The 55,892-nt window shown below is 61.1% G+C and carries 54 protein-coding genes, 5 tRNA genes and 1 other RNA gene (2 of these 60 running past the window's edge); 38 read left to right on the top strand and 22 right to left on the bottom strand.

Annotated features, from left to right (window positions below; genetic code table 11):
* Together wzt and wzm are read right to left on the bottom strand one after the other, a co-directional pair.
* Positions 1-766: the 5' portion of a galactan export ABC transporter ATP-binding subunit Wzt/RfbE gene (gene wzt / locus ABRP86_RS01435; protein WP_023024897.1), read on the bottom strand. It extends 35 nt beyond the left edge of the window; the window shows 766 of its 801 coding nt (coding positions 1-766); it begins with the start codon at positions 764-766; the stop codon falls past the left edge of the window.
* Positions 767-821: 55 nt separating this feature from the next.
* The gene (gene wzm, locus ABRP86_RS01430) at positions 822-1,673 is read right to left on the bottom strand and encodes a galactan export ABC transporter permease subunit Wzm/RfbD (RefSeq protein WP_051138399.1); all 852 of its coding nucleotides are present in this window, start codon (positions 1,671-1,673) and stop codon (positions 822-824) included.
* A 213-nt stretch (positions 1,674-1,886) separates the two neighbouring features.
* Between wzm and ABRP86_RS01425 the strand changes: the two genes are divergently transcribed.
* Positions 1,887-3,140 carry an aminotransferase class V-fold PLP-dependent enzyme gene (locus tag ABRP86_RS01425; protein ID WP_349862165.1) on the top strand — a complete coding sequence of 418 codons (1,254 nt, stop codon included), beginning with the start codon at positions 1,887-1,889 and terminating at the stop codon, positions 3,138-3,140.
* A gap of 18 nt (positions 3,141-3,158) precedes the next feature.
* On the opposite strand, the gene ABRP86_RS01420 is transcribed toward ABRP86_RS01425, so the two are convergent.
* The gene (locus ABRP86_RS01420; RefSeq protein WP_239269707.1) at positions 3,159-4,115 is read right to left on the bottom strand and encodes an NAD(P)H-quinone oxidoreductase; all 957 of its coding nucleotides are present in this window, start codon (positions 4,113-4,115) and stop codon (positions 3,159-3,161) included.
* A gap of 128 nt (positions 4,116-4,243) precedes the next feature.
* Here ABRP86_RS01420 and ABRP86_RS01415 point away from each other — a divergent pair.
* The 4 genes from ABRP86_RS01415 (at position 4,244) to ABRP86_RS01400 (ending at position 6,235) form a co-directional block, all read left to right on the top strand.
* Positions 4,244-4,328, top strand: a tRNA-Ser gene (locus ABRP86_RS01415).
* Between the two features lie 315 nt (positions 4,329-4,643).
* Positions 4,644-4,802, top strand: coding sequence for a hypothetical protein (locus ABRP86_RS01410; RefSeq protein WP_023024906.1), 159 nt, complete (start codon positions 4,644-4,646; stop codon positions 4,800-4,802).
* A 270-nt stretch (positions 4,803-5,072) separates the two neighbouring features.
* Positions 5,073-5,831 carry a hypothetical protein gene (locus ABRP86_RS01405; protein WP_349862164.1) on the top strand — a complete coding sequence of 253 codons (759 nt, stop codon included), beginning with the start codon at positions 5,073-5,075 and terminating at the stop codon, positions 5,829-5,831.
* A gap of 149 nt (positions 5,832-5,980) precedes the next feature.
* A complete protein-coding gene (locus tag ABRP86_RS01400; protein ID WP_349862163.1) occupies positions 5,981-6,235 on the top strand; it encodes a hypothetical protein in 255 nt (84 codons plus the stop codon).
* 23 nt (positions 6,236-6,258) lie between these two features.
* On the opposite strand, the gene ABRP86_RS01395 is transcribed toward ABRP86_RS01400, so the two are convergent.
* The 4 genes from ABRP86_RS01395 to ABRP86_RS01380 are packed head-to-tail and all read right to left on the bottom strand — an operon-like array spanning position 6,259 to position 9,326.
* On the bottom strand, positions 6,259-7,266 hold the full coding sequence (locus ABRP86_RS01395; RefSeq protein WP_349862162.1) for a ThiF family adenylyltransferase: 1,008 nt from the start codon (positions 7,264-7,266) through the stop codon (positions 6,259-6,261).
* On the bottom strand, positions 7,263-7,724 hold the full coding sequence (locus ABRP86_RS01390) for a molybdenum cofactor biosynthesis protein MoaE (protein WP_023024915.1): 462 nt from the start codon (positions 7,722-7,724) through the stop codon (positions 7,263-7,265). The genes ABRP86_RS01395 and ABRP86_RS01390 overlap by 4 nt, the downstream gene beginning before the upstream one ends.
* Positions 7,714-8,193: a MogA/MoaB family molybdenum cofactor biosynthesis protein gene (locus ABRP86_RS01385; RefSeq protein ID WP_349862161.1), complete on the bottom strand. Its 480-nt coding sequence runs from the start codon at positions 8,191-8,193 to the stop codon at positions 7,714-7,716. The genes ABRP86_RS01390 and ABRP86_RS01385 overlap by 11 nt, the downstream gene beginning before the upstream one ends.
* Positions 8,190-9,326: a molybdopterin molybdotransferase MoeA gene (locus ABRP86_RS01380; RefSeq protein WP_349862160.1), complete on the bottom strand. Its 1,137-nt coding sequence runs from the start codon at positions 9,324-9,326 to the stop codon at positions 8,190-8,192. The genes ABRP86_RS01385 and ABRP86_RS01380 overlap by 4 nt, the downstream gene beginning before the upstream one ends.
* Before the next feature lie 58 nt (positions 9,327-9,384).
* On the opposite strand from ABRP86_RS01380, the gene ABRP86_RS01375 reads away from it, so the two are divergent.
* Positions 9,385-9,645, top strand: a complete 261-nt coding sequence (locus ABRP86_RS01375) for a MoaD/ThiS family protein (RefSeq protein ID WP_023016533.1) — start codon at positions 9,385-9,387, stop codon at positions 9,643-9,645.
* A 9-nt stretch (positions 9,646-9,654) separates the two neighbouring features.
* Here ABRP86_RS01375 and ABRP86_RS01370 read toward each other — a convergent pair whose 3' ends face one another.
* Both ABRP86_RS01370 and hisC read right to left on the bottom strand, forming a co-directional pair.
* Entirely contained in the window at positions 9,655-10,047 is a 393-nt protein-coding gene (locus tag ABRP86_RS01370; RefSeq protein ID WP_349862159.1) for a phage holin family protein, read from the bottom strand.
* On the bottom strand, positions 10,048-11,100 hold the full coding sequence (gene hisC / locus ABRP86_RS01365; RefSeq protein WP_349862158.1) for a histidinol-phosphate transaminase: 1,053 nt from the start codon (positions 11,098-11,100) through the stop codon (positions 10,048-10,050).
* Between the two features lie 119 nt (positions 11,101-11,219).
* Here hisC and ABRP86_RS01360 point away from each other — a divergent pair.
* Positions 11,220-11,308: transfer RNA gene (locus tag ABRP86_RS01360), tRNA-Ser, on the top strand.
* A gap of 545 nt (positions 11,309-11,853) precedes the next feature.
* Here ABRP86_RS01360 and ABRP86_RS01355 read toward each other — a convergent pair.
* A complete protein-coding gene (locus tag ABRP86_RS01355) occupies positions 11,854-12,231 on the bottom strand; it encodes an NUDIX hydrolase (protein WP_349862157.1) in 378 nt (125 codons plus the stop codon).
* An 85-nt stretch (positions 12,232-12,316) separates the two neighbouring features.
* Here ABRP86_RS01355 and ABRP86_RS01350 point away from each other — a divergent pair, with 85 nt between their 5' ends.
* From ABRP86_RS01350 to ABRP86_RS01315, 8 genes are all read left to right on the top strand, one after another.
* Positions 12,317-12,679 (top strand): YidH family protein, encoded by a 363-nt coding sequence (locus ABRP86_RS01350; protein WP_349862156.1) that lies wholly within the window; start codon positions 12,317-12,319, stop codon positions 12,677-12,679.
* Positions 12,672-12,995 carry a DUF202 domain-containing protein gene (locus ABRP86_RS01345; protein ID WP_349862155.1) on the top strand — a complete coding sequence of 108 codons (324 nt, stop codon included), beginning with the start codon at positions 12,672-12,674 and terminating at the stop codon, positions 12,993-12,995. Before ABRP86_RS01350 ends, ABRP86_RS01345 begins: the two co-directional genes overlap by 8 nt.
* A gap of 95 nt (positions 12,996-13,090) precedes the next feature.
* Positions 13,091-14,485: a magnesium transporter gene (gene mgtE / locus ABRP86_RS01340; RefSeq protein ID WP_349862154.1), complete on the top strand. Its 1,395-nt coding sequence runs from the start codon at positions 13,091-13,093 to the stop codon at positions 14,483-14,485.
* Between the two features lie 283 nt (positions 14,486-14,768).
* Positions 14,769-16,343: an SLC13 family permease gene (locus ABRP86_RS01335; RefSeq protein ID WP_349862153.1), complete on the top strand. Its 1,575-nt coding sequence runs from the start codon at positions 14,769-14,771 to the stop codon at positions 16,341-16,343.
* Between the two features lie 51 nt (positions 16,344-16,394).
* On the top strand, positions 16,395-17,462 hold the full coding sequence (locus ABRP86_RS01330) for a GTP-binding protein (protein WP_349862152.1): 1,068 nt from the start codon (positions 16,395-16,397) through the stop codon (positions 17,460-17,462).
* 167 nt (positions 17,463-17,629) lie between these two features.
* Positions 17,630-17,702: transfer RNA gene (locus ABRP86_RS01325), tRNA-Arg, on the top strand.
* A gap of 1,449 nt (positions 17,703-19,151) precedes the next feature.
* On the top strand, positions 19,152-20,081 hold the full coding sequence (locus ABRP86_RS01320) for a DUF418 domain-containing protein (protein ID WP_349853492.1): 930 nt from the start codon (positions 19,152-19,154) through the stop codon (positions 20,079-20,081).
* Between the two features lies 1 nt (position 20,082).
* Positions 20,083-21,288, top strand: a complete 1,206-nt coding sequence (locus ABRP86_RS01315; RefSeq protein WP_349853491.1) for a trypsin-like serine protease — start codon at positions 20,083-20,085, stop codon at positions 21,286-21,288.
* Here the strand turns inward: ABRP86_RS01315 and ABRP86_RS01310 are convergent.
* Positions 21,285-22,313: a prephenate dehydrogenase gene (locus ABRP86_RS01310; RefSeq protein ID WP_349862151.1), complete on the bottom strand. Its 1,029-nt coding sequence runs from the start codon at positions 22,311-22,313 to the stop codon at positions 21,285-21,287. The two genes, ABRP86_RS01315 and ABRP86_RS01310, sit on opposite strands and share 4 nt — an antisense overlap.
* A 39-nt stretch (positions 22,314-22,352) precedes the next feature.
* Between ABRP86_RS01310 and ABRP86_RS01305 the strand changes: the two genes are divergently transcribed.
* The 4 genes from ABRP86_RS01305 to ABRP86_RS01290 all read left to right on the top strand — a co-directional run bounded on the left by ABRP86_RS01305 (position 22,353) and on the right by ABRP86_RS01290 (position 23,725).
* Positions 22,353-22,832: a tRNA adenosine deaminase-associated protein gene (locus ABRP86_RS01305; protein ID WP_023024959.1), complete on the top strand. Its 480-nt coding sequence runs from the start codon at positions 22,353-22,355 to the stop codon at positions 22,830-22,832.
* The gene (locus ABRP86_RS01300; protein WP_349862150.1) at positions 22,819-23,295 is read left to right on the top strand and encodes a nucleoside deaminase; all 477 of its coding nucleotides are present in this window, start codon (positions 22,819-22,821) and stop codon (positions 23,293-23,295) included. The genes ABRP86_RS01305 and ABRP86_RS01300 overlap by 14 nt, the downstream gene beginning before the upstream one ends.
* A gap of 47 nt (positions 23,296-23,342) precedes the next feature.
* Positions 23,343-23,543: a CsbD family protein gene (locus ABRP86_RS01295; protein WP_349853486.1), complete on the top strand. Its 201-nt coding sequence runs from the start codon at positions 23,343-23,345 to the stop codon at positions 23,541-23,543.
* A gap of 94 nt (positions 23,544-23,637) precedes the next feature.
* A tRNA-Ser gene (locus ABRP86_RS01290) sits at positions 23,638-23,725 on the top strand.
* A 39-nt stretch (positions 23,726-23,764) separates the two neighbouring features.
* Here ABRP86_RS01290 and ABRP86_RS01285 read toward each other — a convergent pair.
* Entirely contained in the window at positions 23,765-24,268 is a 504-nt protein-coding gene (locus ABRP86_RS01285; RefSeq protein WP_023024965.1) for a hypothetical protein, read from the bottom strand.
* A 120-nt stretch (positions 24,269-24,388) separates the two neighbouring features.
* Here ABRP86_RS01285 and ABRP86_RS01280 point away from each other — a divergent pair, with 120 nt between their 5' ends.
* The 9 genes from ABRP86_RS01280 to tgt all read left to right on the top strand — a co-directional run bounded on the left by ABRP86_RS01280 (position 24,389) and on the right by tgt (position 36,088).
* Positions 24,389-26,284 (top strand): HtaA domain-containing protein, encoded by a 1,896-nt coding sequence (locus ABRP86_RS01280; RefSeq protein WP_349862149.1) that lies wholly within the window; start codon positions 24,389-24,391, stop codon positions 26,282-26,284.
* A gap of 10 nt (positions 26,285-26,294) precedes the next feature.
* Positions 26,295-27,341 carry a heme/hemin ABC transporter substrate-binding protein gene (locus ABRP86_RS01275; protein ID WP_349862148.1) on the top strand — a complete coding sequence of 349 codons (1,047 nt, stop codon included), beginning with the start codon at positions 26,295-26,297 and terminating at the stop codon, positions 27,339-27,341.
* Positions 27,322-28,371: a FecCD family ABC transporter permease gene (locus ABRP86_RS01270; RefSeq protein WP_349853482.1), complete on the top strand. Its 1,050-nt coding sequence runs from the start codon at positions 27,322-27,324 to the stop codon at positions 28,369-28,371. Before ABRP86_RS01275 ends, ABRP86_RS01270 begins: the two co-directional genes overlap by 20 nt.
* On the top strand, positions 28,371-29,165 hold the full coding sequence (locus ABRP86_RS01265) for a heme ABC transporter ATP-binding protein (protein ID WP_349862147.1): 795 nt from the start codon (positions 28,371-28,373) through the stop codon (positions 29,163-29,165). The genes ABRP86_RS01270 and ABRP86_RS01265 overlap by 1 nt, the downstream gene beginning before the upstream one ends.
* Positions 29,158-30,207, top strand: coding sequence for an HtaA domain-containing protein (locus ABRP86_RS01260; protein WP_349862146.1), 1,050 nt, complete (start codon positions 29,158-29,160; stop codon positions 30,205-30,207). The genes ABRP86_RS01265 and ABRP86_RS01260 overlap by 8 nt, the downstream gene beginning before the upstream one ends.
* Before the next feature lie 180 nt (positions 30,208-30,387).
* Positions 30,388-31,029 (top strand): biliverdin-producing heme oxygenase, encoded by a 642-nt coding sequence (locus ABRP86_RS01255; protein WP_349862145.1) that lies wholly within the window; start codon positions 30,388-30,390, stop codon positions 31,027-31,029.
* Between the two features lie 86 nt (positions 31,030-31,115).
* The gene (locus ABRP86_RS01250) at positions 31,116-31,976 is read left to right on the top strand and encodes an HtaA domain-containing protein (protein ID WP_349853474.1); all 861 of its coding nucleotides are present in this window, start codon (positions 31,116-31,118) and stop codon (positions 31,974-31,976) included.
* A 228-nt stretch (positions 31,977-32,204) separates the two neighbouring features.
* Positions 32,205-34,835 (top strand): MMPL family transporter, encoded by a 2,631-nt coding sequence (locus ABRP86_RS01245; protein ID WP_349862144.1) that lies wholly within the window; start codon positions 32,205-32,207, stop codon positions 34,833-34,835.
* Complete coding sequence (tgt, locus tag ABRP86_RS01240; RefSeq protein ID WP_349862143.1) at positions 34,832-36,088, top strand: tRNA guanosine(34) transglycosylase Tgt; 1,257 nt, start codon at positions 34,832-34,834, stop codon at positions 36,086-36,088. Before ABRP86_RS01245 ends, tgt begins: the two co-directional genes overlap by 4 nt.
* Here tgt and ABRP86_RS01235 read toward each other — a convergent pair.
* Positions 36,064-36,747 carry a queuosine precursor transporter gene (locus ABRP86_RS01235; RefSeq protein ID WP_349862142.1) on the bottom strand — a complete coding sequence of 228 codons (684 nt, stop codon included), beginning with the start codon at positions 36,745-36,747 and terminating at the stop codon, positions 36,064-36,066. The genes tgt and ABRP86_RS01235 overlap by 25 nt on opposite strands.
* A 33-nt stretch (positions 36,748-36,780) precedes the next feature.
* On the opposite strand from ABRP86_RS01235, the gene gluQRS reads away from it, so the two are divergent.
* The 3 genes from gluQRS to ABRP86_RS01220 are packed head-to-tail and all read left to right on the top strand — an operon-like array spanning position 36,781 to position 39,619.
* Entirely contained in the window at positions 36,781-37,674 is an 894-nt protein-coding gene (gluQRS, locus tag ABRP86_RS01230) for a tRNA glutamyl-Q(34) synthetase GluQRS (RefSeq protein ID WP_349862141.1), read from the top strand.
* 13 nt (positions 37,675-37,687) lie between these two features.
* On the top strand, positions 37,688-39,280 hold the full coding sequence (locus tag ABRP86_RS01225) for a cation:proton antiporter (RefSeq protein WP_023024989.1): 1,593 nt from the start codon (positions 37,688-37,690) through the stop codon (positions 39,278-39,280).
* A 3-nt stretch (positions 39,281-39,283) separates the two neighbouring features.
* Positions 39,284-39,619, top strand: coding sequence for a hypothetical protein (locus tag ABRP86_RS01220; RefSeq protein ID WP_005276440.1), 336 nt, complete (start codon positions 39,284-39,286; stop codon positions 39,617-39,619).
* Here the strand turns inward: ABRP86_RS01220 and ABRP86_RS01215 are convergent.
* The 3 genes from ABRP86_RS01215 to ABRP86_RS01205 form a co-directional block, all read right to left on the bottom strand.
* Positions 39,616-39,864 (bottom strand): hypothetical protein, encoded by a 249-nt coding sequence (locus ABRP86_RS01215; RefSeq protein ID WP_005276443.1) that lies wholly within the window; start codon positions 39,862-39,864, stop codon positions 39,616-39,618. The two genes, ABRP86_RS01220 and ABRP86_RS01215, sit on opposite strands and share 4 nt — an antisense overlap.
* 25 nt (positions 39,865-39,889) lie before the next feature.
* Complete coding sequence (locus ABRP86_RS01210) at positions 39,890-41,431, bottom strand: molybdopterin-dependent oxidoreductase (RefSeq protein WP_349862140.1); 1,542 nt, start codon at positions 41,429-41,431, stop codon at positions 39,890-39,892.
* 129 nt (positions 41,432-41,560) lie between these two features.
* Positions 41,561-41,649 (bottom strand) — tRNA-Ser (locus ABRP86_RS01205).
* Positions 41,650-41,858: 209 nt separating this feature from the next.
* Here ABRP86_RS01205 and ffs point away from each other — a divergent pair.
* From ffs to ABRP86_RS01175, 6 genes are all read left to right on the top strand, one after another.
* An RNA gene (ffs, locus tag ABRP86_RS01200) (signal recognition particle sRNA small type) lies at positions 41,859-41,955 on the top strand.
* A 64-nt stretch (positions 41,956-42,019) separates the two neighbouring features.
* Positions 42,020-43,291 (top strand): aspartate aminotransferase type Ic, encoded by a 1,272-nt coding sequence (locus ABRP86_RS01195; protein ID WP_349862139.1) that lies wholly within the window; start codon positions 42,020-42,022, stop codon positions 43,289-43,291.
* On the top strand, positions 43,245-43,838 hold the full coding sequence (locus ABRP86_RS01190) for a hypothetical protein (RefSeq protein WP_349862138.1): 594 nt from the start codon (positions 43,245-43,247) through the stop codon (positions 43,836-43,838). Before ABRP86_RS01195 ends, ABRP86_RS01190 begins: the two co-directional genes overlap by 47 nt.
* 18 nt (positions 43,839-43,856) lie before the next feature.
* On the top strand, positions 43,857-46,355 hold the full coding sequence (locus ABRP86_RS01185; RefSeq protein ID WP_349862137.1) for a DNA polymerase III subunit gamma and tau: 2,499 nt from the start codon (positions 43,857-43,859) through the stop codon (positions 46,353-46,355).
* Positions 46,356-46,422: 67 nt separating this feature from the next.
* Entirely contained in the window at positions 46,423-46,788 is a 366-nt protein-coding gene (locus ABRP86_RS01180; RefSeq protein ID WP_023024999.1) for a YbaB/EbfC family nucleoid-associated protein, read from the top strand.
* A gap of 72 nt (positions 46,789-46,860) precedes the next feature.
* Positions 46,861-47,517 (top strand): recombination mediator RecR, encoded by a 657-nt coding sequence (locus tag ABRP86_RS01175; RefSeq protein WP_023029977.1) that lies wholly within the window; start codon positions 46,861-46,863, stop codon positions 47,515-47,517.
* 43 nt (positions 47,518-47,560) lie between these two features.
* Here the strand turns inward: ABRP86_RS01175 and ABRP86_RS01170 are convergent, their stop codons facing one another.
* The 6 genes from ABRP86_RS01170 to leuA all read right to left on the bottom strand — a co-directional run bounded on the left by ABRP86_RS01170 (position 47,561) and on the right by leuA (position 55,024).
* Complete coding sequence (locus ABRP86_RS01170; protein ID WP_349862136.1) at positions 47,561-48,658, bottom strand: HNH endonuclease signature motif containing protein; 1,098 nt, start codon at positions 48,656-48,658, stop codon at positions 47,561-47,563.
* A gap of 124 nt (positions 48,659-48,782) precedes the next feature.
* On the bottom strand, positions 48,783-49,556 hold the full coding sequence (locus tag ABRP86_RS01165; protein WP_349862135.1) for a type 1 glutamine amidotransferase: 774 nt from the start codon (positions 49,554-49,556) through the stop codon (positions 48,783-48,785).
* Positions 49,549-50,826 carry a Mur ligase family protein gene (locus tag ABRP86_RS01160; protein ID WP_278724187.1) on the bottom strand — a complete coding sequence of 426 codons (1,278 nt, stop codon included), beginning with the start codon at positions 50,824-50,826 and terminating at the stop codon, positions 49,549-49,551. Before ABRP86_RS01160 ends, ABRP86_RS01165 begins: the two co-directional genes overlap by 8 nt.
* A gap of 27 nt (positions 50,827-50,853) precedes the next feature.
* Entirely contained in the window at positions 50,854-51,966 is a 1,113-nt protein-coding gene (locus ABRP86_RS01155; RefSeq protein WP_502880293.1) for an exonuclease domain-containing protein, read from the bottom strand.
* A gap of 423 nt (positions 51,967-52,389) precedes the next feature.
* Positions 52,390-53,172 (bottom strand): hypothetical protein, encoded by a 783-nt coding sequence (locus ABRP86_RS01150; RefSeq protein ID WP_023025012.1) that lies wholly within the window; start codon positions 53,170-53,172, stop codon positions 52,390-52,392.
* A 34-nt stretch (positions 53,173-53,206) separates the two neighbouring features.
* Positions 53,207-55,024: a 2-isopropylmalate synthase gene (leuA, locus tag ABRP86_RS01145; protein WP_349862133.1), complete on the bottom strand. Its 1,818-nt coding sequence runs from the start codon at positions 55,022-55,024 to the stop codon at positions 53,207-53,209.
* Positions 55,025-55,258: 234 nt separating this feature from the next.
* Between leuA and ABRP86_RS01140 the strand changes: the two genes are divergently transcribed.
* Positions 55,259-55,892, top strand: the 5' portion of a protein-coding gene (locus ABRP86_RS01140; protein WP_349862132.1) for a mannosyltransferase family protein. The gene runs 452 nt beyond the window's last position; 634 of the gene's 1,086 nt are visible here — the first part of the coding sequence; the start codon lies at positions 55,259-55,261; the stop codon falls past the right edge of the window.

Below are 55,892 nucleotides of genomic sequence, written 5' to 3'. Positions count from 1 at the left end.
GCAGATCGCGCACGTATTCGCCTACTTCTGGGCCCTCGTACTGGCCCACGACGTCCGATACCTCGCCCACTGAGCGGATTTCGCCGTGATCGATCCACAGCGCGGTATTGCACAGCTGCGCCAAAAAGTCATTGGAGTGGGAGGCAAAGACCAAGATGCCGGAGCGCTTGACCAGCTCTTGCAGGCGCACGCGGGCCTTGGCCATAAAGGCTGCGTCGACGGCGCCGATGCCCTCATCCAGCAGCAGGATTTCCGGCTCAATGGAGGTCACCACGCCAAGTGCTAGGCGCACGCGCATACCGGTGGAGTAGGTGCGCAGGGGCATGGACAAGTAATCGCCCAGCTCGGAGAACTCCGCGATTTCATCCATCTTTTTCTTCATCTGCTTGATGGACTGGCCCAAAAACAGCCCGCGGATGATGATGTTGTCGTAGCCGGATACCTCCGGGTCCATGCCCACGCCCAAGTCAAAGACGGGGGCGACGCGCCCGCGGACATCGGCGGTACCGCGCGTGGGCTCGTAGATACCGGAGAGCAGGCGCAACAGCGTGGACTTGCCGGCGCCATTGTGGCCAACGAGCCCGACGCGATCGCCTTCCCGCAGGTGCAGGTTAATATCCCGCAGCGCCTCAACCACCACGGTGTTGTGGTCATTTTTCCCAATGGCACCACCCGCGGTAGAAAGCATGGCCTTTTTTAGTGAGCGGGATTTGGCATCAAAGATGGGAAAGTCCACGCACGCGTTATACGTATCAATTGAGACCATCAGTTTTTATCCTTTCAACGAGCCTCATGGTGGGGTGGGAGTAAAGGAAGGGAGTCTATACCCAGTAGCTCACGCGGAAGCGCCACTTGCGCATGACGAGCCCGGCGATGAACAAGCCGATTGCGGTGCAGCCGATGACGATCCACCAGTGGTAGGCGGCAACGGGTTCACCAATCATTGGGGCGCGCACGATTTCCAGATAGTGATACAGCGGGTTGATTTCCGCGATGCGGGCGCGGTCCGCCACCGCACCGCCTTGGTCCTTGAGGGTATTGGTCATCCACACAATCGGGGTGACGTAGAACAATAGCTGCGTCAAGGCATCGAGCAGTGGGGCGACATCGCGAAAGCGCGTGGCGATGATGCCAAAGAACATGGTGACCCACACGCCGTTAATGAGCAGGAGCAGTAGCCCGGGGATAAAGAGGAAGAATTCCCAGCCCAAGTTGCGCGGGAAGATCATGATTAGCAAGAGCCAGATGATGAGGTTATGGCCCAAAAACAGGGTTTGGCGCCACACCAGCCGGTACACGTGCACCGAAAGCGGGGCGGGAAGCTGCTTAATCAGTCCCTCATTATCAATAAAGACCGTGGACCCTTCCTTAATGCAGCCCGAAATAAAGGTCCACATAATAAGGCCCACGGTGACGTGGGGAAGGAATTCCGCGACGGGAATCTGAAAAAGCATGGAATACAAGAGGCCCAAGGCAAGCGCCATCACACCGGTGGCGATGGTGATCCAGAATGGGCCGAGGACGGAGCGGCGGTAGCGCTGCTTGATATCTTGCAGGCCCAGCTTGAACCACAGCTCACGCTGCTGTGCACCCCGCATAAGGTCTGCGAAAGCAGCTTTGAGGGTCATGGACTGGGACGCTGGGATAGCCTCGCCTTCTGGCTGGGAGGTCATGCGGGCGATATCAGCGCGCAGTTGATTGTTATCTTGCACGCCCAACACCCTAGCGCGCGTGCTGGGCAAACGGGAACTACACGCCGCTAGCCTGGGAAAACAGTGATGCCCAGGGAAAATTCAGATTTGGGAAACTGAGAGCAAACGCGTATACAGTAGGGAATCGACCGCCACGTGGTGGCAGTTGTTCAGTGCGATGAAGAAGGGGACCTAATGCCAGCAGCTTCGGCACACTATGACGTCTTTAGTGCGCGAGGTTTGTACACCGGACTATCTGATGGCTGGACATACCTCAATGCGCACGCGGTGCCCCAAATTTCGGAGCGCGTGACCTCCGGCGTTGCCCGGTCTTTCCGGATGGCGACGGCGGTAGCGACGCAAGAGGGACCAGGCGGCGCCCACTCGGCCGCGCCCGAGCCGGGCCGGTTGGCAGGCGATGGCAACTATGCAGCAGCGCGCATGGCCATTGCGGATCTCACCGCTTCCAAGGCAGACCGTGTGGTCCTTGGCCCATCCCTGCCCGTGCTGTACCAATCCCTGTCGCGTGCGGCACGCCCACTATTGGGCAGCAATTCCTCGGTGGTGCTGTCCAAGCTGGATCCTCCCACGCTGTATTCCGCTTTTTCTGACGTGCGCGCCGATATCCGCTGGGCGCAGCCGGACCTTGGCACCGGCGAATTGCCGGGATTCCAGTTCGCAGAGCTTGTCGATGGCTCTACAAGGCTCGTTTCCTTTTCCGCCGCGCATGAGCTTTTGGGCACGGTATCCCCAGCTGAGGAGATCATTGACACGGTGCGGGGGCGTTCACGCGCCTGGACGCTTCTCGATGTCTCCGCTATCGCCCCCTACCGCCCCATCCGCTTCGATGAGCTTGGCACGGATATTATCGGCATCGATATCGGGCTGCTTGGCGGGCCGCAGATGGCTGCCTTGGTCTTTCGCGATACGCGCATGCTTCGCCGCCTGGATGCCCTCAACCCCGTCTATTCCAAGGAAGACGGACGCAAGCTAGAGACCCCCGTGTCCTCTGGTTTGGCCGGCGGCGTGGGGCCGCTGGTGGATCACCTAGCGGCCCTAGCCGGTGGGGATAAGGGATCGCGCCGGGTGCGGTTGCATAAGTCCATGACCGCCTTGAGTGCTTACCTCGAGGACTTGCGCGCGGATCTTTATGCTTTCTTAAGCACCCTGCCTGCCGTACATATTTTGGGCGTGACCGGGGAAGCCGCCGCCGGAGCCTCCGATGATCGCTTGCCCCGCTTGACCTTTGCGGTCCAGGGCGTGCCCGCGGAGACGGTGTACAAGCGCCTCTTTGATAATGGGCTTGTCACCACGTTGGCCCCGCAAACACCGCTGCTGACGGAAATGGGCGTGGAAGAGATCGGTGGTGCCGTCACCGTGGCACTGGGGCCGTTTAATACGTACCACGATATCGAGCACCTCGTTCGCGTCGTTGCCTCGCTCGCCTAAATAGGGTGCGCTGGGAAACTACACCGTGAGAACCAGCGTGCCCGTGACCTCGCCGCTGTCGAGGGCTTCGTGGGCTTGGGCGGCATCGGCAAGCGGGTACGTGCCATGCAGCGCGTGCTTCACGCGGCCATCTTCCAGCATGGGCCACACATTTTTGATGGTGCCGGCGACGATCTCCGCCTTATCGTCCAAGTCACGCGCGCGCAGCGTCGTGCCCTGAATGGTCAGGCGCTTCGGCAGCATGGGGGCCAAATTGATATCCGCCTTGGTGCCGCCCTGCATGCCGATGATGATGAGCTTGCCGTCCTTGGCCAGGCACTTCATGTTCTTTTCCAGGTACTTTGCGCCGATGATATCCAGGATGACATCGCAGCTGCCCTTGAGCTTATCGACGAAGTCCTGCTCCTTGTAGTTGATGAGAATATCCGCGCCAAGCTCGCGGCAGCGCTCTAGCTTTTCCTGCGATCCGGCGGTAACAGCCACCTCAGCGCCCAGCGCCTTTGCTACCTGGATGGCAAAGGTGCCGATGCCGCCGCCACCGCCGTGGATGAGCAGGCGCTGGCCCTCGTGCAGGCCCGCCTCGATGCCCAGGTTGGACCACACGGTGCAGCCGACCTCAACCACGGCCGCGGTTTCTTCCAGGCTAAATCCCTTGGGCAGCGGAAGCAGCTGACCCTGCGGGACCGCGACATATTCCGCATAGCCGCCGCCTGCAAGCAAACAGCCGACCTCGGTGCCGGCTTCCCAATCCGTATCGCCGGCATCCTCAATCACGCCGGCGGCCTCCAGCCCAATTATTTCCGATGCCCCTGGTGGCGGCGGGTACGCGCCCATCGTCTGCAGAATATCGCCGCGGTTGACGCCCGCCGCCTTTACCTTCACCAAGACCTCCCCGGATCGCAGCTCAGGAACGTCTACGTCCTGCAGCTCTAGCGACCGTGGGGTATCAGGATCGGTCTGGACGATTGCCTTCATCTGTGTAGCACTCATACCGCCAATCTAATGGAGGAGGTGTGGTGTGCGCCACGTCCATTTTCTCGTGGGGCAATGTGATTCGCGCGGGACCGTTTAGTAAGCTAACCAAGTTGCCTCTTCGGCACGATGGAGACGTGGCAGAGCGGCCGAATGCACCGGTCTTGAAAACCGGCGAGGTTTATTCCTCCGCGGGTTCAAATCCCGCCGTCTCCGCAGAGAGCATTTCCCCTAGTCCCAGCTGACTAGGGGTTTTGTCTTGTCTGTACGGCTCATCCTTTCCTCGGACGGGAAAACGTGGAACCTTTCCCTACTTCCCTTGATCATCTTTGAAACTAAAATTTATTGCGCGAAAGTTTTAGATAGAAAGAAAATGTAATGCAGATCGTTTAAACCCCAGGACGATTGTTTTCTAACAAATCTATAAACTGCCTACTCGAAAGTTGCACATCACCGCACCTAACCACATACAATGATCAGTGCGCGCGGAAACGCGTATAAGAATTTTCCAACCTCGAAAGGAATTCTGAAATGATTCTTGATCTTGTATCCAACGTACAGGAAGCAGCACACTCCGCAGTCTCCACCGGCTGGGACGCTCTTGAGCAGGCAAGCCTGTTCTTCCGTCAGGTGCCTTACCTGGTTCCGGACGCTGTTAACGAGTTTAACCGCTCCATCCTCGGCTTCTAAGATTTAAGAAGCGAGAAAATAAATCCCCGAGGCCATTTGGTCTCGGGGTTTATTCATGCGCTGACCCATCCTGATTTCTAGCGATGATGGTAAACCTGATATGCATTAGAAATTTGTCTGGAATCAGAACGGAGCCCCCTACTTCCTTTCCAAAAGTGACCCACAACAAGATGATAGTTGGCTAGCTTCTGGTTCCCGCCAGGTTGCCGAATTCTCATTTTTACCTCCATTGGCGCGAATCCAGCCGCCCTAGCACTGTATGCTGCGCTTATGCCTAATTCTCTCACCTCTCCTTGCGCGATCCTGGCCGTGACTGCTGTCGCTTTTGTTTCCGGTTGCTCTAATTCCGATGAACCTAATAAGGCCGATAGCGAGCCGAATTTCACCGGATCTAGCGCGACCTCCGAGGTCAGCGAAGAATCCTCCAGTTCAAACACGGATGATGAAGGTGCTGGAGCCTCAGATTCCGCGAAGGAGCCGAGCACTGCGACAGTGACGGAAAAGGCCCAGAAATCTGCGACTTCAGGGGAAAATAAGATCATCCCAGTGGAAGACTTGTACTCCTTGTGGGTACCAGCGTTGTGTGAGCATGACGCCGGCACGTTGGTGGATGGGACTTTGCCCGAGCACTTAAAGACTGGATATCCCAATGCTGTCGCCGGGCTAAAGCTCAACAAGGATGGAACCCCTAAGGGTGCTTACGCCGATATCAACGGTGATGGCAAAGATGAAGCCGTTATTACCTATGTCTGCGATCAAGGCGGCGTGGCCTGGCCGGATAACTTGCTCATTTATGACAATGACCTGAATTACATTACCCAGGTAGAAGACTGGACCCGTAATGGCATGGAGCCAGCACGCAGGCATATTAATCAGCTGGAGTGGACCGACGATACCGTGACAGTAACGTGGCGTGCCTATGGGGAAGGCGAATCGGGTGCTGTGGCCACGCAGGAACTGACGGGAAACCTCACCTTAGATGGCGACAAAGCGAACCTAGAGATGACAGGGCACCGGAAGACCTCTTAGATCAGTGGGATTCTGCTGTGGCATTTCATACCGGGGGATGACGCGCCTAGTGCGGCGCAGACTTAATCTTGGAAATGTACAGGGCAAGTCAGGTATCGATGCGGTGCTGGCTTTGTCCCAGAGATAAAAATGCTCGACGAAAGGACGTCATGAATACCTCGGAACTTTATGTAGCAGCAGCGGAATCTACTAACTCTAATGACACGTGGTGGTTCCTTGGGTTCCTTCCCATTATTTTGCTCGTCGCGTTCTGGATTGCGGCGGTTATTTCTATTATCGCTTCTGGGTACACGATTGCGGCCAAGATACTCTTTATCGCCGCTACCTTCGCCCTTCCTATCTTGGGGCCGCTGATCTGGTTCGTCTTTGTTCGCGGCAAGGAAGACAAATACGGAAGGCCATAGGCACCCCACACTGTTTGGCGAGGCTAGGACAAATCGTGCTGTTCCAACCACGCGTTAATGCCGCCGCGCAGTGAAACAACGTGCTCGTAGCCGCGGCCGCGCAATGCGTGGACGGCTTGCGCGGAGCGGATGCCGCTAGCGCAGTAGATAACAGCGGCATCGCCCTGGCCGATGTCCGGGTTTTCGCCGGCGAGGATGCGGTCGAGGGACAGATGCGTTGAATCGGGGATGGTGGCGCGGGCGCGCTCGGCGTCGGTGCGGACATCGATAAGCGGGGCGTGCGCGGGGATCTCGCGGACCTCGGGGGCATCGGCTGGCTGAGTAGGCTGCGCGCCGGTAGGGCGGATGGGGATATACTCCCAGGTCCCAGATAGCGCCTCAAAGTAACCGAGCATGCCAATGAGCGGGGTGCCGACGCCGGTAATGATCTTCAAAGCCTCCAAGGCCATCGCAGAACCCACCGTGCCGACGATGGGGCCCAGAACGCCGGCTTGGGAGCACGAGGGAACCTCGCCTGGGGCAGGGGCGGTGGGGAAGACATCCTCGTACACAGGGCCCTTGCCGGACCAAAAGACGCTCATCTGCGCATCAAAGCCCAGGATAGAAGCCCAAATGTGGGGAATGCCCAGGCTGTGGGCGGCCCATGAGCACAGGTAGCGGGCGTCGAAATTATCCGTCCCATCGAGGATCACGTCGCAGCCGCGCAGCTGCTCGAGGGCGGTGGCGGATTCTAGGCGGCCGTGGCAGATGAGCTCCACCTCAGGGTTGAGGGCCCGCACCGCCGTTGCGGCCGATTCGGTCTTTACGGTGCCAATGGAGGCGGTGGTGTGAATGACCTGCCGGTGGAGGTTGGAGGGGGAGACGAGGTCGTCATCGAAAAGTGAGATGCGGCCTACCCCGGCTCCTGCCAGGTAGAGCAGCGCCGGTGAGCCAAGCCCGCCCGCGCCGATGACCGCGACGTGGGAGTCAGCCAATTTCTGCTGGCCCTTATCACCCCACAGGGCCTCCTGGCGGGCATAGCGTGTGCTCATTCGAGGCCCACCCAGTTGATGGAGCCATCGCCGTGGCTTTGTTCCTTCCAAATGGGCACCTCGGCCTTGACTCGATCGGCACAGGACTCCGCGGCGCGGAAGGCATCGCCGCGGTGGGCAGAGGCGGCGACGACGGTAAAGGCCAAATCGCCCACCTGTAGATCGCCGGTGCGGTGGGCCGACCACAAGCGCACGGGGTGCTGGCCTGCTACTTCATCGACAATCTCGCGCAGCTTTTCTGGGGCGCTAGGGTGTGCGGAGTAAGACAGCTGAGTGACATCGGGCCGGCCGCCATCGTGATCGCGCACGATGCCCTCGAACGTGACCACCGCGCCCATGGCTGAGGTGGTGACCTCTGCTTTGGCGGCGGCAAGGAGGGGCTCGAGGGGCTGCTCGGTCAGTATGGCGCCGACAGTGAGCCCAGTCTGCGCGGCGACATAAGAAGGATCAGTGCTCATGTTTTCCTTCTAACATATCGACGATGTGGACGATTAAATCCTCTAGCACGGCGCAACCATCTTTGACTCCGCCGGTAGAACCGGGCAGGGTCATGGCAAAGGTGGTGTCATTGACGCCTGCGACCGCGCGCGAGGCCACTGCGGTGGGGATAGTCTCCAAGCCTTTATTCCAAAAGGCCATGGCGATGCCGGGAAGCTCCCGCGTGAGATGGGGCTGTACGGCATCGACGGTGAGATCGTCCGGGGTCAGGCCCGTTCCGCCGGAGGTAAGGATAACCGCGGGCTTTTCGGCGAAGGCCTGGTCCACCGCTGCGGCGATATCGGCATCAGGTACCACGCGGGCAGCGGGGCAGTCGAAGCCCTTGCGGCGCAAGAAATCTACCGCGATCGGGCCCGAACGATCCTCGTAGACCCCGGCGGCGGCGCGGGTGGAGGCGACCAAAACAATGGCGGTGCGAGCATAACTCATAGGGGATAGACCTTTACTTCTTCTCCTGCATTGAGGCTCTTACCGGCAGGAATGCGGATGAGGTGGGTGGCATTGGCGGCTTGGGCCAGCAGGTGAGAGCTAGCACCGCCAGTAACGTGGGCTTGCGCATCGGCGTACCCGCGGCGGAATTGATCCTTGTGGGGCAGCCCCTCGATGGCGTGCGCGATTGGTACGCGATATGCCGCGGGTGCCCAGCCCAGGGTGGGGGCGACAAAGAGGCGGAAGCTCACCATGGTGGAAATCGGATTGCCGGGCAAGCAGATGACCGGGGTGCCATGGAAACTGGCGATGCCCTGCGGCCCGCCGGGCTGCTGATCCACGTGGCCAAACCAGCCGGTGAGCACCTGCCGGATGACCTCGTATTTGCCCGCAGAAATACCGCCGGAGGTGACGATGGCATCGGGGCGGTGGAGCTTAGTGGCCTCCTCCAGCGCGCGGGTGAGCACCTCCGGATCATCATCGGTGGTGACATAACCGGCGACCTCAATGCCGGCGCGGTGGGCCATAGCAGAGATGAGCGGTGCATTGGCATCGGGAATAGCAGCTATACCCGTACCAATTTCCGCGCCGCCGGTGCACACGAGGATGCGGGCGGGGCGGTAAACGGTGACCTCCTCGATGCCCTGGGAGGCCAGCGCGGCCAAGCGCACCGGGGTGAGCTTATCGCCCTTGGCGGCCAGGAGAGCGCCCTGCTCGAGGTCCGTGCCCGTCCCGCGGATGAATTGGCCCTTTTCAGTGGCCGGAACTGTAATGGTCTCGCCCGGCTGGAGGAACTCCTGCGGTTGGCACTTTTCAATCGGCACGATGGCTGCCGTGCCCTCCGGAACCTTGGCTCCGGTCATGATGGGGCTGGCGGCGCGCAAAGGGCCATCCAGCAGCTCGGCGGGATCCGCGCCTGCGGCGATGGTGGGGCCCACCTCATACGCACCGGCTTCGGTAGCAGGCAGCGCGTAGCCATCCATTTGGGAATTGCTAAAGCGCGGCGAGGGGAAGATGGTATAGACATCGGAGGCAAGGACCATCTCCTGTGCCTGGCCCAAGGACCGGGATATGACTTCGCGCGGGCCGAGGGCAGCCGCGACCTCGTGCGCGTGGGTTTCGGGAGTGCGCATAGAGCCAAGTTTACCCGCGAGTTCGACACGTTCGAAGCCTGCGGGCATAGTAGGAAGCATGTTGACCGTTCACTATTTCGCCGCCGCTCGTGCCGCGGCTGGCGTAGCTTCGGAGCAGGTAAAAGCGCCCACCACCTTAGGCCAGCTCATAGAGCAGCTGGGCAAGGACCACACCGGCACCACCGAAGCCGGCATGAGCATGAAAGAGGTGCTGGGACGCTGCAACTTTCTTATCGATGGCGCCGGGAACACCCAAGCGGATTCGCCTCTTATGGGCGTGACCCGCGTTGACGTGCTGCCGCCCTTCGCTGGGGGATAACTCGTTCCTTTAGACCGGCTGGCGCAGGGGGCTGGTGAAGAAGTTGACCAGGCTGCTGACCAGGGACAAGACGATGGCGCCGAAGATTGCAGAGCCCCAGGAATTGACCACGAGGTGGCCAATTCCTAAGTCAAAGGTATTGAGCGTCCACTCCACGATCAGCAGGGCGGCGCCGTTGATGACGAGCGCGAATAGACCCAGGGTGAGGCAGGTCAGCGGGGCGCCGATAAAGCGCAGCACGGGCATGACCACCGCATTAATGATGATGAAAACAATGGCCACAGCAATGAAATTGCCCAGCTTATCCGGGGTGATATAAATCCCGGGAATAATGCCCACTACGACCCAGAGCGCAATCGCGATGGCGACCACGTTGAGGGCAAAATTGGTCAACGAACGCATTTAGCCTCCTACGGTATCGTTCCACGCCTGCAGCAGGGCGTTAGTTTCTTCCTCGGTTGTAATAGTAATGCGTATGCCTTCGCTAAAGGCGCGAACGAGCACGCCGTGTGTGGACAGGCGCGCGGCCACTTCCTGTGGTGTTCCTAGCTTCTCAATATTCGCCGCCGGCAGCCATACGTGGTTGGCCTCCGAATGGGGAACGCCCCATTCTGCCAGTTCCTTTTCCACACGCTGGCGCTGGCCACAGGTCTCTTCGGTGCGCTCGCGCAGCGAATCCTGCGCTGCTAGCGCGGCACGGGCGCCGGCCTGGGCTACGGCATTGATGGAAAACGGAATCGCTACCTTATTCAGCGCCGCGATGACGTATTCTGGGCCATAGGCATAGCCCACGCGCACGCCGGCCAAACCATAGGCCTTGGAGAAGGTCCGCAGGAAAACCACGTTGGGATAAGTGCCAAAAAGCTCGGTGCCCAGCGGGGTATCGGCATTCCGGTTGTATTCGATATAGGCCTCATCGAGGGCAACGAGGACATCGCTTGGCACCGCGTCCATAAATTCGGCGAACTCCGCCTTAGTCACGGTGGTGCCGGAAGGATTATTCGGATTACAGACGAAAATTAGGCGCGTATCCGCGGTAATCTTCTCCGCCATCGCGGCCAAATTCACGCGTTGGTCCCCATCGAGCGGAACCGGAATGGGGCGTGCACCCACCACCTGGGCAAAGATAGGATAAGCCTCGAAGGAACGCCACGGGAAAATCACTTCCTCACCGGGCGTGGTGGTGATCTGCACCAATTGCTGGCACAGCGCGGAAGAACCCGTGCCCACCGCAACCTGGTCAAAGCTCACGCCTAAGTGCTCGGCCAGATCCTCACGCAACTCGGTGGCCGCGATATCCGGGTAGCGATTGGCCTCGGCAGCGGCGCGGGCCATAGCCTCGGCAGCCTCAGGCAGCGGTGGCTGCGTGGCCTCATTAGAAGATAGCTTGAGGGCATCATCGTGGCGCGCGCCGGGCACGTAGCCGGGGATGGCGCGTAAGTCGGAGCGAATCATGGCTACCACTCTAGGTCGTCTCTCCTGCGCGCGTGGAAGAAAACCGGGGACAAAACCAGGGGTTAGTTTGGCCGTGGCGCATGCGGCAGGTATTGTCTTTTACGGTTCTTTCTGAACCTGGAGATGTGCCAGAGCGGCCGAATGGGGCTCCCTGCTAAGGAGTTGACCCTTCTGGGGTCCGGAGGTTCGAATCCTCTCATCTCCGCCACACAAATCCCGGGCGAATGCGCTCGGGATTTCGTCGTATTCTTGGCTTAAACGACAGGCCTAAACGGCGGGTTAGACGACAAAATGTGGTGGCCACCAAGCAAAATCCAGGCCCTTATTCTGCACGCGGGATACGAGTATTCTCCGCGGGCACTTTTGGAACTCAAGGAGGTTTCTTCAAAAAAGGAGAAACTCCAAATGAGGTGAATTTTTATCGTGAATAATGGAGCTATGGATAAAGCGCAGAAGATAAAAACGGAGTTTTGCTCGCTTTAGCAGTTGCCTATTTAGTGGTACTTGTTTTGGGGCTGACCGATGTAATAGGCATCGGCTTAGTGACCATCTTCATTGTTGTTCTGACTGCTGCTTCTGTGGGAGTGCGTATGGGGGCGGAGTATGCAGGGCATCAGTCGAAATAAGTAGTACACCGCACCCCGTTGGCCCCAGGGGGTGACTGTTACGTCATCGCTGGTTCACGATTCTGCCCTGGCTCAGGTGGCGGGGTGTAGGCGTGGCGCCCTTTGTCGATGCGCGGGCTTGACCACTTTAAAGCGCCGGAAAAACCTCGTTGCGCAGGAGATCAGCAAGCTCGCACTGCGGGTCGGCGGGATCGATCCAGGCGGTTTCGGCGATTTCGGCCGCGGCGTGGGCGATGACGGGGCGCGGGTAGGTAAAGATATGCCCGCGGACGGTCTGGCCCGGTTCATTGGCGGCGGGGGCAGTGAAGGTGCCGAGCTCAGTAAGTTCAGGTAGGCGAACCCGGACGCCGATTTCTTCTTCCGCCTCGCGCGCAGCGGCTTGGACTGGGCTTTCTCCTTCTTCTAGCTTGCCGCCCGGGAGCTGGAACTTCGTGGATGAGGCCTTGCGTACGCCAAGCACGTGGCCAAAGGAATTGCGGAAAACGATGGCTGCGATTTCAATCATGGCCCCGATCATAACGAGGTTTCCGGCGGGTAGGCTCGCAGGCTTATCGCGCTAAGGGTGGACATTGAATATAAGGTAGGAAGGCATGAGCGATTCGAGGTTTCCCCGCTCGGTATTTGGGGTAGGAAGTGACCCTGATCCGCGTTTTACGCTGGCGAATGAGCGCACCTTCCTCGCATGGATCCGCACCTCGCTCGCGCTGATTGCCGGGGGAGTGGCCTTGGAAGCTTTCGACGTGCCGCTGCCGGCGACGCTGCGCGCGGTGGTCTCCACATTCATGCTGGTGGTGGCGATTGTGCTGCCGGTAGTCGCGTGGGTGCAATGGAAGCGGGCCGAGCGCGCCTTGCGGCAACAGCGCCCGTTGCCCTTTAGCATCGCCATTCCGGTACTCGTGGGCATCATCGTCGTTATCGCGGCCGTGCTGCTGGTAGGAGAGTTACTTGCCTAGCCCGCAGCCGCATGGGGAGCTCTTTGACCCCGGCTTGCAGCCCGAACGCACCCGCCTATCGTGGCAGCGCACCATCCTCGCGCTGGCAGTGATACTCCTAGGCGTTATGCGGGTAGTCAGCGTCAGCGTGTTTCTCCCGTTGCTGGTGCTCGCGGCTGGCGTGCTGGTGTTGATCGTGGCGGTGTGGAAGCGGGCATCGCTTGTCGATGCCTCCCTGCGCACCCACCGCCACCTCCCCGGCGCCGCCGTCCTGGCCGGTGGTGCGGGGCTGGTCTCCCTGCTCGCGGCCTTTGCCCTGTGGGGTGTTTTTGCCTAAAGGCAAAGTTTTCTACCGCAGCGCTGTGTACTGGTGGGGGATACGCGTAATCTATGTGAGGCTATATCAATTACTGTGGCCACCGGCGCCGCGGTATGAGGGGCGAGAAGGGCAAGGTGACGGCATTGGCGGATATTACTGAGCAGGCCAGCGATACGGTCGAGGCATGGTTGAAGCAGGATTCTGCCATTGACCCACAAAAAGCGCCTCGCTTGCAGGCGCTGCTTGATGAGGTGCCGCTGCAGGAGCTCATCGCCATCGTCGAGCGGCAAAATGCCATCCGCGCCGCGCTGGCCCTGCGCTTGTTGCCGCGGCGTAAATCCATCGTGGTATTTGATGCCTTGGACGCCAAGCACCAAGCCGATATCATCGATGAGCTGGGCAATGCTGATGTCTATGAGTTCTTCGATGAACTCGAGCCGGAAGACCGCGTGGCCCTGTTGGATGAGTTGCCGGCGGAAATAGCGGACCGGCTGCTGCGCTCGCTTACCAAATCGAAGCGGGATGTCACCGGGGTTGTCCTGGGCTATACCAAGGGCTCGGTGGGCCGCCGCATGTCGCCCGAGGTCCCCGGCATCCATCCAGAAATGAGCGTGGAGGAAGCGCTGCGGACCCTGCGCGCGAAAGCCGATGAGCTGGAAACCATCTATGCGGTGCCCATTACCCGCGCGGACCGCCGCCTGGTGGGCGTGGTGACGCTGCGGGAGATTTTTACCGCGGAGGAGGGCACCACGATTGGGGACATCATGCAAAGCCCCATCTATGCCAATGCCAATGATGATGCGGAAGAAACCGCCAGGTGGTTCCTGCCGCTCGATATTTTGGCATTGCCCATCGTGGATGATTCGGACCGCCTGGTAGGGCTTTTGACCTGGGATGATGCCATTGACATCGTCGAGGCCGAGGATAGCGAGGACTCCGCGCGCGCCGGTGGTACCGAGGCCCTGCAGCAGCCGTACCTGTCCACGCCGCTATTGAAGCTGGTGAAGTCCCGCATCGTGTGGTTGCTGGTTCTGGCGGTATCCGCGCTGTTGACCGTGCGGGTCTTGGACGCCTTCGAGGACACCTTGGCGCAGGCTGTGGTGCTTTCCCTGTTTATCCCGCTGCTGACCGGTACCGGCGGTAATACGGGAAACCAGGCGGCAACGACGGTGACCCGTGCGCTGGCGCTTGGCGATGTCCGCGGGCGCGACCTCCTCGCCGTTCTCTGGCGCGAGCTCCGCGTGGGCATGCTGCTTGGTGCCGTATTGGGCTTGGCCGGACTCGGCCTAGCAACGGTGGTCTACGGCGTGGATATTGGCCTAGTCATCGGCTCGACGTTGTTTTTAATCTGTTCCATATCCGCCACGGTGGGCGGGCTAATGCCCATCGTTGCGAAGACCATTGGCGCGGACCCTGCCGTATTTTCCAATCCGTTTATCTCCACGTTCTGCGATGCCACGGGTCTGATCATTTATTTCCTCATCGCCAAGTCAGTGCTGGGGCTATAAACTTCTCTGGCACACGGGGCCTGCCGCGCTGGGCGGGGGTAGTGAACCGGTGGGGGAGATTTCACATTATGAGTAGCTGCGGTGTGTGAATTTTAAAAGCAGTGGGGGTGAATTCAGTAAAGTTTGTGGTTTCTGATGCAAATGTTTTGTAGGGTCTTAGCATGCTCTGCACGGACTGAATGATGTTCGGGATGCACCAAGGATCCGGCTCGATTGCTGGTAATTGACAGAGCTATTACACCCCCGCCCTGCTAAAAGTCTCTCTAGCAAAGGAGTTCGCGGCATGACCACCCCGCATACTCACGAATCTACCGCCCAATCAGAGGGCGCTGAGGATCCCGGTGCCCCACGCAATGAATGGCGCCGCCAGTTCATTGGCCTTTTTATTGGCCTCGCCCTGGCCATCCTCGTATTTTTCATCTTCCCTTCAAATGCCATCGATACCGTCCAACAGTCCACCGGCGTGGATGAAGAAGCCGATTACACACTGAGCGCCATCCGTACCGTTGCGGCCGTGACCATCCTTATGGGTGTGTGGTGGATGACTGAGGCCATCCCGCTGGCGGCCACCGCGCTGATTCCGTTGGTCATCTTCCCGCTCGCTAGCGTGGGAACCATTAAGGAAGTTGGCGCACCGTATGCCTCTGCCACCATTTTCTTGTTCATGGGTGGCTTCCTTATCGCGCTCTCGCTGCAGCGCTGGAACCTGCACCGTCGCCTTGCGCTTTATGTGGTAAAGCTCATCGGCACCTCGCCGCGCCGCCTCATTTTGGGCTTCATGCTGGCCACCGGCTTTTTGTCCATGTGGGTATCGAATACCGCAACGGCCGTCGTCATGCTGCCGATCGGTACGTCCGTGCTGGCGCTTACCGCAGAGACCGTTGGCGGTTGGGATAAGCAGAAGAAATTTGCCACCGCCCTCATGCTGGGTATCGCGTACTCCGCCTCCATCGGTTCGTTGGGTACGCTCATCGGTACCCCGCCGAATGCCTTTTTGAATGCGTATATGGCCGATACCTGGGGAGTTACCCTCGGCTTTGGCCGCTGGATGGCCGTTGGCGTGCCGCTGGCGCTTGTCTTCCTGCTCATCGCATGGGTGCTGTTGATTACCATCTTCAAGCCGGAAATGACCGAAATCCCCGGCGGCCGTGAGCTCATCAACGACGAAATCAAGGCCCTGGGCCCGTGGACCCGCCCGCAGATCATGACCGGCATCATCTTCGTCCTGGCCGCCCTGGCCTGGGTATCCCTGCCCATCGTCCTTAGCGATTTTGATAACTATGACGATGCCATCGTCGGCATCGCCGCAGGTATCCTCCTGTTCATCCTGCCGGCTGATTCGGAACGCCGCATCCGCCTGCTGGATTGGAAGACGGCCAACGAAATGCCGTGGGACGTCCTCCTCCTCTTCGGCGGTGGTCTCTCCCTGTCCTCGGTATTCAACTCTTCCGGTTTGTCCCTGTGGATTGGTGAGATGGCCAAGGGGCTCAGCTCCCTGCCAATCGTGCTCATCGTCGCAGCCGTGGCCGCCTTGGTCCTCTTCCTGACGGAGATCACCTCCAATACCGCCACCGCGGCGACCTTCATCCCCATCATGGGCGGCGTCGCCGTGGGCGTGGGCCTGACCGCCGAAGGCGATATGAACGTCCTGCTGCTCACCATCCCGGTCGCCTTGGCCGCAACCTGTGCCTTCATGCTGCCGGTGGCAACCCCGCCGAACGCCATTGCTTATGGTTCCGGTTACGTCAAGATTGGCGAGATGATCAAGGGTGGCGTTGGCCTCAACGTCATCGGTATCTTCCTCATCACCCTCACCGTCTTCCTGCTGGCGGTGCCTATCTTCGGGTTGACGGTCTAGGTACTAAGCCCCAAATAGCCATCCTTTAATGAAAAACGTTACCATTAAAGGATGGCTACACCTGTTACCGTGCTGTCCGGATTTTTAGGCAGCGGAAAAACCACGCTACTTAACCACCTGTTCGCGAACCGGGAGGGGCGCAAGCTGGCGGTCATCGTCAACGATTTTTCTGAGGTCAATATCGATGCCGCCCTAGTCGCCGGCGAAGGCCACCTCGAGCGCGGCGAGGATCGCTTCGTGGAACTGTCGAATGGCTGCATTTGCTGCACCCTGCGCGAAGACCTCATCGAGTCCGTGGGCAAGCTGGCGCGCTCCGGCCGCTTTGATCAGATTGTCATCGAATCCACCGGCATTTCCGAGCCCATGCCCGTGGCTGCCACCTTTGAGTGGGAATTTGCCGATGGCACCACGCTTGCCGATGCCGCCCCCATCGACACCATGGTCTCCCTCGTCGATGCCTCTACCTTCTTAAACCAATTGCGTCGCGGCCGCAGCCTCGTCTCCGAGAACATCGAGGCTACGCCCCAAGATGACCGCACCATTTCCGATCTCTTAGTGGACCAAGTCGAATTCGCCGACCTTATCCTCATTACCAAGACCGATCTTGTCGATGCTGCCGAAACCGAGCGCGTCATCGCCGCAGTCCGCGCCATGAATCCCCGGGCTCGCGTGGTTCCGGTGACCCACGGGGTGATCGAGCCAGGGCTGGTTCTCGATGCGCATTTGTTCAATACCGCAACCGCAGCCGCCTATCACGGCTACGCCGAGGAGCTTGCGAACCCACACACTCCAGAAACCGAGGAATACGGCATCTCCTCAGTCGTCTTTCGCGCCGATCGCCCGTTTAATCGCGAGCGCCTCATCGCCGCCCTCCGGGCAAGCACGGGCCTCGTGCGGTCCAAGGGATATTGCTGGATCGATACCGACCTGCGCGTGGCCCACGCGTGGCAGCAGGCCGGGCCCAACCTGCAGATCATTCCCGCTTCTTTATGGGCCGCCAATGGCGTAACCCCCGGCACGGAGCTCGTGCTCATCGGTGTCGACTTCGATCACGAATCCACCCTGCAGGCCTTTCAAGACGCCCTGCTTTCCGATGCCGAAGCCTCCGCCCTCGTATAGTCACCCGCCCTCCACACCGAGCTAAAGCGTGAACGGCGGGTGAACAATACTCCTCTGGCTATCCCGCCGAACACGGCTCTGTACAGGCGATTTGTTAGTTTCCAGGTCCGTGGGTATAGTAAATCCTCGTTGCGCAGCAGAGCATACGCACTGCTTCACAACGGACTGCGCCCGTAGCTCAACGGATAGAGCATCTGACTACGGATCAGAAGGTTGGGGGTTCGAATCCCTCCGGGCGCACAAAATTTCGAATCTCGAGACATCGTTCCCAAGGCGGTGCCTCGAGATTTTTTATTTCCAGGTTTATTTTCGGGGGTGGGCGAGGCGTGTAGCCTAAGCGGCAAAAGGCCCGAGCTTCGATGTGTCCATTATCCGAGCTTAGACCTGAACTGCTAATAACGTAATGTGCGCCAGAACCTAGATAATGACAATCATTACCACGAAAGTCAATTTATGTTACTTTAAGTAAGTCATCGCGTACAGAAAGGGTAGTTGTGAACAAAACTTTATATACTGCCGCTTCTCTTCTGTCTTCTCTGCTGCTACTTCCTGCCTTGTCCGGAATGGCTCAAGCGGAAACAGTATAGGGGTACAAGAAGGGTCCAAAACTGTCTTTGGTGGGAACTGCCAAAACAGGGACGAAAACGGGATCCATGTGACGCGCAAGGTAAAACTCACAATGATTGCCCCTTCGGTCATGCGCACGATGACGGATTTCAAAATTTTGACGTTAAGGGAAATGCCGAATGCGCACGTCTATTTGTAATGGGAGAATATAAAGGAGAACAGTGTCACGTAATTCATCCTTAGAGGTTCTGCTAAAGATTACGATTTGTGTATCACTGTTGCTCTGTCTCGGTTATGCTATCGGCGGGTTGAATGCGATATATGTTGCTAAGACCTTGGCTGAGACGGATTCCACCTCATCGTCAGATATCTTCCGCAGGTTAGAAAACGGCTTATTTTATTTTAGGGTTGCCGGAGTTTTTGCGGTTATTTTCCTTGCGGGAACTTACGCAGTCTGGCGCAGGGCCAATTACCTCCGTAAGGGAGAGCAATCCGGTTAGTGGCTTTTCGGCTCGGTTGTTTATTGGGGCCCGGTTTTCGCGGTCTTTATCTTCCAAACCTCAAGCTCCTCTCCCAGTAGGTTGCGTCCGGTAGCGTGGTGTCTCCACTTTCTGGGGGTCAGGCCCTACCACGGGTTACAGATACTCCACACTAATGGATGGAACCTCGGTTGATTTAGGAGGGAGAAACGAAGGGTGGCTCAACTTCGTGTTCATTTGCCAGACAGTTTGAGCGCTTTTCATAGGTACCAGGAAGCATCCTGACAGAAAAGAAACTATCAGAATAAAGGTATGGAGGGGGCAATCGATTATTTATAGCAAAATAGCAGGTAGATGCGGGTTTCTGGGGTGAATTAATTGCGCGTAGTTGGCAGTGATGCGCGCTGCGGCGGGCCCTCCGGAGTGTGTTGTGGCCGGGGAATCGGGTGAAATTGTGTGCGGTTAGCGGGAAAGTGGGTCCGTGGGATTGACCAGGCCAATAATGGCATTTATAAGGTACAGGACATGTAAAGTGTTGATACAGCAACCTCCCAGACTTGCGTTGTAGAAAAAGAGAGTCGTTATAAACATGGGACGTAGTAGAGACCGCTGCGTCCCATCACATCGTGAAGGAGAGTGCTAGGTGAGTACATCATCGCGCATCGTCGGGCTGGACTTGGCTCGTTCACTTGCCATTATTGGCATGATTATTTTGCACATGGCCTCGTTGGTATGGAGTACCAAGGTCATTCTGTCGGGCCTTCCGGCCGCCCTATTTGCCATTGTCGCCGGAGTGACGATGATGCTCATTGGCAAGAACTATTCCGTACAGACGCTGCTGCGCCTGATTGCCCGTGGCGCCATCATTACGCTTATCGGATTGGCACTGCTCCCGGTTGGCGGGCAGATTCAGGTCGTGCTGGTTGCTATGGGTATCACCATGATGGTGGTCTCCTGGGTACCGCCGCTCAACGTGTGGTGGAAGCTGGCCCTGTTCTTCGTCGCCGCCATCGCCTCAACCGTGCACTACGCGCCGTTTACCCTGCCGCAGGTCTATCCGCTACTGGCATGGATCGCGTATTTCATCGCCGGCATGCTCCTCTTTGAGGTCTACATCCGCCCAGGTAGCTTCCGCACGGCGCTGCAGTGGATTGTTACCGCGGTCAGCGCGGTGATTGCCGCGGTTGGCACCTACTTCCGCTTCGAGCCGGATATGCCCAGCTGGCTGCGGTTTACCGGCCACACCGGTGTCGCGGGCGAAATCCTGCTTTCCGTTGCTGTGGCTGCCGTAGTGCTGCACCTGTGCCTGCTCATCGGCAGCGCGGTACCCAAGCTCGTCTACCCCTTGGCCGCAATGGGCACGATGTCCCTGACCGTGTATGTCTTGCACGTGCTTTCTGCATATTACTGGCAAAGCCACATCTCACTGCACAACACCGCGTGGGCGTGGGCATTTATTGGCCTATTCCTCGTGCTCGCCACCATCTGGCGGAATTTCTTGGGCCAAGGCCCCCTTGAAAAGGCCGTCTCCACCGCCGTTAAAATCGCCGTTCCTGCTGGAAAGAAGGACTAACATGTCGCGTAAAATTGCTACCGCTTTGACCACCGCTGGCATCATCGGGATGTTGGCGGCCCCCGCCAGCGCCCTTGAGCACGGCGAACCCGCCCCTCATAACGCCGAGTCCCAGACCGTCGCCGCGCTCAAGATGGGCCGCATAGGCAACTTCGGCGACTGCACCGGCACGTTGGTGGATAAGCAGTGGGTGCTTACCGCACGCCACTGCCTGGAGTCCGTCAATAACGAAGGCACCCAGGCCCGCCTGGGAGGCAAGGTCTATGACGCGGATTCGTGGGCGTTGTCTCCGCTTTCCGATGCCGGATTGCTCCACCTCACCGAGCCCGTCACTGATATCGAGCCGGCCAAGATCTCTACTGATATTCCAGAGACCGGCGACCTTGGCACCCTGTACGGCTGGAGCAGCAGCTCCTCCATGGCGCGCAAGGGCCAGCTGCCGATGGCAGAGATGAAGGTCTCCGAAATCCTGGGTGGCGGGCCAAGCGATGACGCCGCACAGAAGCCAGGCGCCGATAAGGAGGCCCCGGAAGGCTACGAGTCCGTGCCCGCTGAGGAAGCCATGCCCGGGCTCAAGATGCCGGGCGGCTCCAAGCCGGATGCCGGCATGAAGGTCCCCGAGGGCTACGAATCCGTGCCGGCCGAAGAGGCCATGCCTGGTGCCATGATGCCGGGATCTGGTTCGGGATCGGATAAGCCCAAGGTGGTCTCGCCCGGTGCCACCAAGCCGGGTGCCGAGCAGCCGCAGATAGTCAAGCCTGACGGCAACGGTGGGGAAGTAATGCAGCCTGGCCAAGGCGGCATGGCCCCGATGATCAGCAGCCCGATCCTCGATGTCCATTCCACCGGTAATGCGGGCATGCAGGGTGGCGATTCCGGCGGACCGTTCTTCGTGGGCGGAAAGCTTGCGGGCCTAGCTACCGCGGGTACCTCCAATGCAGATCCGGATCTTCCCTCCCCAAGCGCGGCTATCACCACGCTCGCCGGCACCAAGGACTGGGTAGACGGCGTGGTTAGCGGCAAGGATAAGGACGCCGTCTTGACCGCGGAGACCACGCCTACCCCGCAGGCAACGCCGCAGACCAGCGGCGACCGCCCGTGGATCTACTTCACGGTAGCGGCCATTGGACTTATCGGTGCCGCGGCGGCCGCGCGCACCTTCGCCACCGGTGCAGGCAACGGTGCCGCCCGCAAGTCGCGCCGCTAAAAAATCTCGATGCGCCCGCCCAAGGACTCGGTCTGGCGCAGCTGCGCTACCCACTTCGGGCCGCCGGGGTGCAGGCGCAGCACCGGGCGGGAGGAAATCTTGACCGGGGAGACCGATTCCTTGCGCGCGCCCGACCTAGCCTCGATGCGGGTGCGGGCGCGGTAGCCGGCATCGGCAAGCTCGGCGATGGAAGGCTCGGGGGCGGCGAGCTTCTCCCGGGCATCGTGAAGCAGCTCCAGCGCCTCATCCAAGGCCTCCACCAGGGCTGGGGCATTGGTCTCGCACATCTGCCGCACGAGATCCGGGCGGGTGCTTGCCACCCGGGTCGCATCCTTGAAGGAACCGGCGGCCAGGGACTGCGCCAAAATGCCGCCATTATCGCCCACCGTGGCGAGGGTTTCAGCAAAGATATGCGGCAGGTGGGAAATGCGGGCGACCGCCGCATCGTGGTTGGCCACGCGGATGGGCACGGCCTCTGCATGCACCATCTGGGTCATGCGCACGACGTCCGTAAAAGTCTCAATCCATTTCTTAGGAATCTTTTCCCCGCGCGCCTCATACTCGGCGGCGTAATCGTAGGTAATGCCCCACGCTGCGCGGCGGAAAAGACCCGTCTGGGAGTGATCCCACCCTGACTTCGAGGTACCCGCCATGGGGTGCCCGCCCACGTAGCGATCCTCCATGCCACGGTCACAGACCTGCTGGCGCACGGGAGTCTTTACGGAGACCACGTCCGTAATGCCGCAGCTAGGGGCGTGTTCTTGAATGGCATCTAAGACGCTGCCCACCGCGGTCATGGGAACGGCGTTCACAATGAGCGCCTCTTCAATTTCGGCGCGGTTAAGCACCGCCGGCAAGTCATCATTGACGTCAAAGCCCTGCTTGACTGCGGTGCGGGCGGCGGACGTCGAGTGGTTGTATCCGAATACGTCGTGGTTATAGCCGGCGAGATCGCGCAGCAGGGAACCGCCGATGAGGCCGAGGCCGATAATGCAGATGGGGCGTTGAACATCTTGAGAACTCACGGTGACAATTGTGGCACAACACGACTAATCTCACGAGGTATGAGCAACGAAAATTACTCTTTCGCGGTTACCGTCGCCCGCAACGAGGGACAATGGGTCGTGCGCAGCTTCGATGATGACTTTGAGGATCCGCAAACCTCCATCACCGCAGTGCGCTCCCTGCGCTCCGAAGGCGCAGCTTTCGCCCTTCTCTGCGTCGAAGACGCCTACTTCATTGCCGTGCGGCCCGTGCCCGGTGGGGTGAAAATGCTAATTTCAGACGCCACCTACGGCGTTGACGATGACTTTGCCGCGGACTTCATGGAGCTCAATGACTACGAGATTCCAGACGTGGACCCGGAAGAGGCTGACCCCTACGGTGAGGGCGATTTCGATATCTTCGCTGACCTGGGCCTATCCGAGGACCAGGTGGGCTACATCATCGACGATGAGGACGATTGGCCCTCCGACATGCTCCTGCGCATCGCCGGCGACCTGGGCTTTGGGGATGAGCTAGAAGACGTCATTGATAACGCCTAAGCCCCTGCAGCGCGCGCAGGAACGGATGCGGCGCGCCCTCGCGGTGGCGCGCCAGACCCCCGCCGGGGATGTGCCGGTTGGGGCGGTGCTTTATGATGCCGCCGGCCGCGAGCTCGCCACCGGCGTCAACCGCCGCGAGCAATTGCGCGATCCCACCGCCCACGCCGAGGTCGAGGCGATCCGCCAGGCGGTGCGCATCCATGGCGATGGCTGGCGCTTGACCGGCTGCGAGCTCGTGGTCACCTTGGAGCCCTGCGCCATGTGTGCCGGCGCCCTGCAATCCGCCCGGGTGAGCTCGCTGGTTTTTGGCGCCTTTGAGCCGAAGACGGGTGCGTGCGGCTCGCTTATCGATGTCCTGCGTGCCCCCACCGCGCCCTTTAGCCCACAGGTCCGCGGTGGTGTCCTCGAAAAAGACTGCGTGGCGTTGCTAGAAAAATTCTTCGCCACACTCCGCGAAAAGTGAGTATAGTGGCTGGCACACTGTAAGCGACTCATTTAAGGAGAGAGAAAATGGGCGATTTGGAAAATAAGAAGGACGACCTCGCAGGCAAGGCAAAGGAAGCTGTCGGCGAGGCAACCGGTAACGAAGACGTAGCCAACGAGGGCAAGGCCGACCAGGTCGTTTCCGATGCTAAGGACAAGCTGTCCGATGCTGCAGACAACATCAAGGACAAGGCTAACGACATCATCGGTGGCCTGAAGAAGGACTAATTTTATAGTCTCCTTCATAGCGAAATCGCTGCGTCGGCTTAATGCTTGCGCAGCGATTTTGTTGCATCGGGGGTCCTCCCGTAATCTGGAACGCGGTGGCGTGTCCGAGCGGCCGAAGGTGATCGCCTCGAAAGCGATTGTTGGGTAACCCCCAACCGCGGGTTCAAATCCCGCCGCCACCGCGCAAGGCCCCGACCTGTTAATGCAGGTCGGGGCCTATTTTAGTTTTTCTCCGCCAGGGAGATATGGGGTGTTGGGGTAGCTAAAGCGTCCTGCTTTGGGCGTGCAGCCCGCGCGCGGCGGCGCTGCAGGGTGGGGAGGAACCACGTTGCGATGGCCGCGATGACAGCAATAATGCCCGCGCTCCACGCGAGGTATTTCACGGGGGTAAACCACCACGCCAGGGCCGCGATTATTGCGATGACGATCCATACGGCGGGCACGAGGAGGCTGGGTTGTTCGGCCCACGGTTCCCGGGGGAATCGGCTACGGGCCTCTGCGCGGATGCGGCGTGGCGTTTTACGGGCAAGTGCCAAGGAACAGGCAACCACAGAGGCCAAGCCGATACCGGCGATGAGCAGGTTGCCGCTTACGCCGCCGAACATAAATACGCCGACGGAAAGAGCTAAGGATAAGCGTTCACCAATCGTGAGTGGGAAGTTCTGCGTGGGATCCACATCTGGATAGATGCTGGTGAAGATGTCTTTGCGGGGGTCGTTTTGCATTCTTTGCTTCTTATAGGGGTGGTTTATTGACAATCGGAAGAAGTTAGGTCAGGATACACTTACTTCACTAAGGCAAGCTTAGCCTATATGATTTTTAGGCACGAAAACAAGGTTCTTAATATGATTGGAAAACTGTGTAAGTCGGCGTTCGGCATCATCGTCGCTGCTTTTCTCGTCGCGGCATTCGCCCCACTTCTGTCATCTGCCCCAGTTGCCCACGGAGATGAATCCTGCACATGGAAATGGGGCATCAAGCAGTCATTCCGCAGCTACGTCAAAGGCAATATCGCCCACGGTGGATGGGGTGCCAATGGCATTGGCTTCACAGGCGACGAACAGGGCGATGGTGCGTTCGTCTTTACCCCAGGAAAGCCCGATGCGTCTGGTGGAAACGTCACGATACCGTTCAACGGAACGCTGAACTTTACCGGCCACGATGGGGTCCTGGACATGACGATGTCGGACTTCAAGGTCAAGGCCTCTGGTAAACAGGCGCAGATTTCCGTGGACTACGTCTCCTATGAGATGAACCGCCAAGACCTCAGCCGCGGTAAAAAGATCCAAGGCAATGATGAGGTAATCGCCACCATTGATCTGGCCAACCCCGTCGAAGATGGTGCCGGGAAGGTTGATTTGTCTGGATCTACCGCTCTGACCTCCGGCGGGGCCAAGCTATTTACCGGCTTCTACCAGCCGGGCGAAGCCTTAGATCCGTCCTCTGGCAGCATTGCGCTTGATGGCTCGTGCGCCGGATCTGGTTCCGGATCTGGCTCCGGTTCCGGTTCCGGTGAGAACCGCCCATTGACGTCTATTACGGGTTCCTTCACGGGCTTTAACAAGGAAGCCATGGACATCCTGTCTGAAACCAATGACACGATGAACGGGATTACTACGTTCATGGGCAATACCCAGGCGTTCCTGGATGAGTTGGAGTCTTTCAACAATCGGGGTGGATCGAACTCGAATTCGGGTGGTTCCACTTCGGGTACGTCGAACTCCACTGGAGGAAACTCAGCTTCTACTAACTCTGCAGCGGGAAATCCATCACCGAGCAACTTTGGTTCGGGCGGAGGCGGCGGTGCCTCAGGAACTGGCAAAGCAGCGGGATCTGGTCCTGCGCACTCTGGATCTGCGAACTCCGGTGCCCCGAGCTCAGGTAGTTCGGGCGAGGAAGGATCTGGCGGGGACGATGCCGTCTGTGAGGCCACTGGTGTAACTCAAGCCACCGCTCAGTGGGGGTTAAAGAAATCCTTCCAGTCCTATATCACCGGATCCATTGCTCAGGGCCGATGGGATCTCTCTGGTGTTGGCTATGACAATGGGCATTTCCAATTCACGGGTAACTCCGGTGCCGTAAAAGATGGCGCGGGCTCCGTGCAATATGGCGGAAGCATGCAGTTCACCGGGCACCACGGCAAGCTGGACCTCAACATCGCCAACCTGGAAATCACCTTTAACGGCAATTCTGGCGAGCTTATCGCTGACGTGCGCTCTTCCAATATGGAAGGCAAGAAGAAAGACTTTGGACGCACTGTTATTGGCACCTTGAACTTCAATTCCCTCGACGTCGGCACGGACGCCGTGTCCGGTGAAGCTGCGGTATCGCTTTCTGAAGCCGGTTCCCAGGCACTCGCTGAGTTCTATGAACCAGGCACCCAGTTGGATCCGTTGAGCTTCCACGCCACCTTGGGCGGAAGCGCTGATTGCGGCGCCGTATCCGGTGGCGGCAGTTCTAGCTCCGGTTCTGGATCCGGCGGATCCGGCGGATCTGGCGCAGGCGGAAATGGAAAGGGAACTCCTGGTTCCAAAGGCGGCGCGCATGCCGCAGCCGGGGACCCAGTGCTAGCCGGTGACTCGGGGCAGGGATACGAGGACGGATCGAACAAATTTAAGGTCAAATCCGCGACGTCTCCCGGCGGGAGCCTAGAAAACCCGACCACCTATCTACTGCTCTTCATCGTCGGATTGATCATCGCCGGTGGTTCCACCAGCCGGCTTGTCATGAACAACTCTTAGAAAGATTGCCGTGAAACTCGTTCTTCGTTTCCTCGTACCATTCCTGTGCATCTTAGGCCTTACCGCGTGCGGTGTGCAGGGAAGCTATACCGATCAGCTGCCGGATCCCGCCGATCTCTCGGACCCCAGGTCCTTTGAAGGCGTCAGTGACGTCAAGGACTTTGACGATATCGAGCCGGTTACTGATAAGGCAGAGCCGGCGCTTCCGGTGGAGCTTACCGATGCCGATGGTAATGACGTCACCGTCACCGATGCCTCCCGCATCCTGGCTTTGGATATCTATGGCACCTATACCAAGACCCTTAGCGGCTTGGGGCTTGCGGATAATATCGTCGGCCGCACAGTTTCTTCTACCGAGCCTAACCTGGCGGATCTCCCGGTGGTGACCGAAGGCGGCCACAATATCAACGTGGAGGCGGTGCTGGAGCTGCAGCCGACGCTCGTCATTGCAGACCATTCCATTGGCCCGCGCGATGTCATCGAGCAAATCCGCGCGGCGGGTGTCACCACCGTGGTGATGGAACCTGAGCGCACGATCGATTCGGTGGGCGAGGACATCACCACACTTGGCGATGCCCTCGGCCTGCCCGACGAAGCACGCGAGCTGGCGGATCGTTCCACCAAGGAAATCGACGAGGCAAAGGAAGCCATCAAGGAGTTGGTTCCCGATGATCCGATGCGCATGGCGTTCCTTTACGCACGCGGAAACGGTGGCGTCTTCTTCATCATGGGTGATGGTACCGGTGCGCAAGATCTGATTGAAGGCATCGGCGGTGTGGATCTGGCTGCAGAAAACAACCTTTCCCATGTAGAACCCGCTAATGCTGAGGCGCTGGCGCGCATTAATCCAGAGGTGATCATCATGATGACCAATGGCCTGGAATCCACCGGTGGAATTGACGGCTTGCTGGAGCGGCCCGGCGTTGCTCAAACCACCGCCGGCCAAAAGAAGCGCATCGTGACCATCCCGGACGGCCAGTCGTTGGCATTTGGCCCCATGACTGGGCAAACGCTGGTGAAGCTAGCAAAGGCTGTGTATGACCCAGACAATGAGTAAGGGCACGGACACCTTCGCGCGCCGACGCACGCAGCGCACTTGGGTATTCGTACTGCTGGGGATCCTCACCGTTGTCGCGGCGCTCATCTCCGTCGTGCTGGGGCAATACTATGTACCGCTGTCTGATCTCTTTCCCATTTTGGCAGCTGGCCACGGGGAGGATTCCTTGACCGCAAGCGTGGTATGGGACATCCGCCTACCGCGTTTGGTCTTGGGGCTTGTGGTGGGCGCGGCCTTGGGCGTTGCCGGCACGCTGATGCAGGCGGTATTTGCCAACCCCTTGGCAGAGCCCTCCATTATCGGCGTTACCTCCGGTGCGGGCGTTGGTGCGGCCGTAGTCATCGTCTTTAATATCGAGTTCTTCGGCACCTTTACCGTTCCCGCTGCAGCCTTCCTTACCGCGCTGCTGGTTACCTTCATTATCTATCAGCTTGCGCGCCACAACGGAAGGGTTGCCGTGGTGCACCTGATTCTCACCGGCATCGCCATCAATGCGGTATGCAACGCCATGATCTCTTTCATGGTGTACCTAGCGCCGACCGCCAACCGCGAAGCGATCATCTTCTGGCAGATGGGCTCCCTCAACGGCTCACAGTGGAAACACGTCTGGGCGGTACTGCCCATCGTGGTGGTTGGCCTCGCAGTGGCCTTGCGCCTGGGCAAGCAGTTGGACGTCCTCGCGCTCGGCGAGTGCGCCGCCGCACATACCGGCGTGAACGTGCCGCGGCTGCGCATCGTGGCGATTGTGGCATCGGCAGTGCTGACCGCCGCGGCCGTTTCCTTCGCCGGCCTCATTGGCTTTGTGGGACTTATCGTTCCCCACCTGCTGCGCAGCATCGTCGGACCAGAAAACCGCATCCTGTTGCCGGCTTCCGCCCTTGGCGGTGCTGTGCTCATTGGTTTCGCCGACGTGGCAGCGCGCACGATGATTCCCTTTGCGGATCTTCCCATCGGCATTTTCACCGCGCTGGTGGGCGGTCCAACGTTCTTCATCTTGCTGCGCCGCATGATGCGCAAAGGAGTGCACTGATGATAAACGTCAAAGACTTAACCGTTCGCGTGGGGGAGCACACCCTCGTGGACCAAGTGTCTTTTACCGCCCACGCGGGCGAAGTTACCGGGCTTATCGGCCCGAACGGCGCCGGCAAATCTACGGTACTTGCCGCCGTCGCCGGAGACATCGACTATTCCGGCGAGATCACCGTGGGTGGGCTATCGCCCAAGGCGCCAGCGCGAGAGCTCGCGCGCACGCGTGCGGTGATGCTCCAGGACGTCTCGGTGTCCTTCGAATTCCTCGTCCGCGATGTCGTTGCGATGGGGCGCCGCCCGTGGGAAGGAACTGCCTACGCGGACCTTGACGATGACTTTATTGACGCCGCCCTCGATACCGCCGGCGTCGCGCACTTAGCGGGCCGAGACATCAGCACGCTGTCTGGCGGTGAGCGCGCCCGCGCGGCCTTCGCACGGGTGCTTGCCCAAAATACCCCGGTGATCTTGCTGGATGAGCCAACGGCCGCGCTGGATATCCGGCACCAAGAACAACTGTTGGGCTCAGTAAAAGCCCTTGCCCGCGAGGCAGGCGTCGCCGTCCTCGTGGTGCTGCATGACCTCAATGCGGCAGCAGCATATTGCGATCATCTCGTATGCCTGTCGTGCGGGGGATTAGCAGCCCAAGGGCGCGTAGATGAGGTCTTTACCAGTCCCACCTTGTCTCAAGTGTATGGCTGGCCGATATCCGTCGAGGGGCTGCGGGTACATCCGCAGCGTGCAACGCCCACCATCAACCCACTCTTCTCACACAAATTGGAGGATTTCCATGTTTAAGAAAGTAGTGGTCACCGCTCTCGCGGCGACCGCACTCACCGTGCCACACGCTTCTGCGGAAGAAACCTGCACCATCGAATCCGGTTCCTTGAACTGGGGAATTAAGCACTCGTGGCGTTCCTACCTCAAAAGCGGTTTCGCTGCTGGTGATTGGTCCACTAGTGGCCCAGTGACGCAAACCGGTGATCCTAAGGAGAAGGATTTCTCTTTCGGCTTCGAGGTTGATCCTGAAACCTCTACGGTAACGGTAGATGAGGAGGGCAATGTGGTCTCGTCCAATATCGAGAGTAAAGACTCCTCGATCACGTTTACCGGTCACCACGGCGCTCTACATTCCACGGTTGTGGCACCTTTCATCAAGACCTCCGGTAATGAAGCCCAGCTCGGTTCCGGCTACGAGGTCTATCACGTAGAGGGTAAGAATATGCTGCAATACACCGAGGATGACCACATCGACGCCAATAAGCGCACCGGGGATGGGATCTTTGGCCACGGCACGGCGCAATGGACCAAGGAGGACGATACACTCACCCTTTCCGCCAGCGATGTGCGGTACAAGGAGCAGCAGGGAACAAAAGATGGAAAAATCGAGGGCGTAGACCAACTTTTCATGGGCATGTATAGCTCGGAGAACAAGCCTGAGCTTGATGATGCCCACCTAACCCTCAAGGTCTCCCCTGGTTGTGGCCAGAAGAAGGAAGAAAATCCGCAGGATCAGGAAAAGCCGCAGAATGAGCCTGCTCCCAAGCCGCCGGTAGCTTCGCCGGAAAAGGAAGAGAAGCCACAGAGTCAGCCACCAGCGACCTCGCAGACTCCGGCACCGCCGAAGGATCCGGAGACTCCAAAGACCCCTGAGACTTCGGAGTCTAAGAAGCCGGGCACTGATAAGCCAGAGAAGGACGCTCCCTCCGGTTCTAGCTTTGCCAAGGTGTGGAACTACATCTTGGGCGTGGCAACCATTGGCAGCATGTTTGCCATTCTTGGGCAGGCCTTTATAAAGTCGGGCGCCCTTGAGAGCGTGCGTGCTCTTCTCCATTGGTAATAGGTGGTCAGCTAAGCGCGTCGTGATGGCAGCCGCATCCTAATGACGCGCGCACCGCAGGCAGTGGGGTAGGGAGTTAGTTCTTTTGGTTGATTTCTCCCCACAGGCCTTGTAAATAAGGATTGCCTAACCTTAAATTTATATTTAGACATTAGGTAAGCATTACTTTGGAGGAAGTCAGTGACTGTGACGCTTAAGAAACCATTATCCGCCGCATTGCGCGAGGAGACCGCCCACGCTCACGAGAACGCGGAGGGCTCGGCGTTTATGCAGCGACTCATGTCAGGCCAGCTGAGCGCTGAGGCCGCCGCCGATTTAAGCGGTCAGCTGTGGTTTGTCTATGAGTCTCTGGAGCGTGCAGTCCGCAGTGTGGCGCATGCTCCAATCGCCGGTGCGGTGGCCGATCCACGCCTTGAGCGGCGCTTTGCTCTGGAGGCGGATTTGGCGGCGCTCGTCGGTAGCGACTGGCGCGAAAAGATCCGGATCCTGCCGGCCACGGCATCCTACGTCGCCCGCCTAGAGGCGGTATCTGGCAGTGCAGCGGAAGTGGTGGCCCACCACTATGTTCGGTATCTCGGTGATATCTCCGGCGGCCAGGTGATTGCCGCGCGCCTCGGCACGCTTTATGACATCGAACCGGATGCACTGAACTTTTATGACTTCAGTGCCATCGGCAAGATTCCGCCGTACCGCAAGGGCTACCGCGAACGCCTGGATAGTCTCATGCTGACTGCGGAGCGGCGCGAGGCTTTGCTCTCGGAGGCGCAGCGCGCATTCGCTTTCAACTCGGAGATCTTCGCCGAGCTTGATAAGCGCCACTGATTTACTTTTTCTAATTTTCCAATTAAGGTAAGGCTGGCCTAATATTTTAGGCAAAGCTTCACCACTGCTCTCAAGAGGAGAAATTCATGAAAACAACATCCGTCATCGCCGTTGGAGCGGTTGCACTCGGCGCCGTCACCGCACCGGTAGCCTCTGCCGATGAGGCTCCAGCCGATGTCCCCGCCGTGGAATCCGGCCAATTGAACTGGCCCATCAAGGAATCCTTCATTCACCACGTGGACACCAACCCGCTTGCCAAAGGCATAATCAATACCACCGAAGGCGCGGAGAAGGTAGGAAAGGACTTCACCTTCCCGGTCGATGCGGCCCACACCACGCTGGATGCTGAGGGAAACGGCACTATTGGCACTCAGGGATCCGTGCAGATTCAAGGCTATCCAGGCTTCGGCCCTAATGGTTCCTACGGCGTCGATCTCACGTTTTCGGATATCAAGGTAGAAGTAGAAGGCCAAAACGCCACCATTACTGCGGATTATAAACTTACGGGCGCCTCCGGCCCGCTTAAGAACAAACCGGTTGAATTGTCTGGCGATGACGCCGCAATCTCTACCTTCACGCTTACTGAGCCCTTGGTGCCGGAAACCGGCAAGTCCTACGCCACAACTGATGCCCCCACCTCGTTGACCCAGACGGGCTCCGACATTTTCTTGGGCAAGTACCCAGTGGGGCAGCCGCTTGACGATGCCAACTCGGATCTCACCGTGGCATTCGACGGTGCCTCCGAAAACGCTAAACCATCTGACCAGGTAACCCCAGAAAAGAAGCCTTCGGGCGACAACGCTGCAGCCGATGGCTCTTCTTTCCACGGTTCTTCCTTCGGCACACTAGGCGAGACCGTCGCTGCTGTTATCGAGCGGGTAAAGAAAATTAGCGCCTTCTTCTCTGACCTCGTTCTTCCTGGCCTGAGCTTGTCAAAGTACGTTTAAACAGCGAGCGCTCTCTCGCGGCCGTATTGCCTACGCCGCTCCGCCGTGGCCACCCGATCTAGTCCTTGACTGCATCGAATGGCCACGGTTCTTTTTGGCCCGCCGCCTTGGCATCGTCTGTGAATACGGGCTGCCCGGCGGCTAAATAATAGGGAATAAGGGGCACGGCAACTACACTAGGGCGAAGTTAAATCCGTCCGACTACGCGAATGCGAAGGTACATTTCCCGTGGCTAAACTCCTCTACCGGCTCGGGCGCTGGTCTTTCCTTAATAAATGGAAGGTCATCGTCACCTGGGTGGTCCTGCTTGCCGCCGCCGGCGGCGCTACCGCCTTGTTGATGAAACCGATGACGAGCGAGTTCGCTATCAAAGGCACCCCGTCCATCGATGCCACCTACAAAACGATGGATCTCTTCCCGGAAGGCGGCAATCCCGCCAACTCCCCATCGGTGAACTTGGTCTTCCAGGCCCCGGAGGGCCAAAAGCTCTCAGATCCCGCCAATGAAAAGGCCATCAAGGCGGTCATCACCCACCTCGAGGATAACCTGGAGATGGGCGATACCATGCGTTTTGGCAACCCCCTTGAGGTCTCGCCGCGGCTGCAGGATGAGGTCATCCACCAGTTCACGGAGATAGGGCTGCCGGAATCGTCCGCGCATGCCGATGCCGATAACCTCGCCATGGTCAATGAGGATGAGACCATTGCCTATACCACCTTCGATTTCGATGCCGAATCGCCCTATAGCGTGGATCAGGCCGATAAGGACATTGTGACGGAAGCGATGGACATCGGCAGGCAGCAGGGGCTTACCGTCGAAGCCGGCGGCGCAGGGTTTGGCGATGAGATTAGGGTCAATTCCACCTCCGAGATCATCGGTCTTGGCGTGGCCTTCCTCGTCCTCATCTTTACCTTTGGTTCCCTAGTCGCTTCTGGAATGCCGCTGATTTCCGCCGTCATCGGGGTCGGCCTGGGTGCATGCGGCATGCTGATTACCACGCACTGGATTGAGCTCAACAACATGACGCCGGTGCTAGCCATCATGATTGGCCTGGCGGTGGGCATCGACTACGCGCTATTTATCCTGTCCCGCTACCGCGCCGAGCGCGCCCGCATGTCCGCCCCAGAAGCAGCCGGAATGGCGGCAGGAACGGCGGGTTCATCCGTGGTCTTTGCCGGAACCACCGTCTTTACCGCGCTTTTTGCCCTGCTCATTGCGCGCATCGAATTCCTCACCGCCATGGGGCTTTCCGCCGCAGCAACGGTGGCTATCGCCGTCCTTGTCTCCCTCACACTCATCCCCGCGATGCTCGGGCTTTTGGGGGACAAGGCGTTTAGCGGCCGCATCCCCGGCGTGGCCGGCAACCCTTCCCGCAAGGGCAAGGCGCGCCGCGGGCCTACCATGGGCCATCGCTGGGTACGACTGGTACAAAAGGTGCCCGGCTTGGCGATGGCCCTCGTCGTCCTCGCCCTCGGCGCCATGACCGCCCCCGTGCTTCACATGGAGTTGGCGCTGCCTGCCGATACCACCTCGAATCCCGATACCACCCAGCGCAAGGCTGCCGACCTGATGGCCGAGGGCTTCGGCCCCGGCGTCAACGGGCCGTTCCTCGCGGTTGTCGATGCCCACACCATCAACGCCGATTCCGCCGCACTCGCCCCATTGGTGGCGGCCCAGGGCGGAGAAGCCGAACCCGAAGAAGGTGCCGGCGAGCCGCCCGCCGAAAACCCGGAGGATCATGCGCCCGATAACGCGCCTGAGCCCGCGCCCGACGAGGCGCCCGATCAGCCGGCGGACCAGCCCGGTGATCACCCCGCAGAACACCCTGTTGACCAGCCTGGCGACCAGCCAGCGGAGCCGGAAATCGCCCCCGTCGCAGAGGTCGAGGACAAGGAAGACGCCGCTGCGCCGACGAGCGCCGAAGACAAGGCAGCGCTGGCGTCCTTCCTCTACACCGCGGATCAATTGAAGACGCTCGGCGGGGTAAAGCATGCACAAATCGTTTCGCTCAGCGAGGACCAGCGCTCGGCACAAATCATGGTGACTCCGGAAACCTCGCCAACGGAAGCCGCAACCATTAATGTTGCGCACGCGCTGCGCTCCGCCACCAAGGAGATCGAAGGCACCACCGGCACCGAGATCGGCCTGACAGGCCTGACCGCCGTGCAATTGGACATTACCGAGCGCTTGCGCGGTGCGATGGTGCCGTACTTGAGCATCGTTGTGGGGCTGGCGATCGTGCTGCTACTCGTCGTCTTCCGATCCCTCCTGGTGCCACTGGTGGCGGGCCTCGGCTTCCTGCTTTCGGTGGGCGGCGCCTTCGGACTGACGGTGCTGGTATGGCAAGACGGCCTGTGGGGCCTCGTCCCGGGCCCCGGCCCGCTGCTATCATTCATGCCGATCTTCCTCATCGGTGTGACCTTCGGCTTGGCCATGGACTACCAGGTCTTCCTGGTCACCCGCATGCGCGAGCACATTGCGCGGCATCCGAAGGGCACGTCGGGACCCTATAGCGCCGTCGATGAGGCCACCATCACCGGTTTTACCCAGGGCGCGCGCGTGGTGACGGCCGCAGCCATCATCATGATCTCGGTCTTCGTAGCCTTTATTAACCAGCCGCTGCCGTTCATCCAGATCTTCGGCTTTGCCTTGGCGGCGGGCGTGCTTTTCGATGCCTTCTTTGTCCGCATGACCCTCGTCCCTGCCTCCATGTTCCTTATGGGCCGCGCTACGTGGTGGATGCCCAAGTGGCTGGATAAGATTCTGCCCACCGTAGACATCGAAGGCACTGCGCTTGAGGAAGAATGGGAAGCACAACACGGCCAGAAGGCCAGGGAAGAAGAGGAAGAAAAGGAATGAAGGACTTAAGTTTCGACATCGATAAGCGCCTGCCCGAAGGCCCCGGTAAGCATGGCCGCAGCGGCGTTATCCACACCCCGCACGGCGATATCGCCACCCCGGCGTTCATCCCGGTGGCAACCAAGGCCACGGTGAAGACGCTGACGCCGGAGCAGATTCGCGCCACCGGAACGCAGGCGATTTTGTCCAATGCCTATCACCTCTACCTGCAGCCGGGCCAGGACATCGTGGATGAGGCCGACGGCGTGGCGAAATTCGAGAACTGGCACGGGCCGACCTACACCGACTCCGGCGGATTCCAGGTGATGTCTTTGGGGGTGGGCTTTAAAAAGGTCATCGCCATGGACTTGGCGGATCTCACCGAAAAGGATATTCGCGCCGCGAAAAGGGAGCGCATGGCCAAGGTGGATGAGGAAGGCGTGGATTTCCGCTCGATTATCGATGGCTCCAAGCACCGCTTTACGCCCGAAAAATCAATGCAGATTCAGCACGGGCTGGGCGCGGACATCATGTTCGCCTTCGACGAGCTGACCACGCTCATTGATTCGCGCAGTTACCAGGAAGAATCCGTGGCCCGCACGCATCGGTGGGCGCAGCGGTGCCTGGAGGAACACGACCGGCTCACTCGCGAGCGCTACCACCGCCCGAAGCAATCGCTGTGGGGCGTGGTGCAGGGCGCGCAATACGAGGACCTGCGCCGCCAGGCCACCCGCGGCCTCTTGGACCTGGACCGCGCCGCGCGGGAGAAGGGCCAGCGCGGTTTCGGCGGCTTCGGCATCGGCGGCGCGCTGGAAAAGCAGAACCTCGGCACCATCGTGGGCTGGGTCTGCGATGAACTACCGGACGATAAACCGCGCCACCTGCTCGGCATCTCCGAACCCGATGACATCTTCACCGCGGTCGAGGCCGGCGCCGATACCTTCGATTGCGTCGCGCCGACCCGCCTGGCTCGCCGCGGTGGTGTCTACACGCTCGATGGCCGCCTCAACCTCACCAATGCGCGGTTCAAGCGGGATTTCAAGGGCATCGACGAGGAATTCGGCGGCTACGTCACGGAGAACTACTCGCGAGCCTACCTGCACCACCTGCTCAAGGCGAAGGAATTTTTGGCCGGCACGCTGTGCACCATCCACAACGTGGAATTCATGGTGCGGTTAGTGGACAATATTCGCGCCGCCATCAACGGCGGCTACTACGAGGACTACCGCGATGAGTTCCTAGGCCGCTACTACGCGGCGTCGAAGGCGCGGTAATCTTCGCGCTTTTTCACCAGCTTGATAACCGCGGAGGTAATGGGCAAGAGGACGACCTCAATCAGCGTCTTCCACACAAAGCCCACCACCACGTAGTTGATGAAACCGCTCGTGGTGTCGATGCCGATGACGGGCGCGGCGATGGCGCAAAACAGCAAGGTATCACCAAACTCACCCACCACGGTGGAGGCGATCAGCCGGGAGAAAAGGCCCTTTTCACCGCTACGCTTCTTCATCGCGGTCAGCGTCCACGCGTTGAGCAGCTGGCCCACCAGGTAACCGGCCAGGGAGGCCAAAACGATGCGCGGCACCAGGCCCAGCGTGGCGGCGAAGGCCTCCTGGCCCTCATAGAAATCCGCCGCGGGCAGCCAGATGGCGATGTAGAAACACACGACGGCGAGCAGGGCCATCGCAAAGCCGATGTAGATGGCGCGCCGGGTGGACTTGAAGCCGTAGCACTCGGACAAAACGTCGCCGACGATATAGGCCAGCGGGAAGAGGAAGAAGGCGCCGTCGGTCACGAGCGGCCCGAGCTGGACGCCCTTGGTGGCGTTGATATTAGAAATCAAAAACGTCACGACGAAAATGGTGACGAGCCAGGGATAGAGAGTGGAATGAACGGGGATAAAGCGCACGTGAGAGGAGGGGGATTTTTCCATGCCCACTATTGTGCCAAACCGTATGCTGGGATTATGAATTCCGCGACCACCGGGGCGGGCCGCTACGCCCCGAGCCCTTCCGGCGATCTGCACTTTGGCAACCTCCGCACGGCGCTTCTCGCGTGGCTCTACGCGCGCTCGACGGGGCGCAGGTTTGTGGTGCGGGTGGAGGACATCGACAAGCAGCGCTCCTCCCGCGCGGCGGCCGAGCGCCAGCTCGCGGACCTTGCGGCCCTGGGGCTGGACTGGGATGGCGAGGTCATCTACCAGCAGGGTCGCGATGCCGCCTATGCCGCGGCGCTCCAGAAGCTGCCGGTCTACGAGTGCTACTGCTCGCGCAAGGATATCCGCGAGGCTTCCCGCGCCCCGCACGCCATCCCCGGCCAGTACCCGGGCACCTGCCGTGCGCTATCCGATGCCCAACGTGCCACCAAACGCGCCCAGCTCGCCGCCGACAACCGCCAGCCGGCGCTGCGCCTGCGCGCCGATGTCTCCAGCTTCACTATCCACGACGCCCTGCACGGCGATTACACCGGTGATGTCGATGATTTCATCCTGCGCCGCGGCGGGCAGGACGGTGGCTGGGCCTATAACCTGGCGGTGGTTGTGGATGATGCCTACCAGGGCATCGACCAGGTGGTCCGCGGCGACGATCTCTTATCCTCCGCCCCGCGCCAGGCTTATCTTGCTTCCTTATTGGGGATTGCACCGCCTACCTACGTGCACGTGCCGCTGGTCCTGAATTCCGCGGGCAAACGCCTGGCCAAGCGCGATGGCGCGGTGACGATGCGGGAGATGGGGGAGCAGAGGGGCATCGTCAAGCAGCTGGCGCAGTCTTTGGGCTATGAGGCGGAGACCGCCGCCGAGCTCCTTGCGCAATTCCGGCCGGAGGAATTGAGCCGCGAGCCGTATATTTGGCGGCCGTAATATTATCGAGCCCATGGAAGTTTTATTGGTTCTCATCGGGCTCATGCTGCTGACCGTCTTCGTTGTTGCGATCGGCGATAGGGTCGGGCTGCCCTGGCCCGCGCTGCTGACGATTATTACCGCCTGCGCCGTTTTCGTGCCGGGGCTGCCGCAATTCGACATCCCCACCGAGCTCATCCTTCCCATCTTCTTGCCGCCGCTGCTGTGGGCGCTGGCGCGGCGCACGTCCTGGGGCGTGATTCGCGGGCAGTGGGTGACCATCCTGAGCCTGTCCGTGCTCCTCGTTGTCGCCACGACCCTCGCCGTGGGCGCGACCGCCTACGCCTTCCTGCCGGGAATTAGCATCGCCGCCGCCATCCTCATCGGCGCGGCCATCGCCCCGCCGGACCCCGTGGCCGTGGATGCGGTGGCCGAGCCCGCCGGCATCCCGCGCCGCATCATCACTACCCTGCAAACAGAGGGGCTATTTAATGATGCCGCCTCCATCGTCGCCTTCCACCTCGCGCTTGCCGCTGTGACCCAGGGCGGCGATATTTCCTTTGGCAGCGGCGTGCTGAGCTTCCTTTATTCGTCCGTCGTCGCGCTTGCCATTGGTTGGCTCATCGGGCGGCTGACGGCGCTGTTTATTACCCACGTCCACGATGTGGTCGCGCGCAACGCTTTGACCTGGGTGGTTCCTTTCGCCACCTTCCTCGTGGCCGAGGAATTGAAAGCCTCCGGGGTTATCGCCGTGGTCATCGCCGCCGTCGAGCTCAACTCGCGCGCCGATATCCAGGCCGAGGACCGGCTTTCCGGCCAGTCATTCTGGGAGACCATGGAGCTGCTGTTTACCGGCGTCGCGTTCGGTCTTATCGGGCTGACGGTTAATACGGCCATCGCGGAGGTCGGCTCGGATTTGTGGCACTCGGTTATGGTCGGCGTAATCCTCTCGCTGGTGGCCTTCGTGGTGCGTTTTGTGTGGATGTTCTTCTACTACCGCCTCAACGTCTCGCGCGGGCGCCCGCACGTTGCCCCGCTGCGGATGCAGGAGGTGCTGCTGATGACCTGGTCCGGCATGCGCGGCCTGGTGACCTTGGCGCTGGTTTTGTCCATTCCCACCGGCGTCTTCGCCTTCCACCACGAGCTGGCCGTTATCGCCCTGACCGTCCTGCTGGTCACCATGGTGCTGCCCGGCCTGCTGCTGCCGTGGTTGATGCGGCAGCTCGATCTCACCGAGGCCTCGCAGGCCGCCAACGATAAGATGCGCGCCGCGGTGGTTTCGCGGGCGCGCGCCGCCAGCATCGATGCGCTATCGCAATTCCGCCCGGAAGACGATGCCACCGGCGAGGCCGAAACGGTCGATCCGGAGATTTCCGCCAACGTCATTCAGTGGTTCGAGGACCGCCTGGGCGATGGCGAAAACCCCGCCGAGAATAACGATATGCGCAAGCAGCGCGCCGAGGAGGCCCGCCGCGTCGCCCTGGAGGCCCGCCGCACCGCGCTGAACGCCGCGCAGAGCGAGCTCTTAGTCCTGCGCAAGGATCGGGCCTTCAATCCGGCCATCGTGGATGAGATACTGGAAGAGATCGACCGCATGGTCATCGGCACTAATCACCGGGAGATCTAGCCCATGGATCCACAACACTATGCCGAGCTCGAGGACGCGATGGACTACCTCTACGATTTCCTCGATGAGGACTTGGCGGACCGCGTGCGCGCCGAGCGCGAGTTCGTTCCGGCGGGCTTAGAAAGCTTGCTTGCCGATGACTCCCTCGACGACTACGTCTGGCTCTGGATCAAGGATTCCGGGCCGAATGGCTTCCGGCAGTACCTGCGCGATGGCGGTTATTCCGAGGCCGAGGTGCGCCAGACCTTTGCCTGGGCGCGCAGCGAGTGGGGCATGAATACCCCGCCGCATATCGCGTGGCTTAAAGAGGACGGCTACGAGCCACCGCGCATCGACTAGGCGAGGCGGTACGGCCCCGCCTTGCGCACCGCCGCATCGATGACCTCTGGGTCCACCGTGACGGACTCGGAGTGCTTGATGACGACATCCGCGGTGGCCTCCCCGGTCATCTCGAAGGTGGCTTGGCCCATTCCCGTATCGGCAAAGATGCCGTAGAGCTTTTGCAGGCACTTGCGCACGTCATTGTCGTTGCGGACGCCTTCGATGGCGATGCGGGTTTCGGTGACGGAAGATTTATCAGTCATAGAAACAGATTCTAATCCTTCGGTGTTAGATGCGGCCGTTGAAGGCCTGGAGCGCGGAATCCTCGCGGGTGCCGCCGCGGCCATCGCCGTAGTCGGCGTAATCACCAATCCAGGCAATGCGCGATACCCACTTCACGGCCTTATACCCGTGGTTCGACTCCACGCGGGCGCGCACTGGGGCGCCCAAGTGCAGATCGATGTCCTGGTCATTGCGCGAAATCGCCAAAATGGACTGATCTTCCATGGCGGTCTCGATATCGAAGGCCGCGTAGAAAGGCTCGCGCGGGCGGTTATCGTACATCTTTTGCGCCAAGCCATAGGACTCGATGAGCACGTAGTTGGCGCCTTCGGGGCGGGGGCAGAGTAGCTCGAGGACATCGGCAAGCTTGGGCCCTCCCCACTTGGAGGTCGCCGACCACCCCTGCATGCAGGTATGCGTGGCGATATAAGACGTCTGCGGCAGCTCCCGCAACTGCTCAAGGGTGACGGTCTTTTCGGTGCCGTTGATATCATCGGCCACGGTAATGGCGTAATCCTGCCAGCCATTGCGCTTGTACTCGGTCCACTCAGGGGACTCCTTCTCCGTCGGCGGCAGGCCGTTGGTCCAGTGGAAGGAGGAAATGGGCATCGGCGAGTCCTTGGTCTCCTTGGGCTTGCGCGGGTGGAAGTGATTCAGCGAAAGCTTGCGGCCGATTTCGGTGAACGAGACTAAGAAATTATGCGCCCGGGCGCGGTCTGCCAAGGTCCAGTAGGACAGGGCAATCCAGAAGATGATGACCGCCACGATGGTGATGACGACGGTGGTAAAGGCCTGCACATAGCGCTCGGTGGAGACGTCGCCGAAGACGATGTGGACCATGTTGTGCTCGCGGTGCACGAAGAAGACCAGCACCACGTGGACCAGGATGAACGCGGACATCAAGACCATGCCGATAAAGTGCAGTGAGCGAGCGCCCTGGTGCCCGCCCAACATCTTCACGAACCACGGGAAACGCACGCGGATGGCCGGCGACATGCCCAGACCGGTCACCATCATGAAGGGCGCGACGATGAAGATGACGAAGGCGTAGGCAAGCTGCTGGAGGGCATCGTAGGGCGTGAAGTGCTCGATGCCGGGCGCGCTGAGGCTGATATAGACCTTGAAGGTATCCCAAGCCTCCGGGATGATGTCCCAGGACGTGGGGATGAGGCGCTGCCACAGGCCAGTGGCAAAGAGCAGCACGACATATACCAAGCCATTGAGGACCCACAGCATGACCGATAGGCCGTGCCAGTGGCGGCCGAGGCCCACGTTTTCGCGGCCCGGCAGGGTCACCAGCGGCGACCACGAAAGCTCGTCCATCAAAGAGGTATATACGCCCTCTTCCTTGGGCAGCTTGCGCTTGGTAAATCGCAGCCATTCGGTGCCAGGGGCGCAGTCATTGCGCCACCACAGGCGCGGCATGGAAGAAAGCATTTCCAGCCCGGAGCGCAAGAGCATGCCGATGAGTACAAAGTTGATGAGGTGCGTCGCGCGAAGCCACAAAGGAAAATCGGGGTTTTCGCCGAGAGCCAAGACATAGTCCATGGGGGAGAGCGTCCTAGTGAGATAGTTTATGGGGAAAGGAACTATCTCTATTTTGACGGGTTTTCACGGATTAAACAAGCAGGCTGTAGATATGCGGAAATCCCGACCCTTTCGAGCCGGGATTTCCAGTGGCGGAGGATGTGGGATTTGAACCCACGAGGGGCGTGAACCCCGCACGCGTTCCAGGCGTGTGACATAGGCCGCTAGTCGAATCCTCCGAGAAGAAACATTAGCAGCCGTGGCAATTAGAATGCCAATCGCCTGGTCAGTGTCGATTTTTGGGCAATTATTGGGTTTCGGTAGGGCAGGACCCGGCGCTCACCGAACTGCTGCCGCTTGCCGATGCCCCCACAGCCTTCCGCCTCGCCCCAAGCGATGTCGGGCGGCGGTGTATTTGGCTTATGCGGGCCGTGGGCGTTAAAGTAAGGGCAGGATTCCGCGTGGCGTCCATCCTCTGAACTCCCCCAGGGCAGGAATGCAGCAAGGGTCAGGAGGCTCTGACGGGTGCGCGGGGTCCCTTTTTTGTGCAGGGTGCGTTAGTATTGGTGGCTAAACGTCGCACCACACTATGGAAGGTAAGACATACTAATGTCGCTTCTCACTCTGGAATCGTCCGCCTTGGCAGAACTTGCCGCGAAAGTCCGCGAAGAATATGCGGGACTGAAGGCAAAGGGCCTCAAGCTGGATTTGACCCGTGGCAAGCCTTCGAAGGCGCAGCTCGATCTCTCCAATGCGCTGTTATCGCTGCCGGGTGAGGGAAACTATACCGATGCTGAAGGTGCTGACCTGCGCAACTACGGCAACCTGAAGGGCGTTAAGAAGCTGCGCGAGCTGTGGGGCGAGTTAATCAATATTGACCCAGAGCTCCTGCTGGCAGGCGATAGCTCCTCGCTCAACATCATGTTCGACCTCATTTCTTGGGCCTATACCTTCGGCACCAATGATTCGCCGCACCCGTGGAGCGAGGAAGAAACCGTCAAGTGGATCTGCCCGGTTCCCGGCTATGACCGCCACTTCGCCATCACGGAACTCTTCGGCTTCGAGTTGGTGACGGTGCCGATGGAAGACGATGGCCCAGATGTCGAGGCCATCGCGAAGCTCGCCCAAGACCCGCAGGTCAAGGGCATGTGGCTCATCCCCATGTTCTCCAACCCCACCGGCGCGATCATTTCGGAGGACAAGACCCGCCGCCTGGCGGACATGGATACCGCGGCGCCGGATTTCCGCATTGTGTGGGATAACGCCTATGCAGTACACACGCTGACAGACGAGTTCCCGGAAATCTTGCCGATTCTGGACATCGCCAAGCAGGGCGGGCACCCCAACCGCTTCTGGGCCATGTCCTCGAGCTCCAAGGTCACCTTCGCGGGCTCTGGCGTGAGCTTTTTCGGATCCTCGGCAGACAACCTCGACTGGTACCTGGCGAACGCGGGCATCCGCGGCATTGGACCGAATAAGATCAACCAGTTCGCCCACGCCGAGTTCTTCGGCTCCGCGGACGGCGTGCGCGAGCTGATGCGCCGCCACGCCGAGCTGCTGGCGCCGAAGTTCGCCGCCGCGCGCCGCATCCTGGATGAGCGTCTAGGCGAGTACGGCGTCGCGGAATGGACCGACCCTAAGGGTGGCTACTTCATTTCCATGGACGTCGTCGACGGCACCGCCACCCGCGTGTGGGAGCTGGCCAAGGACGCCGGCATCGTGCTCACCAAGGCGGGCGCGGCCTACCCGCACGGCCGCGATGAGAATGACCGCAATATCCGCCTTGCGGTGTCGCTACCGCCGCAGGAGGAAATCGAGGAAGCCATCGACGGCGTTGCCACCTGCGTGCTTCTGGCGGCCATCGAAAAGGCGGAGGGCTAAAATCAACGCCGACGAATCCGCCGTGTGGCTCAGCGAGGTCATCCCGGCTCCCCTGGAGTTCCGGTACGTCGACGGGCGCAGGCTGGGTTTAGCCACACTTGCCGATGCCCAATCCCTCGCCCTCACCACCACCTTCAACGACGTCGATACCGGCCTGCGCAGCGATGCCGAAGGCCTGGATGTGCGCTGCGAACTCGTCACTGTGGCGCGCGTGGGCCAGCCCGAAGTCGCCGCCACCGTGGGGGCCGCGGCCGCGAAGCTGGAGAAGGCGGGCGGCCTTTTGCCCGCGCAACCCGGCGTCTTGCTGCCGTCGCTTTTGGATCTCCCCGGCGAGCAGACCGTGCACCACGGGCTGCTCATCGCCCCGTACCTCTGGGGCGGGCAGACGCCGCAATACCGCGAGGAGAACCGCCTGACGCTCGTGCTGCAGCTGGTCATGCTGACGGATGCGGAATATGCGTTTGGGGTGGAAGAGGGCGTCGGCAAGCTGCAGGAGGCCGTGGCCGAGCAGGGCATTGACCTGCTGGACTGGTCGCGCGAGGGTTAGCCGGTAAACTGGCTAACCGTGGCTTTATACCGGAAATACCGTCCAGCAACGTTTGCCGAGGTCGTGGGGCAAGAGCAGGTCACCACGCCGCTATCTGCCGCCCTCGACGCGGGGCGCATCAACCACGCCTACCTCTTTTCCGGCCCGCGCGGCTGCGGTAAGACGTCTTCGGCGCGGATTATGGCCCGCTCGCTCAACTGCGAGCACGGGCCCACCTCGACGCCGTGCGGTAAGTGTGATTCGTGTGTGTCGCTCGCGCCCGGCGGCCCGGGCAACCTGGACGTGACGGAGCTCGACGCCGCCTCGCACAATGGCGTGGAGGACATGCGCGAGCTGCGCGATCGCGCCTACTATGCGCCGGCGGAATCGCGCTACCGCATCTTCATCATCGACGAGGCGCACATGATTTCCCCGTCCGGTGCCAACGCGTTGCTCAAGGTGGTCGAAGAGCCGCCCGAGCACGTGATTTTTATCTTTGCGACGACGGAGCCGGAAAAAATCATCGGCACCATTCGCTCCCGTACGCACCACTATCCCTTCCGCTTGCTTACCCCGCCCGCGATGAAGGGGCTGCTGCAAAAGACCGTGGCCGCCGAGGGCGTGCAGGTCGAAGACGCCGTCTATCCCATGGTCATCGAGGCCGGCGGCGGTTCCCCGCGCGATACCCTGTCGCTGCTGGACCAGCTTTTGGCCGGCGCGGGTCCCAATGGTCTGACCTATGACCTCGCGCGCCCGCTGCTGGGCGTTACGGACGTCACGCTTCTCGATGACACCATCGCCACCCTCGCCGAGAACGACAAGGCCGGTCTTTTTGCGCAGATAGACAACGTCATCGAGGCCGGCCACGACCCGCGCCGGTTTGCGGTGGATTTGCTCGACCGATTGCGCGACCTGATGATCCTGCAGGCCGTGCCGGGCGCTATCGATGCCGGCCTAGTTTCCGCGCCCACCGACCGCGCCGAGGTGCTCACCTCCCAAGCGCAGCGTTTTTCCGGCCCGCAGCTAACTTATCTTGCCTCCACCGTCAATGACCGCATCAGCGATCTGACCGGGGCCACCTCGCCGCGCCTACTGCTCGAAATCATGTGCGCCCACTTGCTTATTGGTACCTCGTCCGGCGCGGCACCGAGTGCGGCATCCGCAGCCCAGCCAGCCCAACCCAGCGGCGCCCCGCAATCCGCGCAGACGGAACAGTCCAACCATGCTGGCCAAGGCGCACAGTCTGCACAGTCACCGCAGGCAGGACAGCCGGGCCAGTCAGCACCCTCTGCAGGAAACGGGCCAGCCTTTTCGGGCGCCCAGGATCCGCAGTCGGCAGCGGCCGCCATCATCGCGCGGCGCCGTGCAAAGTCCCAGGCTCAGCAAAACCAGACCGCCACAGGCTCCACTGCTTCAGAAGCGCCTGGACAACAACGGAATCAAGCGGCCGCGAGCACCGGGGCGCCGGAGCCGGCCCCGGAATCGGCATCACCGTCAGCACTGTCATCGCCGTCTCAACCTGAACAAACACCCGAGCGGCCCGCAGCAACGGCGCAGCCGGCAGGACCTGAGAATGCGGAAGGATCTGCATCGCGGTCTGCGCAACCGAGCGCGGAGCATACGCAATCGACGCATACAGAACCGGAAGAGCAGCAGTCCACGGATTCGCAGTCTAGCGATGTGCCTGCGGAGGACGCTTCGGCTACCGCGGCAGGCGGCAACGTAGAAACTGACGGTAGCGCGGATCCATGGGGCCAGGAGCGCCAGGTTCCGCAGAATGCGCCAGCCCGCGGAAACGACCAGGCGGAACCGCTGGAGAAACCGGTGCCGGCGGCGCCAGCGCAGCCGGAGAGGCAGGACCAGTCGAAGGGGGCATCGGCAAGCGGCGATGACGGTGATTTCGTGGAGGCAGTGAAGCGGAAATGGGTGGAGCTGAGGGGCAGCGTCGGCAAGCGAAATAAGGTTGCCGAAATCATGCTTGCCGAAGCCCGCGTGCTCGGGTTCCGCGATAATACGCTGACGCTGGGGCATACCACCGGTGCGCTGGCAGAACGCATCAATGCGCCGGCGAATAATTCCGTCATTGTGGACGTGCTGCGGGAGGAATTCCAGCGCGATATTCAGGTCAACTGCGTGGTAGGCACGGACCCGAAGACCGCCGGGTTCGATGCGCCGCGGGCGCCGCACAGCAAACCCGAATGGAACCCCAACGCACCCGAACGCGAGCCGAGCGACGACAAGGAGGCAGAGAGTAAGCCCGGGTGGCGCTCGCGCATTGCCAAGGCAACCGAGGTGGCGAAGCAGCGCGATGATGAATTCGCGCGCACGCCGCAATTTAGCAACGGGGTACCGCTGCCGCCCGAGCCAGAGAGCCCCGCGGACGAGCCGCCGCCGGAAGAACCGCCGGCCTATACGCGCGATGACGAAGAACGCGACATGGTCGAAGCCGCGCAGTCCGCAGGCGAAATGGACCACCGCAGCGCCACTGAGATAGCGATAGAACTCGTGGAAAAGGAACTAGGCGCACGCCGTGTATAGGACTGTGGCACGGTAGACTCGGGCGGTAGCAAAGCTACAGTGGATTTATTTAGAAAGGACGAAAGCTATGGCTGAACAAGATTCCACCCCACAACCCAACGACATGAACGACCTCATCGCGCAGGCGGCGCAGGTGCAGGCCGAGCTGCAGAAGGCGCAGGAAGAAATCCTGGCGACCAATGTTGAGGGCAGCGCGGGCAATGGCCTGGTTAAGGTGACCATGACCGGTGGCGCCGAGCTGGTAGACCTGCAGATTGATAAGTCCGTGGTTGACCCGGAGGACATCGACACGCTGCAGGACCTGGTGATGGGCGCGTTTAAGGATGCCCACGCCGCAGCGGGCAAGTTGGCACAGGAAAAGATTGGTCCCCTGTCGCAGGGCATGGGCGGCCAGGGTGGACCGTCGATGGATGACATGTTCGGCGGCTTCTAACCGCGCGATATTCTTAAAAGGCCGTTGCCCCGGTGATGGGGCCGCGGCCTTGACGTAATTTTGGGAGTTGTGGTGTTTGAAGGACCTCTGCAGGACCTCATTGATGAGTTTTCGCGCCTGCCGGGCATCGGCCCGAAGTCGGCGCAGCGTATCGCGTTTCATGTGTTGCACATGGAACCGGAGGATATCGAGCGCCTGCAAAATGCCTTAGGCGGCGTGCGCGACGGCGTTACTTTCTGCCGTATTTGTTGCAATATTTCGCGCGAGGATGTGTGCCGGATTTGCATCAATTCGCAGCGCGACGCCTCGACTATTTGCGTTGTGGAGGAGCCGAAGGACATCCAGGTCATCGAGCGCACGGGTGAGTACGAGGGGCGCTACCACGTGCTTGGCGGTGCGCTGGATCCGCTGGCCAATGTTGGGCCGAAGGATTTGAATATTTCCACGCTCCTCCAGCGGCTGGGCGGGGTGCTGCCGGATAGGGAGTTGGCGGATTCCACGCCAGAGGCCCCGCTTTACGACGACACCCCTACCATCCGTGAGGTCATCCTCGCCACCGACCCGAATACGGAGGGCGAGGCCACCGCGGCTTACCTGGTGCGGTTATTGCGGGACTTTCCCGATTTGAAGATCACCAGATTGGCCTCCGGCATGCCGCTCGGAGGCGATTTGGAGTTCGTGGACGAGCTCACCTTGTCTCGTGCGCTTTCGGGGCGCTTGACCATTTAGGGGCCCGCAGCACCGACCGCGGCACCGCTCGGTTTCTTGGGGTTTAGGGCACGGCGGCGGTCGGCCCGCGTGGCGCGCGGCCAGTAAAGACTGGGGGAGGCGCATTCGGCTCCGGTGGCGACGCCGAGTCTGGCGGTGGCGCCGAACGTGACGGTGCAGCGGAGCCCGGCGGGGCGGGGCGGTCCGTGTGGCGCGGATGCGGCGGCAGCCAGGCGATGCGCCCGTTGATGCGCGCCATTCGCCCGCGCCCCGGAAGGCCGTTGATGGAATTGTGGTACGGGCACAAAAGGCACATATTCGCCGGGTGGGTGTGGCCACCACGGGCGTATTCGAAGATGTGGTGGGCTTGGCATTCAGTGGCGGGGCGTCTGCAAGCGGGCCAGGCGCAGCGCGCGCCTTCGGCCTCGAGCATGCGGCGCTGCTTGGCGGAGGCGTGGCGGGCACGGTAGAGGTTGACGGGGCCTTCCTCGGGGTAGATGAGGGTGAAAAGTCCGGCTCCGGCGAGCGTGCGGCGGAGGAGATCGGCACCGGTGATGGTGGCGCCGTTGGTCATGGCGAGGCGGACTTCTGAGCCCTCGCCGCGCAGGATCTTCAGGTAATCCGGCAGCTCGATGATGACATTGGTGGTCACGCTGGCCGGCGCGACGGCGCGGGAACCGGTGAGCCAGGCGAGGGGATTATCCTTCGCGGTAGCCCAGATATCGGCCATTTCGGCCGCGGGGCCCGTAAAGCTCAGCGTGGTTTTCTCGCCGTGCAGGATGCGGCGCCCGCCGTCTTCGCGCTCGGGCGGCGGGGCGATTTCGCGTAGCAGGCGCGTGGCGACGCGGGACACTTCGGCGGTGGTCCCGGCGGTAGCGCAAAGGGTTTCGCGGAAGCGCCAGCGCTCGGTGGGATTTTTCACGCGCTGGGAGCGGCGGGCGATGAGCGCGAGCGTGTCCAGGCTGTGCTGGTTGCGGCGCGCGGCGGCTAGGGCGCGGCGTTGATAGCGCGAGTGGCTGGTGGGCGCGAGGAAAGCCTCGGCGGTGCGGCGCAGCTCGCGCGCTTGGTCCGCAGGCAGGGGCAGGTCAGCGGCGGCGTAGGCCTCTTCAATCAGGTCTACGCCACGCTTGGCGATGTCCCCCAGCTGCTCCAATAACGTCATGCCCCGCAGCCTAGGGTTGGGGCCTGGGAGCTACAAGGCGGCCGCGCCCGGCCTGTGGATAACTCGGCTCAAATCGGCCCTTTTGGGTCGTGAGGGCCGAGAATTGGCGAAGTTATCCACAGGTTTAGCGCTGGGAGCGCGGCGGCTCGGCGGCGTTGAAGCGCTCGGTGCGCAGGCGGTCGACGGCGGGGATATCCAGCGGATCGAGATCGGCGAGCGGGACACCCATGGCTTGGGCGAGGAGCAGATCCGCGAGCTGCGGGTTGCGGGCCAGGGCGGGGCCGTGCATATAGGTGGCGATGACGCTGCCCTGCACGGCGCCTTCGTAGGTGCGTTGGGTGGAGCCATCGGCGAGGTCTTCGGTGGCGGCTTGGTCGGCGTTGCCATTGCCGCAGGTGAGGGTTCCCAGCGGTTGGGCGGACGGGCCGAGGATGGTCGCGCCCAGGTGGTTTTCGAAGCCGGTGAGCGGCTCGGTGAGGTCTGCGGTCACGCCGGCGCCGGTAGGGGTGGAAGACACCTCGCCGATGGCGCGGTCTTGCATGCCGGCGGTGGTGGCATCGATAAGCCCGACGCCATCGATAACCCGGCCAGAGGCGCGGAAGGACTCGCCCAAGACCTGCAGGCCGGCGCAAATGGCCAAGATGGGGCGGCCGGACGTGGCGGCGCGGGTCAGCCCGCCATCGGCAATGAGGTGCTTCGCGGCAAGAATCTGCGCGGTGTCTTCGCCGCCGCCGATGGTATAAATATCCAGCGTCTCAGGCACGGGTTCGCCAAGCCGGATGGGGTGAATTTCGGCGTCGAGGCCGCGCATGCGGGCGCGTTGGCGCAGCACGAGGGCGTTGCCGTCATCGCCGTAGGTACCGAGGACATCGGGAAGCACTAGGCCGATATTAAGCATTATTAGCCTCCTTGGACAGGGCCTTTTTCAGATCGCGGAAGGCGGTGTAATTGGCAAGGACCTCGATGCGGCCCTCGGGGCAGGCGGCGAGCGCATCCATGGGATCTGGGATGAGCTCGTGAGTGATATCCGCGTACACGAGGCGGACGGCAAGGTCGGTGCCGCGCTCGCCGGCGGCCTTGACGCTGAGCCCGTTAAAGCCCTCGAATTTCACGTCCCAGAGCCAGGACATGTCGATGCCATCGGCAACCTGCCCGTTCGTGGCGATGACCAGCCCATCGGCGCTGCGGTCCACCATGGACAGGGCCTCTTGCCAGCCGGCGGGGTTCTTGGCCAGCAGCAGGCGAATCTCGCGGCCCTTCCAGTGGATGGTGGAATACCGGCCGGCGACGTCATCGATGCTTTCGGCCGCGGCAATAGCGCGATCCAAGTCCACGCCGAAGCCCTCGACGGCCGCAGCGATGGCTTGCGCGGCGTTACCGCGATTGGCGCGGCCCGGCAGCGCCAGGTTCAGCGGGCGCTTTGCGGTGGGGGTAATGACGCCATGCTTGTCGATGCCCCACGTCGGCTGCGGGCGGCGGAACTCGCGGCCATCGGCAAGCGGCTTTACTGCGTACCAGTCATCCTCGGTGCGCACGACGTGGCCGCCGGTGCGCGGGCAGGTGACGGAATCGCCGAGCCAGCCCGCGCCGGCGGAGACCCAAATGACGTTCTTGGCGTCATAGGCAACCGACGTCATGAGCACGTCATCGCAATTGGCGATGACCAGCATGTCCGGGTGGGCCTCCACGGCGCCGCGGAGGGCGCGCTCGATCTTGTTGATCTCGCCGACGCGGTCGAGCTGATCGCGGGTGAGGTTGAGCAGGACGAGCGCCTGCGGGTTGAGGTTATCGGCGACGTGCGGCACGTGCAGCTCGTCGACCTCGAGGACGAGGTGCGAGGCGTCCTTGCCCGCCATGAGCGCGGAGATGATGCCGGCGTCCATGTTATCGCCGCCGTCGTTGGTGGCGACGTGGTGCTCGGCGCGGACCGCGGCGGCGAGCATGCGGGTGGTGGTGGACTTGCCGTTGGTGCCGGTGACCAGCACGGCCGGGCGCCCGCCGCCCAAGTCGCTCATGATGGAGGGGTCAATGGCATTGGCGATAAGGCCGCCGATCATTCCGCCGGCGCCCCGGCCGGTGGCGCGGGAAGCGGTGGTGGCCAGCTTCGCGGCGGATGTCGCGGCGGTGGTGCGCAACTTCTTCAAGGCACCCGGGACTGAAAAACTCATGCCCTCTAGGGTAGCCGGGGAAGCGGCCTAGGCGTTGTTCTTGGGCGCCGAGCCGCCAGAATTTCGCCGCCCCCGGCCGCGCCCGCCGCGCCTGCGCCGTCGTTTCTGGCCCTTGCTCTGGTTATTTCCGCCGCTCTTTTGCGGGGGCTGGCGCCGCGCCGGCGGCTGGGCGGTAGTGGGGTCTTCGATGCGGGTGAGGGCATCGAGAAACGCGGCATCAGACATCAGCGGGATACCCTTGCGCTGGGCGTGCATCGCCTTGCCCACGAGATCCGTGGTGACATTGCACACGACAAGCGATGCCTCGCGGGTGAGCTTTTCCGAATAGTTCAGCTCCTCGCGCATGAGGGCGGAGATAATCGTATCCGGGTCCTCCAGGATTTCGGGGGCCACGACGATTTCCATGCCGCGGCGCAGCTCCTTGCCGGGCTCGTATTTGCCGGGGTTGTGGTGCTGCACGGGGGCCTCGGCGGCATCGACGCGCACGTGCGAGCGCTGCAGGCCAAAGCGGTCGGCGCGGACATCGTCTGGGGCATAGCTGCGCACCGGGCCGCGCTGCTGGTGCTGGTAGAGCTGGATGAGCAGCTCCGTCTCCTCCCGCGAGGTCTCCTGCTCCGGGCGGCGGGCGCGTTCCACTGTTGCCTTTGGATCGGCATCCAGGCCATTCTGCTTAGCGACGCCCCTCAGCCGCACATCATTCGACCGCACCCCCTGCGCATACGAGGTGGCCAAGGTATCGATGATGCGCACGGGCGCGGGCATGTGGCCCACCTTCTGGCGGCGCCGCTTGCCCTTATTGCGCCCGCGGTTGCGCGCGCGGTTTTGGCGGGCGGCGGTCATCATCGCGCGGCGGGCCTCGGCGACGATAAAGCCCCAGGTATAGGGGATATCGTGGACGACGAGGGTGCGGCCATCGATAAGCTTATCCAGCGACTTGAGGACTCTGCTAAAGGCTGGTGCCTGCTCGATATCCGCGACGGTCAGCCCGTGGAGGTGGTGCGGGCCGGCGTCGATATCCGGCTTGAGCACGGCGTGGAAGCGCTGGCCAATATCGCCGGCATTATCAAAGGCCACCGCATCGATGGTGACGATGCGGCCGGTCGAGGGGTGGATGCCCGTGGTCTGCAGGGTGAGGGCCACGTAGGGGTGCTTGGTGACGGTCTCGGCTTTTTCCGGCTGCTTTTGCGCGGCGCTGTCCGCGGTGGATGCGGAGGCCTCGGATGCTGTGGGGCTTGGAGCGGCCGAAGCGGCTGTATCGGCCGGGGTTTTCGGCTTCGCCGGCCCGCCGGAGGGGCGGACGGCGCGGCGCGGCCGAGACCGGCGCGGGCCCGGCTGCGCGGGGTCGGCGTCAGGATTGGCGGAGTCGGCTGCGGAGTGAGGGGACGCCTGGGCGTGGGTCCTAGCCGCATGCTGGGACGCCATAATCGCCGGCGAGGGAGCCTGCGGCGACCGTGGGGAGGGGCCAGGTGTGTTATTCATCAGCCTTAGTCTAGTATCCCGGAATTCCTGTGGCGGGACAGGGCGCGCCGGGCTTTTTCGTTGCCTAATCCGGTTTAGTGGAAACTAAACCGCGACGATGAATACGGTCAGCAGGGCGACGACGGCGACCACGGCTATGGCCGTGACCCACCACCCAGTGTGGCGCGTAGGTTCCGGGGCAGCCGTTACTGCGCGAAAGCTGCTGGTTTCGAAAGTCTCGGTCGCCGCCTGCGTGGTGGGGGTGGCAACTGCCACGGAATCCTCGTTGGAAGCGGGTAGCGGGTCGCCGGCGTAGATGCTCAGCACACGGTCGTTGCCGCGCGGGGCGTGGTAGGCGTGGGCGAGGATGGGGGCATCGGCAAGCGGGGGCAGCGAGGGACCCGGGGATAGGGTGGTGAGGAATGTGGGGCCGAAGAAGACATCGACGGCGTCGGTAGAAGGCACCAGGTTGACCAGCACGTGCATCCGGGCTTGGGCGGGGATATCGAGATCCGCGGGGAGATCGGTGATATCGATGGGCGGGGCGTAGCCCAGCATCGTATAGGGCCCGCCGGGCGGATTATTCGCCGGCAGGCAGAGCCCGGGGCGGGGAAGCAGGAGGGTGACGTGGCCATCGGCATGCGGCTGGGCCGTGGCGGCCGGGGTGAGACCGGCGCGGAAAAGCAGGTCGATCTCAGGGTATTCCGCGCGGTCCGCGGCGCTGATGGTGCCGATCTGGCCCTGTGCTTCCACGCTTAAACCGCCCTCCTGGCTGGGAGCCAGGGTGACGGTAAATTCCTCCGTGCCCTTCACCGATGCGCCGTGAATGGGCAAGGCCTGCACCGCGCCGAGGCCGCGGTGGGGGATGAGGTAGGTAGAAGAAGGCATAGTCGATCTTCTACCATGCCCGGCTGCGTCCGCGTTAGGCCAACGCGCGGTTTACTGCGGAGGTGATCGCGTTGATGGAGGCGCGGGTCGTGGAACCAGCGATGCCCGCGCCCCAAACCTTGTTCTGGTTGACGTCAGCGGCAATGTAGCAGGCGGCCTCGGCATCATCGCCGGCCGAGCGCGATTGCTGGGAGTAATCGATGACTTCGAAGTCGATGTCCAAGGACTCCAGCGCATTAGCGTAGGCGGCGATGGGGCCGTTACCGGTGCCGGTGACCTCGGATTCCTTGCCGTTGTAGGTCACGGTGGCGGTGACGGTGGCATCGGTAGCATCGGCGGAAATATTGTCGATCTCAAACGATTCCAAGTGCAACGGGGTGGTGCGATCCAAGAATTCGGTGGCGAAGATGTCCCACATATTCTTGGAATTGACCTCGCCGCCTTCGGTATCGGTGATTTCCTGCACGACGGTGGAGAATTCTGCCTGCATGGCGCGGGGCATGTTGATGCCGTGGTCGGTCTTCATGATGTAGGCAACGCCGCCCTTGCCGGACTGGGAATTGACGCGGATAACGGCCTGGTAATCGCGGCCCACGTCCTTCGGGTCGATGGGCAGGTAGGGCACCTCCCAGATGGCATCGCGCAGCTCTTCCCAGCTGACGTCGGTGGAATTGGCCTCCGGGCGCACCGTTGCGGCCAGCGCATCCAGGCCCTTATTGATGGCGTCCTGGTGCGAGCCGGAGAACGCGGTAAAGACCAGTTCGCCGCCGTAGGGGTGGCGCTCCGGAACGCGCAGCTGGTTGCAGTACTCCACGGTTTCGCGGATCTTGGGCAGATCGGTGAAGTCGATCTGGGGGTCAACGCCCTGGGTGAGCATGTTCAGACCCAAGGTCACTAGGTCCACGTTGCCGGTGCGCTCGCCGTTGCCAAACAGGCAGCCCTCGATGCGGTCGGCGCCGGCCATATAGCCCAGCTCGGCTGCGGCAACGCCCTCGCCGCGGTCATTGTGGGGGTGCAGCGAAATCAAGATGGAATCGCGCCGGGCCAGGTTGCGGTCCATCGACTCGATGGAATCGGCATAGACATTCGGCGAAATCATCTCCACCGTGGACGGCAGGTTGATGATCATCGGGTTCTCGGGGCTGGGATCCATGATGGCGACCACGTCATCGCAGACCTCGCGGGCGAAATCCAGCTCGGTGCCGGTGAAGGACTCGGGGGAGTATTCCCAGCGCCAGTTGGTATCGGGGTAGTCGGCGGCAATGGATTTGATGAGCTCGGCGGCATCGGTAGCCAGCTTCTTGATGGCCGGTTTGTCCTTGCGGAAGACCACGCGGCGCTGCAGCTTCGAGGTGGAGTTATAAAAGTGCACGATGACGTTTTTTGCGCCGGCGCAGGCCTCGAAGGTGCGGCGGATCAGGTGCTCGCGGGCCTGGACGAGGACCTGGATGGTGACGTCTTCTGGAATCTTATCACCCTCGATGATTTCGCGGACGAAGTTGAAGTCCGTCTGGGAGGCGGAAGGGAAGCCCACCTCGATTTCCTTGTAGCCCATCTGCACCAGCAGGTCGAACATGCGGTGCTTGCGCTCGGGGCTCATGGGGTCGATCAGCGCCTGGTTGCCATCGCGCAGGTCTACGGCGCACCACTGCGGGGCGTGGGTGATCTTCTTGCCCGGCCAGGTGCGGTCCGGCAGGTCGATGTCCTCGACCTCTACTGCGAAGGGCTGGTAGCGGTCGAAGGGCATGGAGGAGCCGCGCTGTTTATTCCAAGCGGGCTGTCCCTCGCGGGGAGGGCCTGCAGGGGTGGTGATTTCGCGGGGTGCGCTAATGAAGGAATCGTTGGGAGACATGGGGTGCGGTGTCCTTAATATGTTTGGTGTCGGGAAGTGCGACGGCCAGCTGGGCTAAGGATTGCCAGACTCCGCGACGGGGCGCTGGCCGTAGGTTTAGGCCGAAATCCCGCCGCGGCAGATAAGGAGTAGGTCGTTCCGCAATGTCATACCGGTCACACTACAGAGGATCTCACGGTGTGGCAACATATTTCATTCAGCGGGACACCCGGGCGCGTGGCGTACCATGCTGATGTGCCTACTGTTCCTACCACCCGCCGCCCCGCAGCCGCGCCCGCGCTGCGCTGCTGGTTTTATGCTGCACTGGTGGCGGTTGCGGGAACGGCGATTCGCCTCAGCGTGCTCGCGGCGCTGGCCGCGGCGCAGGGCGATTCCCTCTGGGGGCTGCTGAATAAATGGGACGCCCACTACTATGTCGACATCGCCCGCGCGGGCTATGGCGGGGAAACCGCCCTCGCGTTCTTTCCCGGCTTCCCACTGGCGGTGCGGGCGGTCAGTAACCTGCTGGGCACGGATATTGCGGGCACGGCGATGGTCCTCAACCTCTTTTTCACCATCGCCTTGGCGGCGGGCGTTATGGCGCTGGCTAGGCAGATGGGGCTGGGCACGCGCGGCCAGGTGCTCGGCGCGACGGTGGTCACCAGCGCGCCTATGAGCATCGTTTTTGTCATGCCCTATACGGAGGCGCTCTTCGGCGCGCTCGCGATCTGGGCCGTGGTGATGTTGCATGATAAGCGCTGGATCGCGGCTGGGGTGCTCATTTTCCTTGCCTCCTTCGTCCGCCTCACCGCGGTGGATCTCATCGTGGTCTTCGCGCTCATGGTGCTCTTCAAGGCGCGGCGCACCTGGTGGGCCTGGCTGAGCGTGG

This window comes from Corynebacterium sp. KPL3927, from assembly GCF_040225835.1.
Classification (GTDB): domain Bacteria; phylum Actinomycetota; class Actinomycetes; order Mycobacteriales; family Mycobacteriaceae; genus Corynebacterium.
This window is presented reverse-complemented; position numbering and strand designations above follow the sequence as displayed.

Bases quoted from the DNA above. Each gene is read 5' to 3' on its own strand.
- wzm (WP_051138399.1), bottom strand. From the start codon at position 1,673: ATGACCTCCCAGCCAGAAGGCGAGGCTATCCCAGCGTCCCAGTCCATG.
- ABRP86_RS01425 (WP_349862165.1), top strand. From the start codon at position 1,887: ATGCCAGCAGCTTCGGCACACTATGACGTCTTTAGTGCGCGAGGTTTG.
- ABRP86_RS01420 (WP_239269707.1), bottom strand. From the start codon at position 4,115: ATGAAGGCAATCGTCCAGACCGATCCTGATACCCCACGGTCGCTAGAG.
- ABRP86_RS01410 (WP_023024906.1), top strand. From the start codon at position 4,644: ATGATTCTTGATCTTGTATCCAACGTACAGGAAGCAGCACACTCCGCA.
- ABRP86_RS01405 (WP_349862164.1), top strand. From the start codon at position 5,073: ATGCCTAATTCTCTCACCTCTCCTTGCGCGATCCTGGCCGTGACTGCT.
- ABRP86_RS01400 (WP_349862163.1), top strand. From the start codon at position 5,981: ATGAATACCTCGGAACTTTATGTAGCAGCAGCGGAATCTACTAACTCT.
- ABRP86_RS01395 (WP_349862162.1), bottom strand. From the start codon at position 7,266: ATGAGCACACGCTATGCCCGCCAGGAGGCCCTGTGGGGTGATAAGGGC.
- ABRP86_RS01390 (WP_023024915.1), bottom strand. From the start codon at position 7,724: ATGAGCACTGATCCTTCTTATGTCGCCGCGCAGACTGGGCTCACTGTC.
- ABRP86_RS01385 (WP_349862161.1), bottom strand. From the start codon at position 8,193: ATGAGTTATGCTCGCACCGCCATTGTTTTGGTCGCCTCCACCCGCGCC.
- ABRP86_RS01380 (WP_349862160.1), bottom strand. From the start codon at position 9,326: ATGCGCACTCCCGAAACCCACGCGCACGAGGTCGCGGCTGCCCTCGGC.
- ABRP86_RS01375 (WP_023016533.1), top strand. From the start codon at position 9,385: ATGTTGACCGTTCACTATTTCGCCGCCGCTCGTGCCGCGGCTGGCGTA.
- ABRP86_RS01370 (WP_349862159.1), bottom strand. From the start codon at position 10,047: ATGCGTTCGTTGACCAATTTTGCCCTCAACGTGGTCGCCATCGCGATT.
- hisC (WP_349862158.1), bottom strand. From the start codon at position 11,100: ATGATTCGCTCCGACTTACGCGCCATCCCCGGCTACGTGCCCGGCGCG.
- ABRP86_RS01355 (WP_349862157.1), bottom strand. From the start codon at position 12,231: ATGATTGAAATCGCAGCCATCGTTTTCCGCAATTCCTTTGGCCACGTG.
- ABRP86_RS01350 (WP_349862156.1), top strand. From the start codon at position 12,317: ATGAGCGATTCGAGGTTTCCCCGCTCGGTATTTGGGGTAGGAAGTGAC.
- mgtE (WP_349862154.1), top strand. From the start codon at position 13,091: ATGAGGGGCGAGAAGGGCAAGGTGACGGCATTGGCGGATATTACTGAG.
- ABRP86_RS01335 (WP_349862153.1), top strand. From the start codon at position 14,769: ATGACCACCCCGCATACTCACGAATCTACCGCCCAATCAGAGGGCGCT.
- ABRP86_RS01330 (WP_349862152.1), top strand. From the start codon at position 16,395: ATGGCTACACCTGTTACCGTGCTGTCCGGATTTTTAGGCAGCGGAAAA.
- ABRP86_RS01315 (WP_349853491.1), top strand. From the start codon at position 20,083: ATGTCGCGTAAAATTGCTACCGCTTTGACCACCGCTGGCATCATCGGG.
- ABRP86_RS01305 (WP_023024959.1), top strand. From the start codon at position 22,353: ATGAGCAACGAAAATTACTCTTTCGCGGTTACCGTCGCCCGCAACGAG.
- ABRP86_RS01295 (WP_349853486.1), top strand. From the start codon at position 23,343: ATGGGCGATTTGGAAAATAAGAAGGACGACCTCGCAGGCAAGGCAAAG.
- ABRP86_RS01285 (WP_023024965.1), bottom strand. From the start codon at position 24,268: ATGCAAAACGACCCCCGCAAAGACATCTTCACCAGCATCTATCCAGAT.
- ABRP86_RS01280 (WP_349862149.1), top strand. From the start codon at position 24,389: ATGATTGGAAAACTGTGTAAGTCGGCGTTCGGCATCATCGTCGCTGCT.
- ABRP86_RS01270 (WP_349853482.1), top strand. From the start codon at position 27,322: ATGACCCAGACAATGAGTAAGGGCACGGACACCTTCGCGCGCCGACGC.
- ABRP86_RS01265 (WP_349862147.1), top strand. From the start codon at position 28,371: ATGATAAACGTCAAAGACTTAACCGTTCGCGTGGGGGAGCACACCCTC.
- ABRP86_RS01260 (WP_349862146.1), top strand. From the start codon at position 29,158: ATGTTTAAGAAAGTAGTGGTCACCGCTCTCGCGGCGACCGCACTCACC.
- ABRP86_RS01250 (WP_349853474.1), top strand. From the start codon at position 31,116: ATGAAAACAACATCCGTCATCGCCGTTGGAGCGGTTGCACTCGGCGCC.
- tgt (WP_349862143.1), top strand. From the start codon at position 34,832: ATGAAGGACTTAAGTTTCGACATCGATAAGCGCCTGCCCGAAGGCCCC.
- ABRP86_RS01235 (WP_349862142.1), bottom strand. From the start codon at position 36,747: ATGGAAAAATCCCCCTCCTCTCACGTGCGCTTTATCCCCGTTCATTCC.
- gluQRS (WP_349862141.1), top strand. From the start codon at position 36,781: ATGAATTCCGCGACCACCGGGGCGGGCCGCTACGCCCCGAGCCCTTCC.
- ABRP86_RS01225 (WP_023024989.1), top strand. From the start codon at position 37,688: ATGGAAGTTTTATTGGTTCTCATCGGGCTCATGCTGCTGACCGTCTTC.
- ABRP86_RS01220 (WP_005276440.1), top strand. From the start codon at position 39,284: ATGGATCCACAACACTATGCCGAGCTCGAGGACGCGATGGACTACCTC.
- ABRP86_RS01215 (WP_005276443.1), bottom strand. From the start codon at position 39,864: ATGACTGATAAATCTTCCGTCACCGAAACCCGCATCGCCATCGAAGGC.
- ABRP86_RS01210 (WP_349862140.1), bottom strand. From the start codon at position 41,431: ATGGACTATGTCTTGGCTCTCGGCGAAAACCCCGATTTTCCTTTGTGG.
- ABRP86_RS01195 (WP_349862139.1), top strand. From the start codon at position 42,020: ATGTCGCTTCTCACTCTGGAATCGTCCGCCTTGGCAGAACTTGCCGCG.
- ABRP86_RS01180 (WP_023024999.1), top strand. From the start codon at position 46,423: ATGGCTGAACAAGATTCCACCCCACAACCCAACGACATGAACGACCTC.
- ABRP86_RS01170 (WP_349862136.1), bottom strand. From the start codon at position 48,658: ATGACGTTATTGGAGCAGCTGGGGGACATCGCCAAGCGTGGCGTAGAC.
- ABRP86_RS01165 (WP_349862135.1), bottom strand. From the start codon at position 49,556: ATGCTTAATATCGGCCTAGTGCTTCCCGATGTCCTCGGTACCTACGGC.
- ABRP86_RS01160 (WP_278724187.1), bottom strand. From the start codon at position 50,826: ATGAGTTTTTCAGTCCCGGGTGCCTTGAAGAAGTTGCGCACCACCGCC.
- ABRP86_RS01150 (WP_023025012.1), bottom strand. From the start codon at position 53,172: ATGCCTTCTTCTACCTACCTCATCCCCCACCGCGGCCTCGGCGCGGTG.
- leuA (WP_349862133.1), bottom strand. From the start codon at position 55,024: ATGTCTCCCAACGATTCCTTCATTAGCGCACCCCGCGAAATCACCACC.